Annotated in this window: 55 protein-coding genes (2 of these 55 only partly in view); 26 read left to right on the forward strand and 29 right to left on the reverse strand. The window is 44.9% G+C overall.

Annotation, left to right across the window (positions count from 1 at the left end):
- The 3 genes from AC0IYG_RS14090 to AC0IYG_RS14100 form a co-directional block, all read right to left on the reverse strand.
- Window positions 1–172, reverse strand: the 5' end (the start) of a protein-coding gene (locus tag AC0IYG_RS14090; protein ID WP_471711696.1) for a helix-turn-helix domain-containing protein. 632 nt of this gene lie to the left of the window's left edge; only the first 172 of its 804 coding nucleotides appear in the window; the start codon lies at window positions 170–172; its stop codon lies beyond the left edge, outside the window.
- Between the two features lie 64 nt (window positions 173–236).
- Window positions 237–1,250 (reverse strand): helix-turn-helix domain-containing protein, encoded by a 1,014-nt coding sequence (locus tag AC0IYG_RS14095; protein WP_471711697.1) that lies wholly within the window; start codon window positions 1,248–1,250, stop codon window positions 237–239.
- A complete protein-coding gene (locus tag AC0IYG_RS14100) occupies window positions 1,219–1,992 on the reverse strand; it encodes an SDR family NAD(P)-dependent oxidoreductase (RefSeq protein WP_471711698.1) in 774 nt (257 codons plus the stop codon). The genes AC0IYG_RS14095 and AC0IYG_RS14100 overlap by 32 nt, the downstream gene beginning before the upstream one ends.
- Before the next feature lie 197 nt (window positions 1,993–2,189).
- Between AC0IYG_RS14100 and AC0IYG_RS14105 the strand changes: the two genes are divergently transcribed.
- Window positions 2,190–3,116, forward strand: coding sequence for an SDR family oxidoreductase (locus AC0IYG_RS14105; protein WP_471711699.1), 927 nt, complete (start codon window positions 2,190–2,192; stop codon window positions 3,114–3,116).
- A 75-nt stretch (window positions 3,117–3,191) separates the two neighbouring features.
- Complete coding sequence (locus AC0IYG_RS14110) at window positions 3,192–4,100, forward strand: helix-turn-helix domain-containing protein (protein ID WP_471711700.1); 909 nt, start codon at window positions 3,192–3,194, stop codon at window positions 4,098–4,100.
- 91 nt (window positions 4,101–4,191) lie between these two features.
- Here the strand turns inward: AC0IYG_RS14110 and AC0IYG_RS14115 are convergent, their stop codons facing one another.
- Window positions 4,192–4,395, reverse strand: coding sequence for a hypothetical protein (locus AC0IYG_RS14115; RefSeq protein ID WP_471711701.1), 204 nt, complete (start codon window positions 4,393–4,395; stop codon window positions 4,192–4,194).
- 147 nt (window positions 4,396–4,542) lie between these two features.
- On the opposite strand from AC0IYG_RS14115, the gene AC0IYG_RS14120 reads away from it, so the two are divergent.
- The gene (locus AC0IYG_RS14120) at window positions 4,543–5,514 is read left to right on the forward strand and encodes a hypothetical protein (protein WP_471711702.1); all 972 of its coding nucleotides are present in this window, start codon (window positions 4,543–4,545) and stop codon (window positions 5,512–5,514) included.
- Window positions 5,447–8,227, forward strand: a complete 2,781-nt coding sequence (locus AC0IYG_RS14125; RefSeq protein ID WP_471711703.1) for a choice-of-anchor Q domain-containing protein — start codon at window positions 5,447–5,449, stop codon at window positions 8,225–8,227. Before AC0IYG_RS14120 ends, AC0IYG_RS14125 begins: the two co-directional genes overlap by 68 nt.
- Window positions 8,228–8,308: 81 nt before the next feature.
- Here AC0IYG_RS14125 and AC0IYG_RS14130 read toward each other — a convergent pair whose 3' ends face one another.
- Window positions 8,309–9,838 carry a M61 family metallopeptidase gene (locus AC0IYG_RS14130; protein ID WP_471711704.1) on the reverse strand — a complete coding sequence of 510 codons (1,530 nt, stop codon included), beginning with the start codon at window positions 9,836–9,838 and terminating at the stop codon, window positions 8,309–8,311.
- 528 nt (window positions 9,839–10,366) lie between these two features.
- On the opposite strand from AC0IYG_RS14130, the gene AC0IYG_RS14135 reads away from it, so the two are divergent.
- Complete coding sequence (locus AC0IYG_RS14135; protein WP_471711705.1) at window positions 10,367–11,299, forward strand: D-2-hydroxyacid dehydrogenase; 933 nt, start codon at window positions 10,367–10,369, stop codon at window positions 11,297–11,299.
- A gap of 22 nt (window positions 11,300–11,321) precedes the next feature.
- On the opposite strand, the gene AC0IYG_RS14140 is transcribed toward AC0IYG_RS14135, so the two are convergent.
- Window positions 11,322–12,413 carry an NAD(P)-binding domain-containing protein gene (locus AC0IYG_RS14140; protein WP_471711706.1) on the reverse strand — a complete coding sequence of 364 codons (1,092 nt, stop codon included), beginning with the start codon at window positions 12,411–12,413 and terminating at the stop codon, window positions 11,322–11,324.
- 291 nt (window positions 12,414–12,704) lie between these two features.
- On the opposite strand from AC0IYG_RS14140, the gene AC0IYG_RS14145 reads away from it, so the two are divergent.
- Window positions 12,705–13,133, forward strand: a complete 429-nt coding sequence (locus tag AC0IYG_RS14145) for an EamA family transporter (protein ID WP_471711707.1) — start codon at window positions 12,705–12,707, stop codon at window positions 13,131–13,133.
- A 56-nt stretch (window positions 13,134–13,189) separates the two neighbouring features.
- Here the strand turns inward: AC0IYG_RS14145 and AC0IYG_RS14150 are convergent, their stop codons facing one another.
- Entirely contained in the window at window positions 13,190–14,122 is a 933-nt protein-coding gene (locus AC0IYG_RS14150) for a GIN domain-containing protein (protein WP_471711708.1), read from the reverse strand.
- Between the two features lie 97 nt (window positions 14,123–14,219).
- On the opposite strand from AC0IYG_RS14150, the gene AC0IYG_RS14155 reads away from it, so the two are divergent.
- The gene (locus tag AC0IYG_RS14155; RefSeq protein WP_471711709.1) at window positions 14,220–15,233 is read left to right on the forward strand and encodes a hypothetical protein; all 1,014 of its coding nucleotides are present in this window, start codon (window positions 14,220–14,222) and stop codon (window positions 15,231–15,233) included.
- Between the two features lie 72 nt (window positions 15,234–15,305).
- Here the strand turns inward: AC0IYG_RS14155 and AC0IYG_RS14160 are convergent, their stop codons facing one another.
- Both AC0IYG_RS14160 and AC0IYG_RS14165 read right to left on the reverse strand, forming a co-directional pair.
- Complete coding sequence (locus AC0IYG_RS14160) at window positions 15,306–16,124, reverse strand: AraC family transcriptional regulator (protein WP_471711710.1); 819 nt, start codon at window positions 16,122–16,124, stop codon at window positions 15,306–15,308.
- A 48-nt stretch (window positions 16,125–16,172) separates the two neighbouring features.
- A complete protein-coding gene (locus tag AC0IYG_RS14165; protein ID WP_471711711.1) occupies window positions 16,173–17,051 on the reverse strand; it encodes an SDR family NAD(P)-dependent oxidoreductase in 879 nt (292 codons plus the stop codon).
- Between the two features lie 173 nt (window positions 17,052–17,224).
- Between AC0IYG_RS14165 and AC0IYG_RS14170 the strand changes: the two genes are divergently transcribed.
- From AC0IYG_RS14170 to AC0IYG_RS14190, 5 genes are all read left to right on the forward strand, one after another.
- Window positions 17,225–17,530, forward strand: a complete 306-nt coding sequence (locus tag AC0IYG_RS14170; RefSeq protein WP_471711712.1) for an ArsR/SmtB family transcription factor — start codon at window positions 17,225–17,227, stop codon at window positions 17,528–17,530.
- 49 nt (window positions 17,531–17,579) lie between these two features.
- Entirely contained in the window at window positions 17,580–18,401 is an 822-nt protein-coding gene (locus AC0IYG_RS14175; RefSeq protein ID WP_471711713.1) for a zinc-binding dehydrogenase, read from the forward strand.
- A complete protein-coding gene (locus tag AC0IYG_RS14180; protein ID WP_471711714.1) occupies window positions 18,335–18,553 on the forward strand; it encodes a zinc-binding dehydrogenase in 219 nt (72 codons plus the stop codon). Before AC0IYG_RS14175 ends, AC0IYG_RS14180 begins: the two co-directional genes overlap by 67 nt.
- A 210-nt stretch (window positions 18,554–18,763) precedes the next feature.
- The gene (locus AC0IYG_RS14185) at window positions 18,764–20,851 is read left to right on the forward strand and encodes a prolyl oligopeptidase family serine peptidase (protein ID WP_471711715.1); all 2,088 of its coding nucleotides are present in this window, start codon (window positions 18,764–18,766) and stop codon (window positions 20,849–20,851) included.
- A 26-nt stretch (window positions 20,852–20,877) separates the two neighbouring features.
- Window positions 20,878–21,738 carry a sialate O-acetylesterase gene (locus tag AC0IYG_RS14190; protein ID WP_471711716.1) on the forward strand — a complete coding sequence of 287 codons (861 nt, stop codon included), beginning with the start codon at window positions 20,878–20,880 and terminating at the stop codon, window positions 21,736–21,738.
- A 19-nt stretch (window positions 21,739–21,757) separates the two neighbouring features.
- On the opposite strand, the gene AC0IYG_RS14195 is transcribed toward AC0IYG_RS14190, so the two are convergent.
- The 5 genes from AC0IYG_RS14195 to AC0IYG_RS14215 all read right to left on the reverse strand — a co-directional run bounded on the left by AC0IYG_RS14195 (window position 21,758) and on the right by AC0IYG_RS14215 (window position 25,232).
- Window positions 21,758–22,543 (reverse strand): alpha/beta hydrolase, encoded by a 786-nt coding sequence (locus AC0IYG_RS14195; protein WP_471711717.1) that lies wholly within the window; start codon window positions 22,541–22,543, stop codon window positions 21,758–21,760.
- 43 nt (window positions 22,544–22,586) lie between these two features.
- Complete coding sequence (locus tag AC0IYG_RS14200) at window positions 22,587–23,585, reverse strand: bestrophin family protein (RefSeq protein WP_471711718.1); 999 nt, start codon at window positions 23,583–23,585, stop codon at window positions 22,587–22,589.
- 46 nt (window positions 23,586–23,631) lie between these two features.
- Window positions 23,632–24,234 (reverse strand): hypothetical protein, encoded by a 603-nt coding sequence (locus AC0IYG_RS14205; protein WP_471711719.1) that lies wholly within the window; start codon window positions 24,232–24,234, stop codon window positions 23,632–23,634.
- Between the two features lie 90 nt (window positions 24,235–24,324).
- On the reverse strand, window positions 24,325–24,717 hold the full coding sequence (locus AC0IYG_RS14210) for a RidA family protein (protein WP_471711720.1): 393 nt from the start codon (window positions 24,715–24,717) through the stop codon (window positions 24,325–24,327).
- Between the two features lie 125 nt (window positions 24,718–24,842).
- The gene (locus tag AC0IYG_RS14215) at window positions 24,843–25,232 is read right to left on the reverse strand and encodes a winged helix-turn-helix transcriptional regulator (RefSeq protein ID WP_471711721.1); all 390 of its coding nucleotides are present in this window, start codon (window positions 25,230–25,232) and stop codon (window positions 24,843–24,845) included.
- 112 nt (window positions 25,233–25,344) lie between these two features.
- Here AC0IYG_RS14215 and AC0IYG_RS14220 point away from each other — a divergent pair, with 112 nt between their 5' ends.
- Both AC0IYG_RS14220 and AC0IYG_RS14225 read left to right on the forward strand, forming a co-directional pair.
- Window positions 25,345–25,995 carry an NAD(P)H-binding protein gene (locus AC0IYG_RS14220; protein WP_471711722.1) on the forward strand — a complete coding sequence of 217 codons (651 nt, stop codon included), beginning with the start codon at window positions 25,345–25,347 and terminating at the stop codon, window positions 25,993–25,995.
- 64 nt (window positions 25,996–26,059) lie between these two features.
- Window positions 26,060–26,254: a hypothetical protein gene (locus AC0IYG_RS14225; protein WP_471711723.1), complete on the forward strand. Its 195-nt coding sequence runs from the start codon at window positions 26,060–26,062 to the stop codon at window positions 26,252–26,254.
- 98 nt (window positions 26,255–26,352) lie between these two features.
- Here AC0IYG_RS14225 and AC0IYG_RS14230 read toward each other — a convergent pair whose 3' ends face one another.
- From AC0IYG_RS14230 to AC0IYG_RS14260, 7 genes are all read right to left on the reverse strand, one after another.
- On the reverse strand, window positions 26,353–27,021 hold the full coding sequence (locus AC0IYG_RS14230; protein WP_471711724.1) for a porin family protein: 669 nt from the start codon (window positions 27,019–27,021) through the stop codon (window positions 26,353–26,355).
- 101 nt (window positions 27,022–27,122) lie between these two features.
- On the reverse strand, window positions 27,123–28,115 hold the full coding sequence (locus tag AC0IYG_RS14235; protein WP_471711725.1) for a hypothetical protein: 993 nt from the start codon (window positions 28,113–28,115) through the stop codon (window positions 27,123–27,125).
- 31 nt (window positions 28,116–28,146) lie between these two features.
- Complete coding sequence (locus AC0IYG_RS14240; protein ID WP_471711726.1) at window positions 28,147–28,803, reverse strand: hypothetical protein; 657 nt, start codon at window positions 28,801–28,803, stop codon at window positions 28,147–28,149.
- A 118-nt stretch (window positions 28,804–28,921) separates the two neighbouring features.
- On the reverse strand, window positions 28,922–29,668 hold the full coding sequence (locus tag AC0IYG_RS14245) for a LytR/AlgR family response regulator transcription factor (RefSeq protein WP_471711727.1): 747 nt from the start codon (window positions 29,666–29,668) through the stop codon (window positions 28,922–28,924).
- Window positions 29,665–30,657 (reverse strand): sensor histidine kinase, encoded by a 993-nt coding sequence (locus tag AC0IYG_RS14250; RefSeq protein WP_471711728.1) that lies wholly within the window; start codon window positions 30,655–30,657, stop codon window positions 29,665–29,667. The genes AC0IYG_RS14245 and AC0IYG_RS14250 overlap by 4 nt, the downstream gene beginning before the upstream one ends.
- Window positions 30,658–30,903: 246 nt before the next feature.
- On the reverse strand, window positions 30,904–31,254 hold the full coding sequence (locus tag AC0IYG_RS14255; RefSeq protein WP_471711729.1) for a nuclear transport factor 2 family protein: 351 nt from the start codon (window positions 31,252–31,254) through the stop codon (window positions 30,904–30,906).
- A 35-nt stretch (window positions 31,255–31,289) separates the two neighbouring features.
- Window positions 31,290–32,159: an alpha/beta fold hydrolase gene (locus tag AC0IYG_RS14260; protein ID WP_471711730.1), complete on the reverse strand. Its 870-nt coding sequence runs from the start codon at window positions 32,157–32,159 to the stop codon at window positions 31,290–31,292.
- Window positions 32,160–32,258: 99 nt separating this feature from the next.
- Between AC0IYG_RS14260 and AC0IYG_RS14265 the strand changes: the two genes are divergently transcribed.
- Complete coding sequence (locus tag AC0IYG_RS14265) at window positions 32,259–33,191, forward strand: LysR family transcriptional regulator (protein ID WP_471711731.1); 933 nt, start codon at window positions 32,259–32,261, stop codon at window positions 33,189–33,191.
- Here AC0IYG_RS14265 and AC0IYG_RS14270 read toward each other — a convergent pair.
- The 4 genes from AC0IYG_RS14270 to AC0IYG_RS14285 all read right to left on the reverse strand — a co-directional run bounded on the left by AC0IYG_RS14270 (window position 33,188) and on the right by AC0IYG_RS14285 (window position 36,896).
- Window positions 33,188–34,108 carry a DUF6268 family outer membrane beta-barrel protein gene (locus AC0IYG_RS14270; RefSeq protein ID WP_471711732.1) on the reverse strand — a complete coding sequence of 307 codons (921 nt, stop codon included), beginning with the start codon at window positions 34,106–34,108 and terminating at the stop codon, window positions 33,188–33,190. The two genes, AC0IYG_RS14265 and AC0IYG_RS14270, sit on opposite strands and share 4 nt — an antisense overlap.
- A 132-nt stretch (window positions 34,109–34,240) precedes the next feature.
- The gene (locus tag AC0IYG_RS14275; RefSeq protein ID WP_471711733.1) at window positions 34,241–34,996 is read right to left on the reverse strand and encodes a LytR/AlgR family response regulator transcription factor; all 756 of its coding nucleotides are present in this window, start codon (window positions 34,994–34,996) and stop codon (window positions 34,241–34,243) included.
- On the reverse strand, window positions 34,993–36,018 hold the full coding sequence (locus tag AC0IYG_RS14280; protein WP_471711734.1) for a sensor histidine kinase: 1,026 nt from the start codon (window positions 36,016–36,018) through the stop codon (window positions 34,993–34,995). The genes AC0IYG_RS14275 and AC0IYG_RS14280 overlap by 4 nt, the downstream gene beginning before the upstream one ends.
- A gap of 146 nt (window positions 36,019–36,164) precedes the next feature.
- A complete protein-coding gene (locus AC0IYG_RS14285; protein WP_471711735.1) occupies window positions 36,165–36,896 on the reverse strand; it encodes an MBL fold metallo-hydrolase in 732 nt (243 codons plus the stop codon).
- Window positions 36,897–36,992: 96 nt separating this feature from the next.
- On the opposite strand from AC0IYG_RS14285, the gene AC0IYG_RS14290 reads away from it, so the two are divergent.
- On the forward strand, window positions 36,993–37,817 hold the full coding sequence (locus AC0IYG_RS14290) for a LysR family transcriptional regulator (RefSeq protein ID WP_471711736.1): 825 nt from the start codon (window positions 36,993–36,995) through the stop codon (window positions 37,815–37,817).
- Between the two features lie 89 nt (window positions 37,818–37,906).
- Here the strand turns inward: AC0IYG_RS14290 and AC0IYG_RS14295 are convergent, their stop codons facing one another.
- Both AC0IYG_RS14295 and AC0IYG_RS14300 read right to left on the reverse strand, forming a co-directional pair.
- Window positions 37,907–38,818, reverse strand: coding sequence for a helix-turn-helix domain-containing protein (locus AC0IYG_RS14295; RefSeq protein WP_471711737.1), 912 nt, complete (start codon window positions 38,816–38,818; stop codon window positions 37,907–37,909).
- Between the two features lie 43 nt (window positions 38,819–38,861).
- Entirely contained in the window at window positions 38,862–39,767 is a 906-nt protein-coding gene (locus AC0IYG_RS14300) for an alpha/beta hydrolase (protein WP_471711738.1), read from the reverse strand.
- Between the two features lie 282 nt (window positions 39,768–40,049).
- On the opposite strand from AC0IYG_RS14300, the gene AC0IYG_RS14305 reads away from it, so the two are divergent.
- Together AC0IYG_RS14305 and AC0IYG_RS14310 are read left to right on the forward strand one after the other, a co-directional pair.
- Complete coding sequence (locus AC0IYG_RS14305; protein ID WP_471711739.1) at window positions 40,050–40,178, forward strand: hypothetical protein; 129 nt, start codon at window positions 40,050–40,052, stop codon at window positions 40,176–40,178.
- Between the two features lie 486 nt (window positions 40,179–40,664).
- A complete protein-coding gene (locus AC0IYG_RS14310; protein WP_471711740.1) occupies window positions 40,665–41,231 on the forward strand; it encodes a hypothetical protein in 567 nt (188 codons plus the stop codon).
- A 27-nt stretch (window positions 41,232–41,258) separates the two neighbouring features.
- Here AC0IYG_RS14310 and AC0IYG_RS14315 read toward each other — a convergent pair whose 3' ends face one another.
- Window positions 41,259–42,551, reverse strand: a complete 1,293-nt coding sequence (locus AC0IYG_RS14315; RefSeq protein ID WP_471711741.1) for an esterase-like activity of phytase family protein — start codon at window positions 42,549–42,551, stop codon at window positions 41,259–41,261.
- Window positions 42,552–42,634: 83 nt separating this feature from the next.
- A complete protein-coding gene (locus AC0IYG_RS14320) occupies window positions 42,635–43,480 on the reverse strand; it encodes a metallophosphoesterase family protein (RefSeq protein WP_471711742.1) in 846 nt (281 codons plus the stop codon).
- Between the two features lie 316 nt (window positions 43,481–43,796).
- On the opposite strand from AC0IYG_RS14320, the gene AC0IYG_RS14325 reads away from it, so the two are divergent.
- The 8 genes from AC0IYG_RS14325 to AC0IYG_RS14360 form a co-directional block, all read left to right on the forward strand.
- On the forward strand, window positions 43,797–45,911 hold the full coding sequence (locus tag AC0IYG_RS14325) for a GAF domain-containing sensor histidine kinase (protein ID WP_471711743.1): 2,115 nt from the start codon (window positions 43,797–43,799) through the stop codon (window positions 45,909–45,911).
- Between the two features lie 167 nt (window positions 45,912–46,078).
- Window positions 46,079–49,129, forward strand: coding sequence for a T9SS type A sorting domain-containing protein (locus AC0IYG_RS14330; protein WP_471711744.1), 3,051 nt, complete (start codon window positions 46,079–46,081; stop codon window positions 49,127–49,129).
- A gap of 177 nt (window positions 49,130–49,306) precedes the next feature.
- Window positions 49,307–49,897, forward strand: a complete 591-nt coding sequence (locus AC0IYG_RS14335) for an RNA polymerase sigma factor (protein ID WP_471711745.1) — start codon at window positions 49,307–49,309, stop codon at window positions 49,895–49,897.
- A gap of 87 nt (window positions 49,898–49,984) precedes the next feature.
- The gene (locus AC0IYG_RS14340) at window positions 49,985–51,103 is read left to right on the forward strand and encodes a FecR family protein (protein ID WP_471711746.1); all 1,119 of its coding nucleotides are present in this window, start codon (window positions 49,985–49,987) and stop codon (window positions 51,101–51,103) included.
- Between the two features lie 114 nt (window positions 51,104–51,217).
- Complete coding sequence (locus tag AC0IYG_RS14345) at window positions 51,218–54,787, forward strand: TonB-dependent receptor (protein WP_471711747.1); 3,570 nt, start codon at window positions 51,218–51,220, stop codon at window positions 54,785–54,787.
- Window positions 54,788–54,805: 18 nt separating this feature from the next.
- A complete protein-coding gene (locus tag AC0IYG_RS14350) occupies window positions 54,806–56,704 on the forward strand; it encodes a RagB/SusD family nutrient uptake outer membrane protein (protein WP_471711748.1) in 1,899 nt (632 codons plus the stop codon).
- A gap of 135 nt (window positions 56,705–56,839) precedes the next feature.
- Entirely contained in the window at window positions 56,840–57,298 is a 459-nt protein-coding gene (locus AC0IYG_RS14355) for a hypothetical protein (RefSeq protein WP_471711749.1), read from the forward strand.
- A 245-nt stretch (window positions 57,299–57,543) separates the two neighbouring features.
- Window positions 57,544–57,671: the 5' portion of a hypothetical protein gene (locus tag AC0IYG_RS14360; RefSeq protein ID WP_471711750.1), read on the forward strand. 34 nt of this gene lie beyond the right edge of the window; 128 of the gene's 162 nt are visible here — the first part of the coding sequence; its start codon is at window positions 57,544–57,546; the stop codon falls past the right edge of the window.

Consider the following 57,671-nt stretch of genomic DNA (forward strand, 5'->3'; position numbering starts at 1 on the left):
CGCCATAATTAATGGTCATGTGGCCGTTAACTATCCCCATTTTATAAAAGTCGCGCCGCCCAGCTTTAACCGGAACTTCTATTGATTCCGGAAGGGCGTGAACTTTAAAACCTTTAAGGCGAAGGTCCACTTCATTCAGTCCTGGTATTCCAGTTTTCTCTTCTTCTAGCATAGGGCAAAGTTAATAAAATCAATCCTTTGCCATTCTCATTTTTACTGCTTTTAAGCGAATGTTATTACGTGAACGAAGCCCTGAATTCCATTGGAGACTGATTGGTTTTGTTTTTGAAAAGCTTGCTGAAACTTTGCGAATGTTCAAAACCGAGCTCATAGGCAATTTCCGACATACTTAACTGCGTCGTGGTCAGCCGCTCTTTTGCTTTCTCGATTACTTTTTCATGAATGTATTGCTGCGCATTCTGCCCGATAAGCGAACGGAGCATATCACTTAGGTAACCTGGCGAAAGGTTCAGTGTTTCAGCGAGATATTGAACGGTAGGAACCCCGTCATGCAGGGATTGCTGGCTGTTCAAATAGTTATCCAGTATGGCCTCTGTTTTCGACAGTATATTATCGTTGACCACTTTGCGGGTAATGAACTGCCGCTTGTAGTAGCGGTTCACATAGCTCAACAGCAATTCAATATGGGCGATCATGAGCTCCTGACTGAATTCATCCACACGGCTGTTGAGTTCCTTTTCCATGTTCCTGTAAATCGAAAGGATGTTTTCCTTTTCTGTGTCGGATGAATGCAGTGCTTCATTCGCTGAATATGCGAAATAACCATACTGCCTGATCTTACTTGCCAGCGGGTGACCCATTAAAAAATCGGGGTGTATGAGCAAGATGTAACAGTAGGTTTTGCTATTATAATCTGTGCTGCCCACTAATTGGTTAGGCGCCAGGAACAGCATGCTTCCTTCATCGTAATCGTAATAGTCCCTTCCATATTTTAGCCTTCCGTTGTTATCGGTGATGAAGGTGATCTTGTAGAAGCTGAGCAGGTCGTAGATAGGCGCCATGCTTGTATTGAAGGGGTTGCTCTCGTTGAAATGGACGAGGCTGATCAACGGATGCTGCGGTTTAGGCAAGCCAAAAGCCTCATGCGTTTCCGATATGGTTATGAACCGTATCAATTTGTCTTCCTTATTTTTCATCATATAAATGTAACAAAACCCCGTGACTGTTTCCAGCCACAGGATATTGACTTTCTTACTATCACCACGGAACAATGTTGTCTGGTCCAGCATAATGAGCGGGTCCCGTAAAACTCCCTGTCGGCAGGTCTTCTGACAAGGCCACTCTTATTGGCTCTATGGATCCTTCTTCCACCGTATCGGTCCCCTGAAAATTATTGAGTGCCGTTGCCGTAAAACCAGGACTAACCAAGTGTACTTTGATATTGGTATTTGCCAAATCGATGGCCAGTGAAAGGAAAACGCCATTGAGCGCGGTTTTGGATGCCCCATAAGCTGCATCGAAGGCTGAGCGGTAGGGGTTTGCAGGATTGGCATTCAAAGTAAGCGAACCCAGTGCGCTCGACACGGTCACAATCCGTGCTTTTTCCGCCTTCCTCAATAGAGGTAAAAAGGCTTGTGTCACGGCAAGTGTACCAAACACATTCGTTTCCCAAACCACTTTCATTTCGTCGATCGGTACGATACTGGCGCGCTGAGCCCCGAGAACCTCTTCCATCGTGCGCCCGGGATTCCCCGCATTCGAGATGGCCGCGTTATTGACCAGCAGCGTCAGGTATCCGGCTTCGCTTTGAATTTGCATTACTGCTGCATCGATGGATTGGGCATCGGTAATGTCCAATTGGATCGCTTTTGACTGTTTGCCGATCTCGGTAACGGCAATCTCCCCCTTGTCCTTGTTTCTGGAACCGACGTAAACGGTATAACCTTCATCAGCAAGTGATTTCGCGATCTGGTATCCGACGCCTGTATTTGCTCCTGTTACCAGTGCCACTTTCTTTGTTTCTGTCTGCATATCATTTAAATTTTTACACAGCAAAATTCCGCGATCGTGACAAGGCGCTTGTAGCCGAAACAGGAAATGTTGTAGCCAAATTGAGGGTGTATTCGAATACACCTTCTCACCCTCCCTTTCCACTACAATATTATGACTTTTGGCTACATCCGGTTTTTAATGGTTTAAGAACTTTGCATTAACAAAATCAATAAAAGATGCAGCACGAAATCAAAAATTGGACAGCAGCTAATATTCCTCAGAGAAGCAATGGTTTAGCTGTAATTACAGGCAGTACAGAAGGTGTAGGATATGAAGATGCGCTGGCTTTATCAGCATCAGGATGGAATGTGATCATGATGGGGCGTAATGCGCAAAAAGGGGCCGAATCCATTGCTAAAATTCATGAGATTAGCCCAAAGGCAAAAGTCACTTTTGAGAAAATAGACCTTGCAGATTTATCTTCAATTAAAGCCTTCGCCTCGAAGATGATTTTAAAAGGTCAAGCCATAGACCTTCTAATCAATAATGCTGGCGTAATGACACCACCAAAACGACTGGAAACAGCTGACGGTTTTGAGTTACAATTCGGGACAAACCATATTGGTCATTTTACATTAACAGCACAACTTTTGCCATTATTATGCAAATCACCAGGTGCTCGTGTTGTTACCGTTTCGAGTGTGGCAAATAGGGGAGGAATAATCAATTTTGATGACCTTCAGTCTAAATCATCGTATGCTCCGGGAAAGGCATACAGTCAGGCAAAACTTGCAAACCTGATGTTTGCCTTAGAGCTTCAGCGGCAAAGTGAAAGGCATGGTTGGGGCATCACAAGTATCGCTGCACATCCGGGTGTTTCCAGAACAAATTTACTTATTACCGGTGCAGGGCGATGGAGCGCCGCAGGAATTACGAGAACTTTCCTGCCGTTTTTGTTCCAGCCGTCTGCACAAGGAGCTTTGCCAACATTATATGCTGCTACTTCTCCGGATGCTAAGGGAGGTTTGTATTACGGTCCGGACAAAATGAGTGAGACCAGAGGGTTTCCATCTATCGCAAAAATACCTGCACAAGCATTAGATGTAAACGTTTCCTTGAAATTATGGGAGGTATCCCAGGCATTAGCCAAAGTTGAATTTTAGCATAACGACCTTTGCGACAAGGCAAGTTTGAAAATTATTCAACGCAAGAACCCTGACAAAAATTAACTTTACGAAATGGGAAATTTAAAACCATTCAGATTAAAATCCATCACCGAACTACACCGTATAGGAGGATATGTGAAGCCGCAACATCCGCTCATTAGTATTATAAATTTGGAAGGACTGGCCAATAACACCAATATCACCTCAGTGATATTCGATTTTTTTGTAGTGTCGATGAAAAGGGGTTGTGATAAACTTTTTTACGGGCAGCAGAAATACGATTTTGACGAAGGCGTGATGGCTTTTTTGGCTCCGGGACAAATACTGCGTGGTGAAGACAACGGTATGCCTCATAACCTGAATGGGTGGATGCTATTTATCGATCCCGATTTTTTATGGAACACATCACTGGCAAAAAAAATCAAACAATATGAATACTTTGGTTACAACACCAATGAGGCATTGTTTCTGTCCGACAAGGAAGAAACCCTGATCAATGCAATTGTTGACAATATCAGAAGCGAGTACAGTTCGAACATTGACAAGTTTAGTCAGGATGTGATTATAGCCCAATTAGAAGTTTTATTTACCTACTCACAGCGGTTTTACGAACGCCAGTTCATCACCAGAAAAATAACCAATAGCAGTATCTTGGAGCGCTTGGAAGTAGTGCTAACGGAATATTTCGAAGACAACGACCTGGTGTCTAAGGGCCTGCCGACCGTCAAACATGTTGCCGAAAAACTAAATGTCTCAGCCAAGTATTTAGGTAGTTTACTCAAACAGTTAACCGGGCAAAGTACCCAGCAACACATCCACGAAAAGCTGGTAGAAAAGGCCAAAGAGAAACTATCGACGACCGAATTAACGGTAAGCGAAGTTGCCTATGCTCTAGGCTTTGAACATTCGCAATCGTTCAACAAGCTCTTTAAGGCAAAGACGAAACAAAGTCCGCTGGAATTCCGGCAATGCTTTAACTGATCTGTGGACAGGGCTGGGATAGTTTTCGCCCGCCAGGCCCCGAGTAGGCGAAGATGATGGCCAATCTGGGTATTACCCAGGCCATCATGCCTTATTTTGGAGCGTTTTCGATCATCCTGGGATTAACGTTATTTTTCCCGCAAACCTTTTTTCTGAGCAATGTATTCTCGGCCATCACCATAGTTTTGATCATGGCTTTGTCATTGAGGGCGGGAGACACAAAAACAGCATTGATCGAGATCCCGTTTCTGGCTTCGCCCTTGGTATTGATATGCAAGGCGTAACCCGGTGGCATAGCAAGAATTTGCTATTGCACTTTGGCGGCTGGTTGTCGTTTTTTGCTCTATAAAACCTGACATACTCCGGAGTTCGTTACTTTCTCTGGTTGCTTCCATCCTCCCTCGCCCTTTTAATCTACTCAACGCCGTTAACGCTAAGCAAAATGAAGAAACTTTACCCACGTAGCCTGAACCTGCTTTCCTTAATCCTATTTACATTTCTGACCATCCAACCGCTGTTTTCGGAAGCATTCGGCGCAGCGCAGGTGCAGGATCCAAATCCCGCTGGCGATTTGCGGCAGGTTGAAATTTCGAAACAAAGTCCTTCAAAAAGCCAGTTTGCGAAAATGCTTGCAGCAGGCAGAAAGAGAATTCCGGCCAATCGTGAGGCGGAAAGAAAACCTGCGAAAGCACAAAATACAGCCAGAAAAGGGAGCAAAACTGATGTGCTTCCGATCGTCTTTGTAAATGATGATGCAGACGGGTCAAATGATGGAACAAGCTGGGAAAATGCGTACTGGGAACTGGCGGAAGCCCTTAAATATGCCCATGAAAATCCGGGTGTGGAGCAAATTTGGGTTGCTAATGGAAACTACTATCCCTTCTATGATAGTGACTATATAAATCAACCCGGCGAAGCCGCGAATAACCACACATTTCTGTTACCGGCTGATATCAAGATCTTTGGCGGATTTGCAGGCACTGAACAGTCGCCTGAAGAACGCAAGCTGAATATAGCTGCCGGTAAAACGCCATTCAGTATAGATGAAGATGAGGAGCCGGTCTCTATTCTGGACGGACGCGGGTTCGCCTATCACGTGGTAACTTATGCCGGTAATGCAGGCAGCGCAAGTCTGGACGGGTTCGTCATTACAGGAGGAAATGCAAATGACGGATCGAATGCTTCCGTCAACGGACTTAATATTCCGCGAAATGTCGGAGGCGGGATCGTCGCCTTTAATGCTACACCATCATTGAGCAATCTTTTAGTCACGGGTAACGCTGGGCTCGATGGCGCTGGCATTTATGCTTCTGGGTCCGACTTTATCTTAACCAACTCCATTGTCAATGCCAATCCCGTGGCCGGCAAGGGCGCGGTTTACCTCTTTAAATTCCTCTGCTGTATTTACCAATAATACGATTGCAGCAAGCACCGGACAGACGGGTGCCGGAGTCGTGTTTGCAGGCGCGGCTCCGAAAATCCGTAACACAATTATCAGTGCTAATCTCGGCGATCCAGGCATTGCAGTAGAAGTGCTTGACGGAGCAGTGCCTTCTTTTGCCAACAGCATTGTTCCCGGAAGTGGCGGGAGCGGATCCTGGAATGGTGCCTTTGGAACAAATCTGGGTGGTAATCTCGACGTGAATCCTTCTTTTTTTGACGAAACCAATGGTTTTTTTGGATTGAATCCGGGCAGCCCTGCCATTAACAAAGGCAACAATGTGTTTTTGCAACCCGCTCAGACACCTGATTTGTCGGGCATCACAACCGATCTTCGCGGAACCCCGCGGATCACAAAAAATACCGTAGATATTGGCGCGCTGGAAAGTGTTTTCGAAATTTTATCAACTTCACTCACACCGAATGACGACGGAATATTATTTGTCAAAAAAGGCGGCACCGGCACAAAAAACGGGAACGACTGGAACAATGCCGCGGCAGAAGTAGCGGACGCACTTTTTGCCGCACGGCTCATTAATGTAAAACAGATCTGGGTTGCAGGTGGCACATATTATCCACTTTACCGTCCTGATGACTTCTCAAATGCTGATCCGAACAGTCGGTTTAATGCATTCGTACTGGCCGGTGCCACTGAGTTGTACGGTGGTTTTAAAGGAAACGAGTCTTCGCTAGCAGAACGTGATCTCCGGCTTAAAGAAAATGCAAGTATTTTGAGTGGCGACTTTAATCAGGATGATAATATTGATTTTACCGACCTGTACAACAATGGGGCCTCGGGTGAATTCAGTGAAAACGCCTACCATGTTGTTTACGGAATGCACCTGAATTCGGATCATGTATTGGATGGTTTTACGATTGAAGGAGCGAATAACGCATCTTCAACGAATGATGAAAATCTTTTTATTCTTGAAACAGCCACCCGCAATGATTTTGGCTCGGGCATTACCGTTTATAATACGCTCAAAACAGCCGTCTTTAAAAATCTGGTCATCAGGAATAATCTGGGAAATCTGGGCGGAGGATTCGCTGGATTCGGCGGCAGTTCCTGGATCATCAATTCTTCCATCTACCACAATTATGATAAGGGATATGGCAGTGGCATATTGTACACAAACAGCTCGCCTGGACTTGCGATCCTGAATACGACGGTGGCGCGAAACGTGTCTGAACCGGGGCAGTTCGGCTTTGCTGTCACGATTTTCGATGGCGAACCTACGGCGGTCCTCAACAGCATTATCGCAGAAAATGCCTTACGGGATAACCCGGGTCAGTCTCAGGTCAGCTTTTTTAGTAATAGCGCTGCTGATTTTGCCAACAGTATCGTAGAAGGAAGCGGAGGAAGTGCAAACTGGCAGTTCGAGAACTTCGGAGATTTTGGAGGCAACCTGGATACGGATCCGCAATTTGCTGACATGAATGAGCGTGACTTTTCACTGGATGTATGCAGCAGGGCAATCGATGCGGGGGATATCAGCAAGTATCCTCAACAAGTTCTTCCAATAACAGATTTGGCTGGTAATAACAGGATATTCAATGATAAGGTGGACATCGGCGCCTTTGAATTTCAAGGTGTAAGGCCACAAAATGCCATTGCCTTGGCTGGAAATGGCACAACCAGTTTTTTCTCATTCGCTGATGACGGCTATCGGCCAGCGCATACTTTCACCACAGCAGGTAATGTTTGCGATGCAGATATGCTGACATTGATACCGGGCAATATCAGTGGCAACGTTACGGCTGCCGTTTGGGTGGATGCGCAGGTCAACTCCTATGCCGGCGCCGTATATCTTCAACGACACTTTGATGTAAGTCCTATCGAAAATCCTGAGTATTCATCGGGACGCGTGATTGTTTATTTCACCCAGGCAGAATTTGATGCGCTGAATGCAAAACTGACTGAACCGAATTTTCTACCGACAGGAAATGCAGAAGGGGAAGACGAGAGAAAGGCTAATCTCAGGATTTATCAGTTTCACGGATCGAGCTCCGACGGCACCGGAAGCCCCGCATCATATACAGAATCGCGGACGGTCATTGATCCTGATGATAATGATATCGTTTGGAATGCTGTGCTAAGCCGTTGGGAAGTAGCCTTCGACGTAGAAGGATTTAGCGGGTTTTTTGGAGGAACAGTTGCCCAGAATCCATTGCCAGTGCGGTTGATCAGTTTTGAAGGAAGGCAGACGGATGATCAAAAAGTAAAGCTCGACTGGAAGGTTGCCGAGCAGGAAAACATTAATGTATACGAGATCGAGTACAGTGAAAATGGAAGAACTTTTAGCAAAATCGGCCAAGTAACCGCGAATGCTCTTGCGAACACGGAGTACAGCTACACCGATTCACTCACACATTCAGGCGACCGTGCTTATTACCGCCTGAAAATCCTGGAATTTGATGGCAAAACAGGATATAGCAAATTGATATCCCTGAAACTGCTGAATGATGGCGGAATAATCGCTTATCCGATTCCTGCCAGGAACGAACTCTGGATCGATTGGAAAAAGAGCAATGCGGAATCTGTTGACTTGGTCGATTTAAAAGGCAGAACCTTGAAGACAGTAAAGAAAGCTTCCGGAATCCAGAAAATTGATATATCCGGATTGTCTGACGGTGTTTATTTATTGAAGGCGGATGGGAATAATGCGCTGAAAGTGGTGAAGGAATAATTCATATCGCTGAATCTTGCAAGAGCTGTCCTGCGTTGATTGGCAATGTTATTATAAAATTCGTTGATTGATAGGGAAATGCTATTGATTAATCCAGGCCTTTCGCAAGGAAAGTTGAGTTTTTGAAGGATTAGCAATAATGGTAATTGCTTTAGAAGCCGGATCATAAGCAAGTCCGGCCTTCTGCAAACTTTCTTTAAGAGGAATCGGCTTTCCTTGCTCAACGTAATCTTTAAAAAACTGACGGATCTCGGGAAATGTCATTGCTGTAATTTCATCAAACAATTGATCGTCTTTGAAAGCCTTCTCCGGACCAAACTTTTTCATAAGCATTTGCATTAAATCCTGCGTGCCTGTTTTCCCTTGGGAAAGTTCTCTGAGTCGTATATCAAGGCATAAACCAATCAAAGCGCCCTTTTGGTAAAAATTCATATATTGATCCTGCCGCTCGATCGCTTTGGAGCTCATCTCAGTCATGGAAAGATGATTATCGAAATGTTCCATTCCCTTGATTTTTCCCTCAATTACTTTGGTAAAATCCGGCAGGCTCATCATGTGTTGCTTGACAGGCATATGCATGGTAGCATATTCGGTCATTCCCTCATAGAGCCACAAATGTTTTGATAGCACAGGATCAAGGAAATCGAATTTCAGTATTTCCTCGGAGTGGATGTTGAGTGGGGTTAAAATGTGAAAGAATTCGTGTGAAGCGACGCCCATTAGTGCCTCAGGAAGTTGATCCAGTGTTTGTGAAGCGTATAAACAGACCGTCGAATTGCTGTGTTCCATACCGTCACCCATTATTCCTCTCGGCATTTCTTCGTGATAAATGAGAAATGCATAGTCCTTTACAGGTAACGTTCCACCAAGATATGCCTGCTGATTTGTCAGAATCGTTTCCAGCTTATTGGCCAGGATCTTTGAAAATGACTTTTGCTTATCCGAATAAAAAGAAACCAGGACATTGGTGTTACCGACTTTTAGCCAGGTGGTATCCGGCACACAATAAAACACCGGGGAGTCGACGAGACTTCGGTAATCTTTTGCTGAGGTTACATCGGTTGTGTCATTTTCAGGAATGTATTTCAGCGCGGAAGAAGGATAGAATTTTGTGTTTTTCTTAACTGTGATATCATAGCCAACACTTTTAATTTCATCAAAATATCCGACAAGCGAATTATAATTGATAATAAATAAACTATCCTTTTTAAATGTGCTGCCCGGAGATTTTGCTCCTCCGATATTTTGCAAAAGGTGCTCCCAACCATCGGATACGAGATAGCTTATTTTAGCAGCGTTTTTCAGGTCCGCAACCATCCACGTGTTCACATCCAGCTTTTTGACCTCAATTGATTCTCCCTTCGCATTAACTGCCTTAAATTCCGATACATACTGACCGAAATCCATGGCATCATAATAGCCGGGAACCATCCTGGGAATTATGTATTTTCCTTCATTTAGGTTGTTCTTAGGAGGCGTAAATGATACAAGAACTTTATCATCATTAATATTCAGCAAGTCGATTTTATACTGATAATTTTCAGTGGGTGCCTGTGCTGCCAGTTTCGTAGACAATGCAAGTAGCACAATTAATCGTTTGAGGGTTTTCATGTATTTGAATCTAAAATCTTGCTTGTCAATTTATCCGACTACAACGGTCAGCGCAGATTGCAGGTTCCTAATGTGGTCTGCAAGGTTACCTGGTCCATTGCATCATCGCTATTCAGTTCATTACTTCCGTACATCGCCGATGCGAAACTATCTATGCCTATTTCCATATTTGGTCTTCTGTTTTCACATCTAATGAGTGCAGATACACCTGTCGGTTTTTCATATCAGCCTGCTCAATTTTGATCACGCAAATTTCCACATCATGCATGACTAAAACGATGACATTTGCCTTAAAATATCGTAGACATTTGTCTATGAAATGCTTTGAACATTGGTTTTCGGAGTTGAAATGAGATCGCGATAAAGCGGCTAGCCTTATCAGCCGGGAACAATTGATTTGAAAAATGAGACCTAAGCGTTTATTAACTAGCCGTACCTGGTGGAACGGTATTTTATTCCTAGCCAGTGCCGGAGAAAGCAAACCATGCACCAACATCACATTCACCAATCCGGATTAACCACAGATTTATGAAGATTTTAATATATGCCGACTTGCAGCCTGAGTATCTGGAAGAATTAGTAAAGCAATTGCCAAAGGATGCGGAGTGTATTTTGGGACGCGATTTGTCGGAGACTGAACTGAAAAGCGCGTTTGAATCCTCAGAAATTGTGATCGGCAACCTGCCAGTAGAAATGCTTGAAAGCGTCCCTGCTTCTCTGAAATTCTGGCAGCTGGAACAGGTGGGTTTTGAAAATTACAAAGATGTGAAATTCAAAGGCACTGTGGCCAATGTTGGCGATATGTCAGCCGCGGCTTGCGCTGAAACGATCGTTGCAGGTGTTCTGGGCTTTTATCGCGGCGTGCATTTAATGGTCAGAAACCAGTTGGAACAACGCTGGGTAGGGGAGAAAGCAGAGCAGGAACTTTCAATATTAGGTGAGAAAAACGTAATCATACTCGGTTCAGGTGCAATAGGCGAGCACGTGGAAAAGATATTGACAGCCTTTGGTTGCAGCGTAAAAATGACCGCCAAAAGCGATCCGCAGGCAGACATTCATTCCTTTGAAGACCTTTTGAAGCAGCTGCCGGAAACGGATCTGGTTGTCAACACCTTGCCTGGAAATCTGGATAAATATGTTTCTGCTGAATTCTTTGATGCGATGAAAAAGGGTTCGCTTTACGCCAATGTCGGGCGCGGGAACACAACTGACGAAACTGCACTGATCCAGGCGTTGGAAAGCGGTAAACTCGCGGGCGCAGTGTTGGATGTAACTGAAAAGGAGCCACTGCCGAAAAACAGGAGATTGTGGAAAATGGAAAATGTGATCCTGACCCAGCACACGGGTGCAGCCCATAAAGAGCGCGATCGGGATAAGGTGAAAAAGTTTACCGAAAACGTGAAGCAGTTTCTGAAAGGAGCTAAGTTAAAAGACGAAGTAAAACTCTCGGAAGGATATTAAGAACAAATTTCTAAGATAGCCCTCACTTCCCAATCATGCCTAATGTGGCCATTAACTCCCTGGCGGCTACGGGTCCCGCTCTGTTAGCGCCAATGGTGGAAGCCGATGGGCCGTATCCAGGCAAATGGATACGTGGCTCTTTGGCAACCATTGTTGCAAACCGGCCCGCCATCATAATGCCGCCACTTTCCTCTCTGGGTAAAACCGCGTCCAAATGCTGTAATGCTCCTCTGAAACCAGTGTTCCATAGAATAACGTTGGCTTCTACTTCCTTGCCATCTTCCCATTCAACCCCATGCTTTGTGATTTTGCTAAACATGGGGAAACGTTCTAATACGCCTCGCTTTTTCATTTCAATGATTTCGGGTGACAATGGCAGACCGGTAACAGAAACCACAGACAAAGGCAGCAACCCTTTCCTGACTCTTTCTTCCACCATAGCCACAGCATTATGACCAGCTACGTCGTCAAAAGGCCCTTCTCTAAATACTGGCGGCCGGCGGGTAACCCATGTGGTCGTGGTCACTTTTGAAATCTGATCAAGCAATTGAATGGCGGATATTCCACCTCCAACCACTACAACATGCTTGCCTTTGAAGTAATCAGAAGTTTTAAAATCCCGTGTATGCAGTTGTTCACCTAGAAAAAGATCAGCTCCCGGATACTCGGGAATGTAGGGGTTTTCCCAGGTTCCGGTGGCATTAATGATACCCAGTCCAGAAAATAAAGTTTCGGAAGACTCTATGTAAAACCGCTCATTGTGGAGATAAACAGTATCCACTTTCAACGGGCGATAAACTTTGATGTCAAATTTTTGTTCGTAAAGCGTATAGTAGTGAGGCACCGCTATGCTGGCTTGAACAGTCCCGCTATCCGTATCAAGCGTTTCCTGAAAAGACATTCCGGGAAGGTCATGAATTCGGTTTACAGTGCTTAGTGTGAGAGAAGGCCAGCGGAATTGCCAGGCACCACCTGCCGAAGGCGCGGCATCGAGCACAATGAAATCAGGACCAATAGATAAGCCCATCTTCTTTAATTGGTAAGCTGCCGAGAGACCGGCCTGACCGGCTCCTATGATTACAATCTTTGTCTTATAACGGACTTTATCTGCCATTTATAGTTCTTTAAACATCGTTGCAAGCCTGTTGTTACATCATGTTTGAGTACACCAACCACAGACCTGGATACGCCTGAGCACTGCTAAACAAAACAATTTTTTTGTATGCCAAAGCTCATTGGTCAATATTCTTTTAACGCTTTCGGCAAGCCAGGTACTTTGATCAAAAAACCTTTCTAATAGTCTCCGGTACAAATGGCCAGTCCATTTTCAAACACTTTCCAGTGGTATGATTCTTATAATCTCTATCCCGAGATATTAAATCAAGGATCAACTAATAGCGTAAAGATGTGGTGGATTTGGGCGATATTCGCCGCTGTTTCGGCAGCACTAGTAACCGTATTAACAAAAGCAGGGCTTAAAAATGTCGACTCAAGTCTGGCTTTCGCACTTCAATCCATTCTTATTGTGTCCATTACATGGTCCGTCGTTGCGTGGCAGGGGACATTTGCGGGTGTGAAAGAAATTGAAACCAAAGCATGGATATTTTTGGGACTTGCCGGTGTAGCGACCACACTTTCGACCTTATTTTCCTTTAAAGCATTATCTATGGGCCAGGCGTCTTCCGTTACGACAATCGAGCGGTCATCATTGGTTATTGCGGTGCTGCTGTCGGTTTTGTTTTTGAAAGAAAAGCTTACCTGGCAATTGATTGCAGGCTCTATTTTAATTCTTGGAGGAGCCGTTTTGATCGCCATTTCTGGCCCTAGTAAGTAGTTAACCCGAGCTAAAAAATCTAAAATTATTCGCCCGGCAGGATCAATTTGCGACCTTCATCGCTGGCATGAACGGTCACGAAAAGGTTTGCCTTGCAAACCCTTGCCGCCCATTACCAAGTCGATCTGTTGCTTGGAGGCAACGTATAATTTTGTGCCGATCGCATATTGCTTTTCCTTCTTTTCATTAGGCGCAAGGGAAAAGCCATTGGTCTCGTTACCAGACTCCCCGGGTGCGTAAGATATAAGCGTGATTTGCTGCGACGACGTTTTTCCATTTACGAAATAGAGGGTTATTAATTTTGAACGTTGTGCAATTGGAGATGCTGTTTTGGTCACTGCTGGTGTTTGGCGATCATTGACGTTTTCTATTTCAGCAAATGCCTGGGTTGCGGTCTGTATTTTCTGCGTATTTAACCGAATGGTGGCATTGGCGTCAGCAACTATATTAGCACTTTTAACCGCGAATTTTTCCGCATTAATGTTGCCGTTTGCGCGGCTGATCAGGCTGAATGTGCCAGAAGTGCCCTGCAATGTAATGTTGCCATTCGCGTCATTGATCAAATCGAAAGCCGGGCCTTTCAGTCCATTCACAGTTACATTGCCGTTGGATCCATTACGCAGACTTTTAAGGTTTCTGGTTGAAATCCTGACATGAATAGCAGCTTTGCTGATCCAAAAATCCTTTTTGTCCGGATCAATCAACTGTAATTTCAGGACGCTATTTTCACTTTTAACGCTAAGTCTTGGAAGCAGATTTTCATCGATAGCGATTTCCAGGGACGGCATTTTATCAGCTATTTCTATCGCCACATTTGCCGGAAACTGTTCTATGTCAATTCCTTCAAAGGGACGAACAGAAAAGGTTTTTGTAACTATTTTGCCATTGCCCCGAAGTTCCCGAATGTGGCTTTGCGATTGTGCGGATGTCAGATTAAAAAGGCAAAGCGCCAGCGCGCACTGAGCAACTTTGTATATATGTGTCCGCATTGTATCCGCCAGTATATCTTTTAATTGAATATCTCATAATTTTACAACAATTACAAATGGTCAAAAATTAAAGCACAGCTTATCACCTTACCACTCAATGAAAAAACTTTACACTTATCTGCCCCTGCTATTGGTTTCTCTGTTGCCCTCATCCTGCACTGTCGTTGACCATGTTATACCGGATCCGGAACCGACTGTTTATGTCGCTGGTTATGAAATTTCAAATGTTGGATACGAAGCAAAATACTGGAAAAATGGTATCGCGGTGAATCTGATGAATTCGGCAATAGCCGTAGAGCCTACCTCTATCGCTGTGTCCGGGAACGATGTGCATGTGGTTGGCTTTGAGGCTAATCAGCAAAATCTTTCGATAGGAAGATATTGGAAAAATGGAACATTAGCGCAGTTGGGAGGCGATTTCGTGCCATCCGTTTTACATGAAGTTGTTACGTCCGGAAATGACGTCTACATTGCTGGCATCGGCATTATGCCCACCGATTCAAGCCATTATAATGCAACGTATTGGAAAAACGGAACAGCCGTCAAGCTTAACGATGCGATAAACGGTTGGGCAGAAGCAATTGCCGTTTCCGGTAACGATGTTTACGTAGGTGGCAACGCTTTTAACGGAACACATACTGTCGCCCGATACTGGAAAAACGGAACACCGGTCGACTTAGCCGATGGTTCTAAAAACACACGGGTTAGCGGCATTGCAATTGCTGGCAACGACGTGCATGTTGTTGGTTATGAGCAAGATTCTATCAAAACCGTTGCCAAATACTGGAAGAACGGCGTGGAAGTCCTTTTAACAGATGGCGCAAACATTTCATTTGCACTCGATGTAAAGGTTTCAGGTGCTGACGTTTACATTGCAGGCAGTGAATTTAACGGCGGAATAAGCATTGCAAAATATTGGAAAAACGGTTCACCCATGATACTCGGCGACGGGTTGAATGCTACTGCTATCTCGATCCTGGATAAAGATGTGTATGTAGGCGGGGTTGGCTCCAATGGCGTAGCCAAATACTGGAAAAACGGCATCTCTAAAAACTTGTCCGATGGGACGAAAAATGCCTCGGTAACCTCGATTTTTGTAGTAAAACCTTAGTTTTTAATTTTCTTTAAAAGGCCACGAGCGATCAATGATAGATCGCTCGTGGCCTTTTTTATCATCTGCATGTTACGCTTTCCCTTCCTTCCATATCTCCTTAGGCGCGTAGCCGAATTCCTTTTTGAATGCATATGAGAAGTGGGACAAATTCTCAAATCCCACTTCCCAGAATACATCGACTGGTTTTTGTTTACTTTCCAAAAGCAGATGATGGGCTAATTTAAGGCGTGTCTTCGTGAGCCAGCGCTGTGGCGTAGCGCCGTAAATCTTGTTAAAATCACGTTTAAATGTCGTCAGGCTTCTTCCGGTGAGATAACTGAACTTGTCCAGCGGCATGTTGAACATATAGTTTTGTTCCATGTATTCCGCCAGATCAATTTTGCCAGGTTCTGTAAAATCAGCTAAAAATGAATCAACACTTTTATCAACAGTTCTCAGAATCGTAAGCGCCTCTTCGATCTTGATCGCTAAAAGCTTTTCAGGTAACTCGTCCTGTAAATTGAAATAAGGCAAGAGAGATGCAAAATAGCTTTCTATAAGCGGATGCTTGTCGAATGATTTGACTGCTGATGCGCGCTCTGCGGACTTGACAGGAGGATTAGCAGCATAATATTGCTTTAAGCGGTCGCCTTTGAACATGATCAAAACGCATTTGTAAGCCTGGTTATCCTTCGGATATTGAACCACGGTCGATAACTGGCGACGCGGGAAAAGGATCGTGTCGCCAGCGCCAAAAAGCCTGATCGTGTTTGATTGAATGATTTTCAGCTGGCCGGAAAGTATTCTGACGAAGCAATGGTCGTCAAGCATGACTTCGTTTCGCAAGTATCGCTCCGAAAGGCAAGACAATATCACCTCCGCAGAAGTGTTCCGCAATTTCTTTTCCATTGATTTAATTTAAAAAATGGGAAGAATGACCTCGGCATTTTCCCGGTGTTAACTTTTGACTTTTGTTAAATGAGCCATTTGAAAGGCTTCATACAGTTTTTCATTAGCCATTGCCAGCTGCTGATTCAATGGTGCAATAAGGTCACCCATAAACATCCGATCCACTTCCGTGCGCATCGGACGCGTTCCATGCGGCAGATTTATAAGCTCCATGACTGCTTTCGAGACAAGATTTGGTTTCTGATCAGGATTTTCGGCAAACACATTTTCTACTGATGCCAATAATGCAGCGGGCAAATCCTTGATCGGCCCGTAATCCAGCGAGCGCTCATTGTCACTTGGTTGCAGCAGTGAGCCAATAAAATGTGTGGGAAATGCGCCCGGCTCAACAATGCAGCTTTCAATTCCCAGATTGGAAACTTCCAGCCGGTAACTTTCAGCTAATGCTTCTGCTGCCCACTTGGATGGACTGTATGGACCTTGAAAAGGAACCGAAACTCTCGCATTAAGGCTGGAAATGAGCATCAAGAGTCCATGCTGCTGTTTTTTCATAAAAGGGAGAACCGCACGTGTCATGCGCTGCACACCAAACACGTTGACATCAAACACTTTTTTCCAGTCATCGGCGGTAAACCCTTCCTGAATTCCTCCCGCTCCTAATCCCGCATTGTTGATCAATATATCGATGCTTCCCATTTGTGCCGCAGCCTCATTTACACCCCTTATGACGCTTTCATCATTGGCAACATCTATTTCGACAACAAATACACCCTTCTTTTTCAAGTCCTCGGTCGCCTGTCTGTTTCTGCCCTGCGCATCTCGTAATGCACCTGTGACCGTATAACCGGCTGCCAATAAATCCTCAATAATAACACTTCCAAAACCGCCGGCCGCTCCGGTTATTAATACATTCTGTAACTTGTTCATTTCCTTATTGTTTAAAGATCATGACAAAGTTAGCGAGCTCGTAACTGGCGGACTTTGCCCAGAAGTCCGAAATTGCTTTGTTCAAACGGCCACTTCATGGTCTATACTTTACTAACACAAATTTAATCAAAAAAAGCTTGTAGGTATTTAGGTAATTTCCTAAATTCGTCCCTATGATACTATTGGAAGTCATTAAGTCATTGTCGAATCAGACCCGGTTAAACATTCTTGAATGGTTAAAAGATCCTTTTGCGCACTTTCCAGCCGAGGAGCTGGCCGATTATACGCCCGAGTTAGGCGTGTGTGTTTCTGACATTGCCAAAAAAGCAGGAATGTCTGTCCCGACCGTTTCGGTTTATTTAAAGACCATGTCGGCCGCCAACATTCTGACTGCCACAAGAAAGGATCAGTGGACCTATTATAAAAGGAATGAGGAATCAATCCAGGAACTAGCCAGGCATATAAAGGATAATTTATAAATTTTTTTGATCGAACAATTAGAAGTTTACCTAATTAGCTAAAAACAAAATGAAAGCAGCAATCTTAAATCAGTTCGGCCCTGTTGATAATTTTGAAATCGCAGACGTGCCAACGCCAACGCCAGGCTTCGGGGAAGTTTTGGTAAAAGTCTTTGCAACATCCGTTAACCCTTTGGATTATCAGGTCCGTCGCGGGGATTACAGCGGCGAACTCACATTGCCCGTCATTACAGGTCACGATGTCTCCGGTGAAATCGTGGAAATCGGGCAGGGCGTCGAAAATTTCAAGGTCGGCGACGAGGTTTATTACACGCCTGAGATCTTCAAGGGGCAGGGGAGTTATGCCGAGTATCATACCGCCCATGAGTCCATCATTGCTTTAAAACCAAAAAACCTCAGCCATCTCGAAGCGGCAACGCTTCCATTGGCAGCCGGAACAGCCTGGGAAATGCTGGTTACCAGGGCGCAGTTGAAGGTGAATCAGACTATCCTGATCCATGGCGGTGCGGGTGGCGTGGGCATGCTGACCATTCAGATTGCCAAGGCAATGGGGGCGGTCGTTTTCACCACAGCCAGGAAAGTGCATCACCAGACGCTGCTTGATTTGGGAGCAGATCATGTGATCGATTATGCAAATGAAAACTACATTGAAGTTATTCAGCAACTTACAGATGGTAAAGGCGTTGATGTCGTTATCGACACCATCGGAGGCAATGCGCTTTCGGACAGCGGGCTGATCCTTAGTCAATTGGGACAAGTTGTTACCATTGTAGACATTGAAAAACCGCAAAACCTGATCCATGCGTGGGGGAAAATGCGACTTACCATTTTGTATTTACCCGGCAAAACAGAAATAAACTGGACGAGATAACAAAACTGGTCGAAACCAAAAAGTTGAAGCCCGTTCTTAACAAGGTTTTTTCGTTGTCGGAGATGAGTAAAGCGCATGCTTTGCTGGAAAATAAGATTGGCGATAAAGACTTCTATGGCAAGATCGGAATCGAGGTCCACCAGTCAAATTAGGTCTGGCCGGATGGGAAAACCCAGTGTAGGCATGCATAAAAGGCCTGTTGGAATAATAAACTTTCCTGCGTTTTCTTGCCCGGTTACTTTTGCGCCAACATCAAGGAACGAGGAAATTCCAAGAAATTAGCCATGAAAAATTCCATTCACTTTTTATTGCTTGCCCTTTTGTTTGCGGCCTGCAACCAATCACAAAAAACGGCCCCTAATATGGAAATCGTCAGAGAACCATACCCGAATACCGAGGAAGTTGATCAAATAGATACATACTTTGGCACAGTCGTCGAAGATCCTTATCGCTGGCTGGAAGATGACCGCTCGGAAAAAAGAAAGGCGTGGATTACAGCGCAAAACAATGTTACATCCGCCTATCTGGATCAAATTCCATATCGCGATGCCATGAAACAGCGGCTCAAAAGCATATGGAATTATGAAAAACTTTCTGCTCCATTTAAGGAAGGCGATTACACTTATTTTTTGAAAATCGATGGCCTGCAAAATCACTGGGTTATTAATAGAAAAAAAGGTGATTCTGGTAAAGACGAGGTTTTTCTTGATCCAAATACATTCTCAAAAGACGGTTCCACCTCCCTTACGGATTTCAGTTTCAGCCAGGACGGTTCTTTAATGGCCTATCAGCTTTCTGAAAACGGCTCCGACTGGACCAAAATCGTTGTCATTAAAACGGCTGATAAATCTCAGGTGGGGGACACATTGATGAATGTAAAGTTTGCCACTATTGCGTGGAAGGGCAACGAAGGGATTTTTTACAGTGCATATAAAAGAGAAAATGGAAACGCCAACTTTTCAGAAAAGACCGATCAGCATCAGCTTTATTTTCACAAGATTAATACGTCGCAAACGAATGATGAACTGATCCTGGGTGGTGCGGACTATCGCAGAAGATATATTTTGAGCAGCGTGAGTAAGGATGGCCATTATCTGATTGTGACAGCAACCAATTCAAGTTCTGGTAACGAGCTGCTCGTGAAGGATTTATCCCAACCTTCCTCCAAGTTTATAACCGTTGTCGGGAATTTGTCCAACAATCACGAGATCCTTGATATCAGAGAAAATAAAATCTATATCCGGACTGATCTGGACGCGCCTAATGGAAAGCTCGTGGCCTCAGACATTGCCAATCCGTCGACGCAAAACTGGCGTGACATTATTCCTGAAACGCAGGAAGTGTTGCAGGTGACAACGGCAGGCGGGAAGATATTTGCCAACTATCTTAAAGATGCTCTTTCGTCCGTGAAGCAGTTTGACTTTAATGGTAAGCTGGAACATCAATTCAAATTACCGGATATTGGCTCCGTGACCGCAGTTGGGATCAGGAGCAAGCCGGACGATAAACAGCTTTATTATTACTTTACCTCTTACATTCATCCGGGAACGATATACAAATACGATATTGCTTCGGGCCGATCAGAACTTTACAAAAAATCCAATGTGAAGTTTGAGCCCAAAGACTATGTCTCCAAACAGGTTTTTTATAAATCCAAAGACGGAACACGCGTCCCTTTGATCATTACGCATAAAAAAGGCATTAAACCCGACGGCTCTAATCCTACACTTTTACATGGATACGGTGGGTTCGGCATCAATGTCACGCCAACATTTGACATTCGAAACCTGCTGTTACTCGAACAGGGTGGCATTCTTGCCGTCGCAAACCTGCGCGGTGGAGGAGAATATGGCGTGAAATGGCACCTGGCAGCAACAAAACTGCAAAAGCAGAATACTTTCGACGATTTTATCGCTGCTGCGGAGTATTTAATAGCGTCGAATTACACTTCATCAGAGAAACTGGCGATTGCCGGAGAGTCGAATGGCGGACTGCTGATCGGTGCTTGCATGACCCAGCGCCCGGATCTTTTTAAAGTCGCTTTCCCGGGTGTAGCTGTGCTGGACATGCTCAGGTTCAATAAGTTTACCGGCGGCGAGGGCTGGACCTTTGATTTCGGTTCCCCCGAGGATAGTGCGGAGATGTTCCGATATCTCTATAAATATTCTCCCTACCATTCGATTAAAGCGGGCACTGCATATCCTGCCACGCTCATCACGACCGCCGATCACGATGACCGCGTCGTTCCTGCACATTCCTTCAAGTTTGCTGCCAGGCTTCAAAAATCTCAAAAAGGCGATCATCCAGTGCTGCTTAGAGTCGACACCAAAGCCGGCCACGGCGCTGGGACTTCGACGGCTATGGCCATTGATCAGCAGGCCGATAAATGGGCTTTCATGTTCCACAACATGGGCTTGTCGTATAAGCAGGACTCAAGAACACAGGAGTAAGTGACTTAGGATTTGTAGTTTTACTTATGGATAGAAACGAAAACACCATTCACTCATTTTTAATGATAGGCCAGTCCAATATGGCAGGCCGGGGTTATATAGAAGATGTGAAACCCATTTACGACGAGCATATCAAAACGCTCGTGAACGGGCGATGGCAAACCATGACCGAGCCCATCAATCATGACCGGCCCACGTCGGGAGTTGGCCCTGCTGCTTCTTTCGCAGGAGCGTGGCGCTTAAAAAATGAAAATTTACAGATAGGGCTCATTCCCTGCGCAGATGGTGGCACGAGTCTGGACGACTGGGAAGTAGGAGGGCCGCTATTTGACAATGCCGTATTTCAGGCTAAACTGGCGCAACGGACCAGTTTGTTCAGCGGCTTTTTATGGCATCAGGGCGAGAATGATAGCTTTGGCGGCCGGTCCGGTCACTATTTTGATAAACTGGATAATCTGGTGACCGCATTCCGTAAGGAGTTGCAGGCACCAGATGTTCCGTTCATTGCAGGGGGCTTGGGTGATTTCCTGAGCAGCGGCAGATATGGAAAGTATTTCACCGAATACGATTCCATTAACCAGGCGCTCCTTCAATATGCAGACACCAAGGATAATAGTTACTTTGTCTCCGCATCTGACCTGACAGCCAATGCGGACGGCCTCCACTTTGACGCCGTCTCACAGCGGAAGCTCGGTGTCAGATATTTTGAAGCCTTTCATTCCAGGAAAAATGTACCCGGTCCGCTTAATGATGAAAACGAGCTTATCAACCGTATTCAAGACAAACCTTTGACCCGGAATGAGCAGGCTGCATTACTGGAAATCAGTTTTGCCCGTGGTGAAATCACGCTGACAGACTTTGAAAACCAGTTATCCGCATTGCATTAAACACGATCGTAAATCCGCCTTATGGTTTTGCCGTCGCGGCCGCAATGATCACGTCGGCAACAGCAGCGGGCTGTGAGATGAATAGCGCGTGGCTGCCTTTAACTTCGGTGATCTTGGTTTTGGATCGGTTGTACATATTCCGCTGAATTTCGGGACGGATACTTTTATCCTCGGTGGCAACGATGCCATAGGCGGGTTTGGTTTTCCAGGCAGCCTGCGTGAGCGGTGTGGCAAAGCTTTCGGCTAAAATAGGGCCCTGGGATGCGAACATGAATGCTGCTTCTTCCTTGGGAACATCGGCACAAAAACCGGCATGGAATTTAGCTTTGTCATAGTAAACAAAGCCTTTATCGTCCGGAGCGAGTATCCCGTATTCCGGCAGATTTGGCATGGAGGTTGCCCATTTCAATGTTGTTTCGCCAGCGTCCGGCTGATAGGCTGCTACGTAAACCAGCGCAGCGACATTCTTATGCATGCCTGCCTGAGAAATCACGACGCCTCCCCAGGAGTGGCCAACCAGGATCGCAGGTCCGTCCTGTTTATCCAGGATTCGGTTGGTCGCATCGACGTCATCCTGCAATGAAGTCAGCGGGTTTTGTACAACCGTTACATTATAGCCCTTTTCGGACAGTATGTTAAACACATTTTTCCAGCCCGAGCCATCGGCAAATGCGCCATGGACGATGACCACATTTTTCACCGGTTTAACCTGCGAAAACGATGGCAAACTGCATAATAGCAGCACAAAAACGAGCGCAGTGCATAATGTCGCGATTGCGCGAAAGCAATTGAAGGGTGTTTTCATTGTTGTAGGTTTGATTGTGAGTTCTTTATCAAATAGGCGGCTGTCAAAACAGCGCACCGAAATAGGGTTGTAATTTCTCCGGAATCTGCTCTTCGCCGAGCATATCGATCAGGTCAATTTCAATGTTGCGGACAATGGTGGCAATGGGAATGTTGTTTAAAAGACCTTCAAAAGGATTTTCACTAATATCGCCCACGTATTCCATAAACATGAAAACCCAGGAAACGATCATATTAAACGGGATCAGCAAGAACATATAGCGCTCGCCGAGTTCGACAAATTGCGGAAGCAGACCGAAGGGGAGGAGTGTCATGAAAACAAAAATGAAAAGGTTCGAGGTGGTCGCATACTGGCGCGGAAACGGCGTATTTTTGATGCGCTCGCTCTTTCCCTGTTCGTCGTACAAGTTGGAAATGATGGTCTGCAAAGCCACGTGCTGATACGCATCCACAGTGCCCGCATGCCGTAACCTGGCCAAATGATGCGATTGCTTGTCGAGGATCTGCGTGGCAAGATTCGTTTTGTTTTCGAGTTCGGCGTGCTCATCGCTAGAAAGATATTTTTCGATTTCGAGCTCGCACGGAGTCTGTAATCCGTGCAAAATATTACGCTGGCGCTTGCTTGCAATGTCTTTATGCTCCCAACTTGTCCGCTGCGCCATGGCTCTTTTTAGTGCATAAAGCCACGCAATGTGCCTGTAAATCATGATCTTAACATTAATATTTACATTCATTTCAAGTGAGTCTTCGTCCATCGCAAAAGCTCTCAATGCCGCGGCAAATGACCTGCTATGGTTGGTAATGCTGCCCCAGACCTTGCGCGCTTCCCAGCTCCGGTCATAGGATTGATTGTTTTTGAAACCAACAAAAAAAGCAGTGGCCGTACCCACCAGCGAAACGGGTAACCAGGGAATCCCGACCCAGCTCCAACCTAAATACGAATACAAAAAAATAGCCATGGAACCCGTAAAGAGGGAAAACAGGACCATTCGCCAGGAATAATAGTAAATGATGAGGGGAGACAGGTAACGTTTTACGTACATATGTTAGATTCAGGATTAACGGTGAGTGAATGTGTCGGGTTCTGCATTAAAGCAATCGTCTTAAAAACAAACCGGTGTTGGTGGGCAGCAATCCGATGGGATTTTCCTGAACCAGATCGGTGGCCAAGCCGAATTGCCAGTCTTTATAGCTTAGCCCTAATCGCAGATATTGGTTAGCAAAGTTGTATTCAAGATTGTTTTTGTAATTAAAATTGTAAGAACCGATGAGTTGAGCGAACAGCTTCCAGCTGCCACTCTTATTCAATGGCGGACTGTAAGAGACGAGTGCAAAAATTTCACTGTTAGGCGGCTTGACAGGCTCAAACGAGCCAAAAATCATCAAGGAAAGATCTCCGATATTGCGACCATAAGCCACGGCAAGCTGAGGCATAAACCCGGCACCTGTAATGTAACCACCGCCTCCCAGACTTACCCCGTTAGCTACATCATAAAAGAATATCGACTGGCCGAGAAAGCTGCTTTTCAGCCGGTCCGAGTAGGGCGTTTCATATCTTAGATATCCGAAATAACCAAACCGGCTTGTTGAATCCGTATACTTGGTTAGGTACATCTGGTGCGCAAAGGCGCGGTTTCCTGCAAACACTTCTACCGGAATGTCGCGAATCTGAGCGGTCGCAGACGGTGGCATCCAGAGCGATGCGATACATATTAAGGCAGACCAAAGCCATCTCTTGGACGGCCGACAGGAAAATGTTTTATGAAGCATGTGGGCTGACCGCTATCTTACAACGGTAGCATCCAGCTCAATATTCAATGTGTCGTTTAGCGCAACGACTTGCAGCAGCGTAACAGCCTGTTTCATTTCGTGTTTTGCGACGAATGCCTGAAACAGGTCAAAACAATTGTTGATAAATTCTTCTGTGGAGGTCGAGTAAATTGTGAGCTTGACGATGTTACGGCATTCATAACCAGCTTCACTGATAACCGTTTCGAGGTTTTGTATCGCCAGTGCAAGCTGGGTGCGCATGTCCGCATCGCTCGACTTGCCATCAGGATGTACAGCGGCCTGTCCGGCGCAGTATAATGTTCCTTTTGGCTCGGTCACTTCTACGGCCTGCACGTAACTAAGGTCTGCCTGCCAGGTCCAGGGGCTAAATACTGTTTTTTGCATGACGTTTTTTCTTCAAAGTAACGCGCGCATCATTCTTTACAGAAATCTATTATCTGAACAGGCGTTTTGTACATGCAAAAAGACACATACTGATTCGCTTGCAAATGTTTGAATGCTGAATCAGGTTAGCTTACTTCTCCTGCTTCGGGATTGGTGATCACCTGCGTTCTGTGAAGCATTCCCCAGTCGATCATGGAATCAATCACGTTGGCGATGTCTTTGCCGGACTTTGTTAACCTGTACTCGATCAGCACAGGTGTCTGGCTGTACACTTTTCGCTCTACTATGCTGTTCATTTCAAGCTCCTTCAATTCTTTTGATAACATGCGCGGCGTTATCTTTTCGGTGCTGTCTAACAGGTCTTTAAACCGGCTTACACCACGCAGAAGCGCTGCGATAATGGGCAATTTCCATTTCCCGCTGACGACATTTAATGTATCTGTTAAAGCCAGAATGTAAGTCCGCGGACATTGCGGCCCTTTGTCGCTTCCAATGAAATCTTTAAAGTCACTCATATCAACTGTTTATGATGTTCAGTATACAAAAGTATACTGATATTTTATGATAACAAACTATACTTAATATAGTGGGAGCAGTAATTTTGTCTATCAAAAAACAAAAAACAACATGATACTAGTTACGGGTGCAACAGGGCAGTTTGGCGGCAATGCCATTGACCATTTGTTAAAAAAAGGAATTGAACCGTCCGGGATTTCGGCGTTGGTAAGAGACGCAGCAAAGGCGCAGGCGCTTCAAGAAAAGGGCATTGAAATAAGAATTGGTGATTATTCAGATTACGGTTCACTGGTCCAGGCTTTTAATGGCGTAGACAAGCTATTACTGGTGTCGAGCAATGACCGGCAGGCTTTTGAAAACAGGACAGTGCATCATTTGAATGTGATCAAAGCTGCAAAAGAGGCTGGCGTTAAGCACATTGTGTATACTTCTTTTGTAAGAAAACCGGGCTTTGAAAATTCTTCCATTGCTGCATTTCAAAATTCGCATGTCGAATCAGAGGCGTCTTTAATGCATAGCGGAATCGATTACACGATCCTGCAAAATGGCATGTATCTGGAAATGATTCCCGTCTTTGCGGGTGACAAGGTTGCAAGACAAAGGCACTATCGTTTTCCCGGCGCAGCATGGCAAAGCCAGTTACGTGCTTCGGGAGGAGTTAGCAGAAGCCGCGGCGCACATTCTGGCTTCGGATGGCCACCAAAACAAGCTTTACCAATTGACAAACACCGATTCGGTTTCTTTTTCCGACATAGCAGATGAACTATCCAGGGCCCTCGGAAAAGAAGTATCCTATCAATCCCCATCGGTCGAAGAATTTGAATCAATGCTGAAAAGCTTTGGTGTGCCGGATCCATATATCGGAATGTTTATCACCTGGGCCAGAGCGTTGTCAGAGCATACAATGGATACAAACGATTCTACTTTGGAGCGCTTTTTAGGCAGAAACCCAACCACTTTGAAGCAGTTTCTTGCGCAGGTTTACGCGAATGCAGATAGCGAAAATGTCTCCCAGGTTTAGCAGACATTAGTAAAAATCAACCCAAAAAGTAAGGAGCGTATATAGCAAACCGACTGATTACGGCTTGCTATATACGCTCAACTTTTAACTCCTAGTATTTAGAAAATAGCAAGCCCCAATGTCGCCTGGAAAAGGTTGCTTTTTTTACCAAACTGCGAAGCAGTCGTGGCATTTTTGAATTGCAGTTTCATAATGTCCGTGAAGTTCCCTTCGTAACGCACATCCAGACTCAACCTTCCCAAATCAAGACCAACGCCCGCCTGGTAACCGAATGCCAAGCGATTCTTGAATTCAGCTCCTGAGTTCTCGCCCGTTACATCATCAAACGAATCACTGATTTTATCATTCTTATTTAATCTGAGCGAAGCCATTGGACCCACATTGATGCGAACAAACTTGGCAATGCGCACCCCAAACAGGACGGGAACATCGAAGTTAGAAAAACGCACGTCTACTTTTCCGTCGTTGAGCACACCATCCTCATATACATTAAACTTGCCGCCTTTTTGAGACAACAAAATCTCCGGCTGTATATAAAGCGTTTTACCAAAACGGAAGAAAACACCACCGGCGAAACCAAGTGAACGGTTATCATTGTCCCTGAAATCGAATGCGTTACCGCCGGGAGAAAGGCTTAAATCGTTGCTGCCATTAATATTGGATAAATTCGCGCCTGCTTTGATACCGAATCGGAAAGCGGGGTCGTACTGGGCATTTGCTGCGTAGCTGATTGTGAGCATACACAGGGCAATCATCATGTTTTTCATGTGGATATTGGTTTGAAGTTAATTGTAATGGGTAAGATTTTTAAACAGCGGTGCGTGAAGGCTACTTTTTGACAAGCTCGTTCAAGTCTGCGTCAAACAAACTAGCAAAGTCGCGGCTGCCAATAATTTGGTCTTTTTTGTCTGCGTTTCTGGCCAGGATGTATCCCCACTCGGTCGCTGCCTTTCTTTGCGAAGGTGTTCCCGTGGTGGCTGTCGACAGTAAAATTGCAATCACCAGTGTTTAAAAGCACTTCTGCGACTTTTTGCAAATCATTCAACTGCATAGCGGCTCCTTTGTTATGCGCTAAAAAGTAGGCTGCGTAGGCATCGGCCATTAATTCGGCGCGTCGGGAGATTTTTGGAGTTAATTTCATACCTGGTTGTAAAATGCCCAAATCATATTGAATGTGGTGCCCAAACTCATGGGCCAGAATAGCCTGTGGAGCAATTTTTGCATAACCAATCTCATCCAAACCCCGCAAGAGGCCGTCGCCAATGACGATTTTAGCTGGAATTTGACCAATATCTGGAAAGGTTGTGTCCGGTACAGCAATTTGATTAAAAGTAAAAGCGGGATGTTCACCTTTAAGGAACTTTGGGTAGATTTTGAATAACGTGGCTAACGAGTCGGCATATTTATTAGCCTTTTCATTACTGTACCCATATATTTTTGTATACATTTTAACCACCTTATTACGGTCTTGCAACATAGAACCATGCGCTGCAACTGTCATGATGTTTTCCGCCTCGATATCCCAAAAGCTTTTCACATCCTTGAAGCTCTGATTAATCTGGTCGGTATATTCACCATTAACCCCATAATACTGGTTTTCAGGACTGTTTTCAAAGTACAATGTGTGCAAAATAGCCAAATCTGACATGCTTAGCTCCGGACTGGCTGTGATGAGCGTTGGCACTTCGCCCCAGCTTAAAAATTCATCATTAAGCCATTTACGCAGGGGAGGATCGGTACAAGGAGTTGGCACCACTTCTGCTAGATCCGGATTGACCGGGTGATCAACCACGTCGTTGCAACCTGCAAACAGCATTAGGGACATGGCAGTGACTACCATAAAAGAGCGAAGACTTTTCATGAGATTTGTTGTTGTTAAAGAGTAATTTATATTATCGGTTTTTGGACCCGAAAGGAGTGCGCTTGATGAGGTAATCCAATGTACTTACATAGGAATCGATCTGGCTGCCAAAAGAACTTCTGGATTTCGTGTAATATGTGCTGCCCTGGTCCGTATAAATATCGAGTGAAACCTTTGTCGCGTAATTGGTGGTCGTGATCGCGTTATTGCTCGTTATGGCCGTTCCGGACGCCTTTGTGTTTTTGGAGTTTTTGTCCTTGTCCTGTTTTTCTTTGTCTTTGTAAGTGGTCACATTACTGCCCGTGCTGGTTGCCCCTTTGTTGACCACGTCTACGGCGCCAAATACCAGATATTCCACGCCAAGCAGCAGAGCAAGTTCCTGAGGGTCAACTGATGCCGGGTCATTGACATCAATTTTGTTTTTGGCCAATAACCTGTTGGTAGTCATCGGATCCTGAATGAGCACGTTGGATGTATTCTGGCGTAAAGAGCTGGCGCAATTGGCTTGCATTCTTTTGCTCATCTGGCCTGATTCATAACCCGGATCATTGCTTAGAAATTGGAAAGGCATGACGGCAATTTTGTTCTTGCGATCTGCCGGGGCAGTTTCTTTTCTTTCTTCGTCCTGAGTGAGGACCTCGTCGGTTTTGCCTTGCGCAAAAGTATTGACACTACAAATTATTGACATCAGCGTTAAAGCTGATATTAGGCAACTACGTTTCATGATTTAAATTGGATGGTAAGGTAAAATTGGCTTTATCGGGAGTTGAATGCTTACTACAAAACATCCATGAAGCGATAAATGGTTATTCGTTTGAACTCGGTGGATTATTCGGAGGCATGGAAAGCAATTTCGCATTGATCATTTCAAAAAACTCTTTGCGATAAGCTTCTCCAATGGTAATGGGCTGGGCTTCGTCCACGATCCGGACCATATTGCCTTCGACTGCGGTTAGGTGGCTCAGTGAAATGATAAACGACTTGTGTATGCGCACAAAACCCATCGATGAAAGATGATCTGCGAGCTCTTTCAATTTTAAATAGGCGGTAATCTTGCGCTGATCATTCATATGGATTGTCGCATAATTTCCCTGCCCTTCAATGTAAGTAATCCTGCGGGAATCAATTTTTAAAAGCTTGCCTTTTTGTTCTGTTTTTACAAAAACATAATGATCCTGATCATTAACCGGACGAACATTATTTTGAATGGTCCATAAACGGTTAACGGCTTTCAAGAACCTTAAAAAAGGGATCGGTTTTAACAAATAATCCACTACTGCATGCTCAAATCCATCGAGGGCATATTCCTTGTAAGCGGTCGTCATAATCACATGGCAATCATTGCTGATCAGCTTCAATATTTCTATTCCGGTCAGGTTAGGCATCTGAACATCCAGGAACACAAGCCCGGGTTTGAGATCACCGATCATGGCCAAACCTTTTATCGGATTTGTCTCCGAACCTACCAATCTCAAAAAATGAACCTGGCTGATATGTTCTTTCAATAAATCGATGGCATGCTGCTCATCGTCAATGATAATGCAATCAATCATACCGGAAATATTATCTTCAATGATACATTAAAATGGGTTTCATCTTCATCTACAAAGAACGTTGACCGATTTCCGTAAGTTAAATTCAGCTGCTGCCCAATGTTATGAAGCCCGATCCCATTCGAAAGTTCTTTTAATCCCTTTCCCTTTTTGTTACTGATATCAAATGTTAATTCATCTACACATGTATTAATTCTGATCCGTAACGGATGAGCAGGATCATGCAGGTCACCGTGCTTGAAAGCATTCTCAACCAGTGTAATCAGAACCAGCGGGACAATGCTAGTAGACTGATCATCAATCTGTTCCTCGTAACGGATATTCAATTGATGGTTATGACGACGCTGGTTAATTTCAACTACATTTTTCAAATGTTCCAATTCATCCATGATATTGACCGTGCCGTCGATGCGGGTATTTTTTCCCAAAGCATAGCGCATAATGTTGGCCAGCATCAGGATAGAATCCGCAGTTTCTTTATCGAGTTTGATCACCTTTCCATAAATAAAGCTCAATGAATTAAACAGGAAATGCGGGTTGATCTGGTGCTTTAATGCTTTTAGTTCCGCTTCCGTTTTATCCTTTTCGAGCATAATGCGCTCTCTGCCTTTGTGCACCCATTCGATCAATAATGCTACTGAAAAACTTGCAATCAGGATAAATACATAAGACATAATCAACACCCACTTCATCTTATCTTCTGGCAAAACAGCCGGGGGATAAGCAGCCATATCCCGTGCCTGGGCTGCTCTTTCCATCAAGAAAAATGTGTGATCATACGCAAACTTGACTAGAAAGAACAGAAGTCCGATTATTACAGCGCTGCGAAAGCTACGCTGCTTACGCATCACCGGGAGTATCAATCCAAAAATCAGAACGTAATGCGTAATGACAGACTCAATAACATAGATCAGGGTGTTGAAAAAAAAGCCCGTCCGGCCAGCAAAAACGCGCGCGGTCTGCGTAGGATTTGTGACGTACGAAAGCAAAAGAAACGAACCGTAAATCACCAGTGAGAATAAGGCTAATAGCGCTAATCGCTTGTAATTTGCTCTAAAAAAAGTTCAAAGTCGCTTTTAGCATTTTACTGTCTTTGTGAACTTACTTGATCATCCCGAATTATGTTTTACTTTCCTCTTTCCTGAATTGTGATACAAAAGTAAGTCAGCAGCCAACGGTGAAAAAATATATTATTTGAACAGGTGTTTTGTAGATGCGAATAGCGCACACAATGATCAAATTTCGATGACGAATGCTTTTAGTTCAGCCATCTTGCCGTCCCGAAAACGCCAGACATCGCAATAGGAATAGTCGATTTTTTTTCCAATTTCATCTTTCATGCTGATCTTCCCAATTGCAGTCAGGAAATCACCTTCCGCGATCAAATGTTCAACATCAAACTCCGGCGGTTCCACATATGCCGATTTCATGTATTCCCGGACAGCCTCCTTTCCTAGCAATGTTTGATCACCGACAAATTCATACTTTAAATCTTCGGTGCAGAACGACAGAAATCCTTCATTATCTCCTTCTGTTACAGCAGCATTTGCTGCTAATAATATGGCCTTGTTATCTGAATTCATCATTGAATAAAGTTTATGTGAAATGGGTTACTGCACTTTTAGCTCGGCAGCGTTTCCAAAAATTCAAGTATATCAGCCCCGATTTCCGCCGCGTGCGTTTCAAGCGCGAAGTGACCTGTTTCGTAGAATTTCAAGGTCGCATTGGGTAAATCCTTCTTGTATGCCTCCGCTCCGGCTGGCAAAAAATACGGATCTCTGTTTCCCCAAACTAACAACAATTTTGGCTGGTATTTCCGGAAGTAATCGTGAAATCTTGGGTATAGTTCAACATTGGTCCGGTAATCTTTCACCAGATCCAGCTGAATTTCTATGTTACCCGGCCTGTCCAGGAAATGCTGGTCAAGGGTGTAGGTTTCAGGCGCGATCAATGATGGGTCGGAAGCGCCTTCGTGATATTGAAACCATGTGGCCTCTTTTGAAACAAAATCCCTCAGCGACTCACGGTTTTCCTGGGATGGGTCTTTCCAATAGCGCTGGATTGGGCTCCATTCGTTGCTTAATCCTTCCTCATAAGCATTCCCGTTTTGGGAAATGATGCCCGTGATCTTTTCTGGATTTGCCATCGCCAGGCGCAGACCAACCGGCGCGCCGTAATCAAAAATGTAAATGGCGAAGCGTTTCAGATCGAGTTGATCAATGAATGTCTGCATGGTAGCAGCAAGATTGTCAAAAGTATAGTCAAACTCTTGGTTACCAGGCGCATCGGAATAGCCAAAACCCGGCAAATCCGGGGCGATTACGTGATATTGTTTGCTGAGAGTAGGAATCAGGTTTCTGAACATATGGGAAGATGTTGGGTAACCATGCAGCAAGAGAATGGTCGGTGCATCAGGCGCGCCTGATTCCCTGTAAAATAGGTTCAAACCGTTTACCACCACTTTTTTGAAATGAATTGATGTGTTTTCCATGACAAGTTTTTTGTTTTTGATATATCAAAATTACCACCGATATTTGATCTTAACAAACGATTAATAATGATGAATTGAATCACTTATTATGATTGATAAATGAACACGAACGATCTGAAAATATTTGAAGCAGTGGCCGAAACGGGAAGTTTCACCAAAGCAGCCGCAGCCATGTTTACGGTGCAATCCAACGTCACAGCCAGGATCAAAAGCCTGGAAGAGGAATTCGGCGCGGAACTGTTTACCCGCACGTCCCGCAAGGTGGAGCTGACGGCTGCCGGTAAAACATTGATGCAATATTGCAAGCAGATCAGTAACCTGATTGCCGAGGCAAAAAGCGATGTGCAAAGCAGCACGAGGGTAAGCGGCGACCTCAGAATCGGATGTATCGAAACGACCATGGCTTTGAAGGTTCCTGAGATGATTAATCATTTTGAAGAGCATTTTCCTGATGTGGATTTAACGTTCAAGTCTGACATGAGAAATGTGCTGATCAATGATGTGTTAAACTTCAACCTCGACGCTGCATTTGTGTCCGGACCCATTAATTTAAGCGGGCTGGATCAGATCCGGATCAGGGAAGAACAGCTGGTCATTGTAACTGCTTCCAAGGGTCCTAACATTGAGGAATTGCTTGCAAAGCAGCCTGTTAAGATCGTCGTTTTCGGCCAGGGCTGCATATTCAGGGCAAGACTCGAATCCTGGCTAAGCTCCAAAGGCATCGTTCATTACAAAAGCACCGTGCTCAATTCCATTGAAGGGATTATCAACTTCGTCGAAGCCGGTTTGGGTATGACCATATTGCCGGAAGAAGTCGTTTCCCAATATTATGCAGGCAGAAAAATCACCAGCAATGTGTTGGACAAACAGCTTGGAACAATGATCACCGTTTTGATTTTCAGGCAGGATAAATCACAATCATCAGCGTTAAAGGCATTTATTGATATGTATTCCGGGCATGATAAGTCAAAAATGACAGCGCCGCTTGATGAAGTCACGCCAGTCGGTAAGAGCCGCAAACTCATAACCTAAAACCCCATTTTTAACCCAACCGAAGCGTAAGGAGAAACAGCAAAATAGTAATCATTATTACCAGCAAACATTCCTTTTAAAGTCCGGTCGCTGTAAGAGGCAGGACGGTACAAATTCAGCCCGACCATTGCAGACATGGATAGGCCCGTTTTACCTAATTTGACTTCCGGACGAAGGCCGGTCACAATGTATTGGTGAGAGAATATCTTATCCTTGCCGTCCTTTTCAAGCAGCGCCATTTGTCCGTTCATTTCGAACGCGAGCGCCAGTTTAATCTGTTTATTGAAGCCATAAGTCGCCGAAATATCCAGCCCGTCAATCAGCTCGGCTTTGAGGTCGAAGTTGCCCTCGCGTTTCCAGTTCAGGTAAACGGCAGGAAATAGCATTGGATAGCCCAGGGAACTGTTGACGGCTAACCCGCCGCCAATAGACAGGTTGGGTTTCAGGTGGCGGATAAAGACGACGCCTGCACTGCCAAGCACATTTTTGAACCTGATTTTGGACAGATTCGCAGACGGTGTAAACACGCCCATACCCACACTGGCCCGCATAGACCATCTGTCATTCAATGGTCGCAAGTGGTAAATGCCTGCTTGAAGGTTCATGATTTTTGAAACCATTTCATCCTCAAAATTTTTGTTGTTGAGCGATGCATACGCCCCGCTCAGGCCAACGCCCCAGACGGTCGGGCGGTTATTTTCATTCATTTTCGAGGAGATCGGCATATTAAATGCTCCTTGATAAATGATGGCCGAACCTGTGCCGTCGCCGATCCTTTCCTTTGGTTTATCTCCGTTGGGAAGAAACCAATAACCCGAATTCCCAATGAATTCTGTCTTGAAAGATACTTGCTGCGCTTCTGCTTTCCGGGATGATAGTGCTACCAACAATGTAGCCACTAATAATGCTCGTTTCATGGTTTAGACCTTGTATTTGACGTTTACATTCATTTTGATTCCTCAAAAGAACGGCAAATCGCCCGGCACAGAAATCGATAAACCATGGAGTTTAAAATCGGCAGGTTTAAGTACAGCATCAGAGGAATGGAATTATTCAAGCACCCCATCCATCCATTTCAAAAAGTCGGGAACGCGGACGCGACTAACGAGCACTTCGTGCGGACAAGGCGGTGAAAAAGTGAGCTGTAAACGCGTATTAAAATACTTTGCAACATTTTCAATCGCTTTCACATTGCCAATGCAATTGCGCGAAACCCGGAAAAACAAACCGTTGTCGAGTTGCTGTTCCAATTGGTCCAATGTGTAATTGATAATATGCCTTTTATTCTCGAAAGTATGCAGGAAAACCACGCCGTCTTCGCTGTAAAAGTGCGCTATATCCTGCGTTTCTATATAATGGTAATTTTCGCCTTTCGATATCAGGAATCGGTTTTTGAGTTTTGTAAAAAGGATTTGTTCAAAATCTTTCGAAACAGGTTTATAGGAATTGCTGTGGAAGATATTTTCAAATTTAATGAGTGCCGATTCTAATTCTTTCTCGTCAAATGGCTTCAAAAGATAATCTATGCTGTTGAACTTGAAGGCTTTAATCGCATGTTCGTCATAAGCCGTGGTAAAAATAACGGGCGTGGTAACTTCGACGTGATTGAATATTTCAAAGCAGTTTCCATCAGCAAGCCGGATGTCCATCAGGATTAAATCAACCGTATTTGATTTCAGGAATGCAATGGTATCAATAATGGTTTTAGTCCGCTTTTCAAACTGGTAATGAGGGCGTAATTGTGTCATCATGCGTTTTAATTCTTCATACGCAAACCGCTCATCTTCAACTATCAAATAATTCATGGCGCTATGTAAGGGATTTGGACAATGAACAGACTGCCCGTGTGCTGCACAATTACTTTTTTGGCATATAATTCATATTGCTTGGAAAGATATTTCAGTCCGATGCCGCCTTTGTCTGTATCGCTTGTGGGCTGTATGCTATTTTCGAGGGTAATGTATTCACTGCCAATGGTCAGACGGATACGTAATGGCGATTCTTCGGTCGCAATATTATGCTTAAATGCATTCTCTAAAAGCAGCTGCAATGTGAGTGGAATGATCTTACTTTCCTGGCGGGAAGCTGTCTTTTCAACGGTAAAATGGAAAGAATTCTCAAACCGCATCCGCATCAGAAAAAGGTATGAATCTAGTGCGTCCAATTCCTCGGCAACAGTTACCTGAGGTTGACGGTTGAGTGAAAGCACATACCGGTATGTTTTTGAAAGTGCCTTGGTGAATTTATTGGCGTTTTCGGGATTGATATAAATTAATGACGAAAGAACATTTAATGAATTGAAAAGGAAATGCGGATTGATCTGGGATTTTAATGTTTCATGCTCAAATAACAGCGCTTCACGTTGCGCCTTTTCCGATTCCGCAATCGCTTTTTGTTCCGACTGAAAATAATGGATCAGTTCGAAAACAAGTAGGATAGGGGTGTTGGTAAGCATTGCCAATGCAAATTTTGTCAGCAAAGAAGGCATTCCCGCGTGCGAAACGAGCAGTACATTATAGATCAGAAAATTAAATACCGACAGCAGTATAAAGCAAATGGCGATCAGTCCTGTTAGCTCGGCAATGATCCGGTAAATGATATTTTTTGGATATGGTAAATGCTTATTCAGGAAGAGCAACAACTGGTAGTCGGCCACACACATTGCGAAGACCACGATGTAATGGGCTGATAATTGGATATGAAAATTCTTCCATAAATCATCTTCCATCACAATGTTGCTCAAAAGCATTTGGCACAATGCATAGAGCAGCGAGGAAAAGAAAAAGATGAGCCCGAGTTTTACATGAAGACTTTTTGCGCGAATCATAATAAGGGTTTAAGCGATTCAAGCCCAAAAAGTAAAGTTTTACATCGGGATTCATAGTAAAATAGACCTGATATTCTGATGGAGTTCATTATTGGGGCTATGAATTGAATATCTGTATCAAGAAACCCGCTCCCTTCCAGGCTAGCTTACAAATATTCGCCCTCTTCGATCAGCTTGAATGCGACTTGCTGTTTTTCGCTTTGCTCATTTAGCTCATTGAACATTTGCGGATACTGCTCATAAACGCCCGGCTGATGAAAACCGTAATGAATCGGCACCAGAATGTCCGCATTCAGTATGCGTGTCGCAGCTAATGCCTGCAACGGGGTCAAGGTTAGCGGAACCGGGCCAAATGAGATCTCCGGAAAGTTAAGCACGGGTGCATTGATCGGCAGGAACACGGCATCAAAATGCCCGAATCTTTTTGCAATGTTCCAAAGCTGGGTGTGCCACATGGTGTCCCCGCCGTGCAGAATGCGGTGCGTTTTGTCTTCCACAACCCACGAAACCTGCTGATCGCCAACGCCATCCATTGCAAAAACCGGCGTGATTGTAAAAGGGCCAATCTGCCGCGATTCATTAAGTGGAAGACCAACCGCTTCAAGGCCATCGCTCAGAAGTTCATTTACAATTTGATCTGATGAAAACACCTTTCCTCCAACCCGCAGGGTTTTTCTAATCGCCTCGCTGTCATAGTGATCTGAATGCAGATGCGTAACCAAAATGCTATCTGCTTTTACGCTGTCACTGAAAATATATGGGTTTGCTGGGCCAACTGAAACGCCCCTTCCCTGAAAATGTTCCACAGGATCAATCAACAAAGTTTGACCATCTGACTCTATTTTGATGCCTGCCCAGGACAGCCGCTGAATTAACATGACGATTTATGTTTTTGTGTCCTGCAAAATTACGAACACATGTTTTATGAGAGAAATGATTTAATTTTGTCATATCCATGAAATTCATTCATAGTTATGCTCACGCTGCAACATCTATATATCATTGAAAAAGTGATCTCGGAAGGCACCGTTACGAAAGCCTCTGAAAAACTAAATCTTTCCCAATCTGCTCTAAGTCACCAGATTCGGGAGCTGGAAGCAGTTGCAGGACTTCGCATTTTTGATCGCGTTGGCAAAAAGCTGGTGATCAATGACGCAGGGAGGCGCATTGTGGCAGGCGCTGAGCAGATACTGCCCGTCGTCAGGCAATTGGAGGCGGAATTACAGGAAATGAAAGCGGGCAAATTTGAGACGATCCGCATCAGCACCGAGTGCTACACCTGCTATCACTGGCTGCCCAGGTTGTTGAAAGAGTTTAATGACGACTTTCCAAATGTGAATCTGCAGATTGTGGCCGAGGCTACCAGCAGGCCGATGTCTTATTTGGAAGCGGGGCAACTTGAACTGGCCATCGTTAGTGCTGAAAGTGCCAATCCCAAATTCACATATCTACCGCTTTTTAGTGATGAACTCGTTTTGCTAACCTCCTCCGACCACTTCCTTGCGAAGCGCAATAAACCGATCGAGGTGGCCGATCTGGCGACGGAAACACTTATTGTGTATCAGGTTGGCAGAAAAGATGATTACATAAACCAGGATTTCGTAAGCAGCATTCCAGCTAAAAAAATTATGGAAATCCCGCTGACCGAAGCCATTGTTGAGATGGTAAAATTTGGGATCGGCGTAACGATCATGACAAACTGGGCCGCCCGCCAATATGAAAATGTGCCTGGCCTGAGCCGGCTCAATTTCAGCAACGGATCCGGGAAATCGCAATTGGTTCGCGTGTACGCGGAGTAACCCGGGCGAGTCGCTCGCTGGCCTGGTCCAGAAAATCAAAGGCGCGTTAATGTAGCAAATGCAGACTTAAATGCTGACAGTTCAACCTTTCAGTTAAACGACTGCCTGAATTTCAATGGCGACATTTCAGTTTTGTTTTTAAACAGTTTATTGAACGACTGCGGACGCTCGAAGCCTAAGTTATAGGCGATTTCGGAAACCGATAAATTACTTGCCGTTAAATATTCCTTCGCTTTTCCAACTAATTTATCGTGAATGTGTTGCTGCGCGCCTTGCCCGGTGAGCGATCGAAGCGCATCACTCAAATAATTGGGCGATAAGTTAAGTTGCCGCGCCAGATATTCAACGGTTAGCACTCCATTTTTCAAGCCTGACTCCGTATTAAAATACGCATCAATAAGGTTTTCGGTCTTTGCCAGTAAATCACCATTTGCCGATTTTCGTGTAATAAACTGTCTTTCGTAAAAGCGGTTGCTGTATTGAAGTAATAAATCGATTTGTGCCAATATTACGCCCTGGGTATGATGGTCGATATGCTGATATTCTTCTTCAATTTTTTTGAAAATGGCAATCACATCGTTCTCTTCTTTTTCTGAAAGATGCAATGCTTCGTTTACCGAATAGGAAAAAAAGCTATAATTTTTAATGTTCAGTGCTAATGGATTTTTCCCAAGGAAATCAGGATGAAACATCAGCACAAATCCGCTTCCAGAGGTTTTATTAAAATCATTGGTTGTTTCCACCTCAACGGATTGCACCTGTTTGGGTGCGACAAAGGTCATTGTGCCCCGGTCGAAATCATAATAGTTTTGACCGTATTTTATTTTTGACTGAATGTTATTTTTCAGCGATATGGTGTAAAAATTTGTAGTAAATTTTTGCCAAACATCAGATTCAACGGCATGCATTTCCGAAACCCGGACCACACTGATCAAAGGATGCATAGGCGGTGCAATAGATAGCAACCGGTGAAATTCGGACAAAGAATTAATGACTTTCATAGGCTAATTAATGCTGCAAGTCTTTTTATTTCAGCCTTACTATTTAAAGATTTTCTTCGAAAAAAGGAATGATTTGTTCTAATGCTTCTTGGGTCGCTTTGGGCTGATCATATAAATCGTAATGGCCTGCACCTTTTACAGTATATATTTTCTTGTTAGTTGAGGCGGCTTTATTATACAAATCATAACCATCTCTATACGAGCCAAAAGCACCCACTTTATCACCAACAATAATCAAGAGCGGTTGCCTAAGGAAATATTCAGCCAAGTGAAAAGCATCGAACATGATCAGGTTGGCCATACTGGTGAACAATAATTTATTGCATGAGTTTGGATGTTGCCCGCGCGGCGTTCTGTAATAATCGATGGCTTCCATTAAATCCAGCTCTTCCAAACCTGCCTGTCTGGCTTCTCCAGCAGAATTGGGTATCCAATTATTGATGAATTTTTCCGCGCCATTGGCTTCGGCGGTGCGCTGCTGCGCAACGGCGTTGAGTATTTCAACCGGACTTGTTTCTCTAAATGCGCGGCTTGCATTGGTTGCTGCCACGGTTGCAATTGCCTTAATTCTTTTCTCCGAAATCGCAGCATTTGCAGCATAGCCGCCACCGGCACAAATACCCAATGCACCAATCTTGTCATTGTCAACAAATTCCAGCGTGGTAAGAAAATCGACGGCACACCGAATGTCTTCAACCCTTGTCGCAGGATCTTCTAAAAATCTGGGTTCGCCACCACTTTCCCCTTGAAAAGAGGCATCAAAGGTCAAGGCAATAAGACCGCTTTTAGCGAGCTTATTGGCATACAGACCAGCAGTTTGCTCCTTCACACTGCTCCCCGGATGCACACAAACAATGGCCGCATATTTTTTAGCCTTATCGAAATTTTCGGGAAGGTATAAGTTCCCCGCTACATCCCAGCTTCTGTTTCTGAAACTTACATTTTGCATAGTTAACAAGTTTAAATATTTACAATGCAAAAGTCAGCAGATATCAAAAGACGGATGTTTCCAGATTACGGTTAGTTGTGTCCAAATTGGTTTGGTTGTGATGTCCAAATCAGGTTCCCGCTCTTTTACATATACGAATCGCCTGTTCAAATAATAGATTTCTTTCGTGATTACTGGGTTCGTTACTTTAATTATCAAAACAAAACCCATATGGCTCCTATTAACAAGCGCCTGAAATGAATAAAGAAGTTAACTCAACTTGTCATTAAATAACAATCACATATGAGTAATCAAGATGTTTTTTTGGAAGCCAATAAGGCTCTGGCGGAAGGAGATTATGACGCATTCATAAGTTACTGCACTGATGATGTTAAATGGGAACGTGTTGGAGAAGGAACCTTCCGGGGGTAAAATTGAACTGCTTGAATACATAAGCTCAGCCTATGACGGACTAATATTTACGACAGATAATTATATCCAGGAAAAGGATTTCATCGTAGAGCTTGGTCAGATTATATTTCAAAGAATGGGTGAGTCAAAAAGAAGTTCCTATTGCGACATATGGAATTTTAGAAATGGAATGATCGGTCACGTAAGATCATTCGTGATTTGATGCTTGCAGGAAGAATCTCGCAGAATACCAATGAGATTATGCGCGTCCTGACTATTTTCGTGATGACTTCAATGGTCGTAGTGACCGGGTTTATTTATGTCTGGTTTAAAAGAAAAGGCTGGCTTTAACGTGATTTTACGTTTCGTTGACATTCTTTTACAGGTCGTTAACAGCCAGCAGGACAGAAACTTTTAGGTTTGCTGAAACATTTGAAAATACAAAGTGTAAGACTTTACTCGTCTCCGTTTGTAATTTCTGCTGTTTCACTTAAACCTCAAAAGAACATGAGAAAAATCATTTATGCGCTGGTCTTAACACTGGTTGTAGCTTGCGGACTGGTATTTGCTAGTCGTGAAATTGAAAAGGAAGTTGCTAAAAAGGCAACCGCAAAGCCAACGTCAGACCCTGAAAAAACAACTGCACACAAAAGGTGGGAGGCGACTCCTGATGGTGTCATGTACAAAAAATGGCAGGCATCTCCAGAAGGTAAAAAAGTGTACGCCAATGAAGCCAAAATAAGGAAAGATTTAAATGCCTTTACCGATATGGAGGCTGTTGTGACCGCTCTTTCTCTTCCCTCAGGATCAAGGTTGGGCTATGGAATAATGGTCAGCATCGATGATGAAGATTACATTTTAAGCTTCGGGCCGGGAAATCCTGACAAAAATGCTTTGACCCCTAACAATGAATTCAAGCAACTGCGCAGCCTCAAAGTCAATGACAAAATCAATATAAGAAGCCACAGCGTAATGCACGCTCCCAAATATCAATATCCAATCATTTCCGGCGAATACGTAGAACAGGATAGTAAAGTAATTTACAAAAAAGCGCCTCGTAAGGGCGGATGTTAGGGGATTATGGGATTTGCCCGGATTTAATTACCAAAGTTGTTGCTTCAGTTTCACAAAATAAATTGTGTTGCGATCCACGGTGCCGGTTGAAGGCAGGATTTTGGATGTGTACGAACCTGTCCCGACAACCCCGAAGTCGTCATCGTTAGCAATGGCAATGGTTGTAGAATTGACGATGGCAATGCCTTCCGCCTTATCGTGGGGATACAAGTTTGGAATGTCAGTCATTAGATCTGCCACCAGCGTTTTGGACACCGGCACAATGTTATGGGTTGCCAAAGTTGCCGCATCTTTTAGTTGTTCGACGGTCAAACCTGCATATAGCTTGCCGCCTTGTCCATCCGCAGGGTCAGAAATGTCCGTGGCAGCCGCAAGGTCGATCTTGTAAACTCTTTTGATAACCGTAGCCCTGTTAACGTTCGTCGCGTATTCGCCGTCGCGTTCCAGCACCAAAAAGCTTGTGTTACTAATCGCAGCGATCTCGCTGTTGGCCTGCAAATTCGCTTTGTCAATCAGATACGCATATTGCTTGCTTGTTCCGCTTGTTATGTCGTATGCTAAAATCCGCGTCACAAGAGAGCCGGAAACTGCTGCGGAAGATGGATTGTACAAGGGAAATTGCATAATGCCTACCAATGTCTTTCCGTCTGGCGTGATGGTAAGGCCTTCCATACCACGGTTCGGCCTGCGCTTAGCGAAAACAGACGGGATTTTTCTGCCGCCTTTTCCATTGCCGAATGGGTTAATACGTTCTAATGTGTTGCCATTCGCGTCAAAATGCACCAGGTGAGGGCCGTATTCATCGCTAACCCAAAATGTCCCGTCCTTCGCCATTGCCAGACCTTCTGAATCCAGGCCATCGATACTATTAGGCAGAACGTTTCCCATCACATCCAGAGCAGTTTCACCGCTAAAACCAAAGCCTGCAGGATTAGGCAAGCCGTTGAGCGGGACACCATTTTCATTTTTCAGCTCAATAGTCTTTTCCAATACAAGCTGATCACCCACGAGCCTGAACTTACCGATCTGAGGCACGAAGTTAGGCGCTGCAAATACTTTTGAATTTGCCACATTCCCATCGATGTTCGGACCGCGGTCCGTCAGAAGATAAAATGCCATATGATCATTTGGATCCTGAACGATTGCCGATCCGAAACCGCCATTATAAACCTTGACGCCACTGGCTTCGGTAAGAATTTTTGGATTGGATGCTTCTGCTTTTTCGGGATAGCTTTCAGATGGCAGTTCATGGTCTGTACAGCCGGTAAAAAGTGACGTAGCAGCAGCCAGGGTTAGGCAGCAGTATAGAAATTTATTCATGATCGTGAAGTTTAGTTTTGATAAAACTACGCTGCTTTATTTTATCAAAACATTAACTTCATCACCCCAAAATTACCTTTCCATTACGAATGATACGGCACATATTCATTTGAAAAAGACCCGTCGTCGAAAAGGTCGATGATGGCGTATCCGGGGCTGGTTTGCTTGTATTTTCCCATCCAATAATTGCCCGAAACTGCGCCGTTGCAGCAGTAGGTGACATCATTGTAAACTACACGGTCCAAAAGATGGATATGGCCGCTGACGGCTAGTTTCACGTTTTTATGACGGTTGAAGAGCTTCACAATTTGTGCGGAATCCGTGTGCATCCAGCTTCCGGGAACGACCCATTGGTTGTCTTTCAGGTTATCGCCATCAAAAAACACACTTGCTGATAAAATTGGAATGTGTGACGCAACCAGGATGGGTGTAGCCGAAGGCGTGTTATTCAAATCTTCCTTCAACCAATCCATCTGGGCTTCGTCAAGTCTGGCATAATAGCCCGTTCCCTGGGGTCTGCAATGAATGCTGTCCAGCATGATCATGTGCCATCCGTTTTTGTCGAAGCTGCTGTAAGATTTCGTTAGTTTCGACTCATCCATTGCCCACTTTTTCCCGTCAGAAAATGATGCGGTTGGAGGGCACCAAATGTCGTGATTACCAATGCAGGAAACCATCGGTGTGCTATTTTCAGACAGCATGACTTTGTGATAAAGCGCCCATTCCCTGGCTGCTTTGTCCTTTGAAATGCCGCTGGATCCCATCACAGAATCACCCGTATTCAGGATCAGGTCAGGCTTTACCTTTAAATCTTGCAGGTGATGAAGACATTTTGCAAATCCCTTGGCGGCCCACAGGTGCGGCTGAATATGAACGTCGGTCAGATGCGCTATGCGTAATACGCGTTTTGGGGGTAGGGGAGAAAGCATTGGAATGGGGCAGGATCGGATAACCGCTAACGGCCATTCCAAGCGTTTTCAACAGGTTCCGTCGTTGCATGGAGCATTATTGTGCGTTTCACAAATTTGCTTTTTAGATGTGAACTGTGTGTTATTGCTGCGTTATCAAATCCCCGAAGTGTTATCATTACGGAAAGAAAATGAATAACGTTACTTATTTAGTTTTCGCAAGAGCCGATATTTAAGCATAACGATCAATATTTGATATAACTTCAAGGTTTTCTGTTTAATCGGCGCTCGAGCGAAGTCGTATATAGTAAACAGTTGACTGTGATCATTTCAAGTAATGGATTCAAATAATACTTCCGCAGGTGAATACGACCGCCTGAACGCATTAAGAAGATACGATATCCTCGATTCCTTGCCGGAGGAAGACTACGATAATATCACGTATTTAGCTGCTCAGATTTGCCAGACACCCATTTCCCTCGTTAGTCTTGTAGATGATAACAGGCAATGGTTTAAATCTAATCACGGACTTGATGTGCAGGAAACTCCGCGTGAATATTCATTTTGCGCCCACGCCATCGTTGATCCAAATGAAACCTTTGTGGTCACCGATTCCAGGCTGGATGCCCGTTTTGCATCAAACCCGCTTGTGACCAGCGACCCGCACGTGGTGTTTTATGCAGGCGCGCCGCTTGTTGATGAAGATGGATTTGCACTTGGCTCATTATGCGTGATCGACCATGAGCCAAAAGTATTAACAAAAGAACAGCTTAAAGCACTGAAAATATTAGCCAGTCAGGTCGTTAATTTGATCAAACTCAGAAGGCGTAATAAGGAATTGGCTGATAATGATGCACATTTCAGGTCGCTGCTCAGTCAGGCACCGGTTGCAATGGGTCTTTTTACAGGTGAAGACATGCGGGTGGATCTGGCCAATGAGCTGATGCTTTCCTATTGGGGAAAAGATGCGTCTGTGCTTGGGAAACCATTGTCCGAGGCACTTCCGGAAACAAGAGACCAGCCTTTTCTGGAAATCCTGAAAAATGTCCTCACCACCGGAGTTGCATATACAGCTGAAAATATGCCCGCCGACCTCGAAGTCAATGGTGTATTAGGAACCTATTATTTTGATTTTACCTATCAACCCATACGCGATCGAAGTGGCAATTGCTATGCGGTTATGGACATTGCCATTGATGTCACCGACCGCTATTTGACCCAGCAGAAAATTGATCTTGCGCAGCAGCAGATTTTGACATCTTTCGAAGAGTCACCGGTTGCGATTGCCCTGATCGATGAATCGGAACTGACTTTTACAATGGTCAACCCTTTCTATGCGCAGCTCGTTGGAAGAACACCCGACCAGTTGGTTGGTAAGCCGCTGGTGATTGCGCTGCCCGAAATTCAGGGTCAAGGGTTTGACGTAATTCTGCGGAATGTCATTGCCACCGGAGTGGCCTACACAGTGCTGGAAACGCCCGTTGACCTGGTGCGCAACCACAGGCTGGAAACCGTTTTTCTTGATTTTACTTACCAGCCGCGTCACAAGCTCAACGGCGAAATTACCGGCGTGCTCGTAATTGCAACCGATGTGACCGCGCAGGTGATAAGCAGGCAAAAAATAGAATTGAGCGAAAATCAATACAAACAATTGTCGCTCGAACTGGAAGGCCGGGTCAAACTGCGCACGCAGGAACTTACAATTGTCAACGAAGATCTTCTCCGGCTCAACAACAATCTTCGCCAGTTTGCTCACATTGCCAGTCACGATTTGCAGGAGCCGCTTCGTAAAATTCAATCATTCAGCTCACTGCTTACCAAAGAACTGGGCAACCGGATTGATGAAAAATCGGCCTATCTGTTAAGCCGCATTAATGCATCCGGGCAACGAATGTCGGCATTGGTAAAAGACCTTTTGGCTTATTCGCTGGTCGATTCCCGCCAACAGAAATATGGGCTGGTGTCATTGAATGCTGTTATGGAAGACGTTTTGGAAACCCTGGCATATGAAATACAGGAACGCGAAGCAGTGATCGAGATCGATCAGCTTGGTGTGCTGGAAGGAGATAAGGCGCAACTCGGGCACTTGTTTCAAAATCTGATTTCAAATGCTATCAAGTTTACGCCAAATGGCAAGGAGCCGCGCATCCATATCGAATATGTGAGGCGAAATAAAGCCGATCTGCCCACCGATTTTAAAACCTCCGGCAATGCCGTTGTCTATCACCAAATCAATGTCCGCGATGAAGGCATTGGCTTTGATGTCAAGTATCTTGACCGGATTTTCAAGGTTTTTCAACGACTGCATACCCAAAGCGATTTCAAAGGAACGGGCATTGGACTGGCAATTTGTGAACGTGTTGCATCCAATCACGGCGGGGTGATAACTGCGATCAGCACGCCTGGCGAAGGCTCGACCTTTTGTGTGTATTTACCAGGATTTTCCCAGTGACATTACGCAGACCTCGCCGGTAATTCTTGGAATTCTTCTACGCATTTTGCCTCACATCCCATTTAGAGCAATTGGGAGTTAGAAAAGACAGCTTGGCGTAAAACAGTACGGTACCCAGTCGGGAAGTTGTTGTACTTTTCCTAAACATATATACTTAACGACTTTTCATGAAAAAATTTTACTGCTTCATTGCGTTGTTGCTTCCTTTTGCCGCCTCCGCACAGTGTCCCTCCTCCCTGTCTCTTGCAAGTCAAGCCGAGGTTGACGCCTTTGCAACCAATTTTCCGGGCTGCTCCTCAGTAAGCGGGGACTTGTTTATCAATGGATCCGATATCACCAACCTTTCCCCATTGGCTTCTCTTACAGATATCGGGGGTTACATCTACATTTTGTCTAATCCGCAGTTAACAAATCTTTCGGGGTTACAGAACATTGTCAGTGTAGGCAGTTTCCTTGGCATTTCCAACAATGCATCGTTGCTGAATGTTGACGGGCTGGCTGGCATTACAAACGTCCCGGGCGAGGTTCAAATCAGCAATAACGACGCCTTGACAAATCTGGAAGGATTGAAGAATGTGGTGGGCATCGGCAGTTCTTTTATCATTGTAGCTAACCCTGCGCTGACGACGCTGGGAGTCATGGAATTAAAAACAATTGGGGGCGGGGTTGAGATAACAAATAACGCCGCTTTGACCAATTTGTCCGGGTTAACCAAGCTCGTGAGTGTTGGGGGCGATATTGACCTGTCTGAAAACGTATCATTGACGAGTATCAGCGGTTTTTCCGGTCTGACCAATATTCCCGGCGGCCTGACCATTCAAGGGGATTCGGCATTGATAAATCTTGCTGGGTTGGAAAATATTGTTTCGATTTCAGGAGGTCTTTCCATAATCTCCAATTCGTCATTAACCAGCATTCAGGGCCTATCTGGTCTTACAGGCATCTCGGATTTTTTATACATCAGTGATAACCTGACCCTGCAATCTTTGGCAGGTTTGAATGCGCTTACCAATGTTGGAACTGATCTTTACGTCGAATATAACCCGTTAATAACGTCTCTTGCCGGTTTGGAGGCATTGACAACGATCGGCGGTGATTTGTTTGTGGTTGAAAATGAGTTATTAAGTTCAATCAGCGCGCTGAATATAAATAGCATCGATAATGTATCGATCGATGGCAATCCGCAATTGACCAATCTGATCGGATTGGAAACGCTCACAACGGTTGAGAACATTACAATTGCTAGTAATGATTTACTGACGAGTATTCAAGCATTATCTAATCTTACAACAGTTTCCGGCGACCTTGATATCGATGATAATCCGTTGCTGACAAGTCTTACAGGTCTTGAAAATATTACCGTAATCTCAGGTGGTTTGCAAATTCGCAGAAGCGACGCGCTGCCCGATTTGCTGCCTTTATCCAATATCACCAACATACCGGGAGCGCTTTCTATCGATGATAATCCGTTGATAACAGATTTGAAGGGACTGCAAAATATCACAAGTGTTGGTGGACTGGTCATCGAACAAAATGCTGCGCTGACAACCATGAGCGACCTTAAGCTGTCATCCGCCGAGTATGTGGACATCAACAGAAATCCGCTGCTTACGAACTTAAATGGGTTGGGACTACTGACTGAATTGTTCTCATTGGAAATATATGACAACGCAGGTCTTGTGGATCTTTCAGGACTTTTGGTGACTACGGTCAATGATTACACATCGATCGAAGCCAATACTAATTTGCTCAGCCTGAATGGTTTGGATAAACTTGTCTCAGCAGGTGATTTAGGTATTCTAGACAATCCAAAACTTGTAAGTTTAAGTGGGCTTTCGGTCCTGAATTCGGTTGGTCGCCTTAATATTGCCGGCAACGAAACGCTGACTGACCTTACCGCACTGTCTAATCTTACCGAGCTGACAGCGTGTCTTATTGGCCTGAATAACTCATTGGTCAATTTAAATGGTTTAGAAAATGTAACGACCATTTCCGAGTTGCTTTTTATTGTTCAAAACCCTGTTTTGACCAGTCTGAGTGGATTAAATGGGCTTACCGAAATTGTGGGCGGGATCGGCGGACCTGCTTTGGGAATTGCTTATAATACGAAATTGAATGATTTGAGTGCCCTGCTTGCTTTGACCAGGATCAACGGGGATTTGCTGATCTTCGGCGATACTGCACTCACAAGCCTGGCAGGACTGAATAACCTGGAATCGATCGGGCCGTACAGTACGCTGACGGTGGCTGCTAATCCGGTTCTGACAAGCCTTGCCGGAATCGGGAAGTTTGAAAGCTTGAACAGACTCGAAATTTCTTTCAATGATGTGCTGAACGATTTGACCGGACTTGAAACTTTGGGATCCATCGTGGATGAAATAGATATTGCGTATAACCAGTCTCTGGCTTCGGTAAAAGGACTAAACAACCTGACGCTGGTTGGAGGAGAGATTTCTTTGAGAAATAATCCCAAGCTGTCAAGTCTGAGCGGTTTGACCAGTCTCAGTTCCTTTGGCTTTCTGACGGTGCTGAACAATGAACAGCTTTCCATTTGCGCAGTAGAGGGAATATGCAAATTCCTAGAAACCAATACGCCCGACATGGTGACATTCTTAAATAACAAAACCGGGTGTAATTCGGAAGAAGAAGTAGAAAGCCAATGTGGCAGTTTGCCGGTTACGCTTGTGGATTTTGTAGCCTCGAAAAATGAGCATGCCGTGGATCTGCGCTGGTCAACGAGCAGTGAAGTCAACAGCAGCCATTTCGAAATCCAGCACAGCCGTAATGCAGGCGGAAGCTGGGAAGCAATAGGAAATGTGCAGGCCAGCAAGGAAAGTTTTGTTGAAAAGAGATACGCATTTACGCATCAGGCGCCTTCAAAAGGAGAAAATCTGTATCGCTTGAAAATGATTGATGAAGATGAAACCTTTGCATTCAGCCGGATAAGGTCAATCAGTTTTGATAAAATAAATGCATTCTCCGTTTACCCGAATCCAGTCCAGAACCAGCTGACAATTGAACCAGGAAACGGCACGACAGCCGCCAGACTACGGATTTTTAATGCAGCAGGCAAAGTAATTTCGACCAAAGACGTCAACTTTTCAGGAACGCCTTACCAGCTCGAAACCTCAAATTTACCCGCCGGCATCTACACCATCCAGATCCTCAATGCACCCGGCAAGCAAGAGGTCCAGAAGTTTGTGAAACTGCCGAATTAGAAAAAAGACGGGCTATGGAAATAGCCCGTCTTCTTTTTGGCTATACGATTAGTAAATGTGCTTTAATAATCAAAAAACTTGCAGGCAAGATTAGAAAAGTAAGTGTTGGAATATGCTTTTTGCATACATTACATTTTATTTTTCCATCTTTTGGCTTGTTTTATTGATTACACCACTATGACAGACCTAGATCCTGGAAATGATCTCTGGGAGCGTTTTATTTCGGGAAGTTCTTCGGCATTCAGTGAGCTTTATGATGCTTATACGGATATTCTCTACAAATTCGGGATGCGGTATTCCAATGACAGCGAACTGGTCAAGGATTGCATTCACGACCTTTTTATAGACTTGCATGCGTATCGCAGCAGACTTGCGAAAGAGGTTAATGTCAAGTTTTATTTGCTCAAATCATTCAGGAGAAAATTGCATGCAGCCCACCGCAAAGCCAGCTTGCTGGACTTCAACCGCTGGAATGCAGACGATGCTTTTGGTGTAAATGCGTTTTCATTCAGCATTGAGCATGAGATGATCATGGATGAGAAACAGCGTGAGATGCTGGATCAGCTCGCCAATGAAATTAACCAGCTTCCCGAGCGGCAGCGCGAGATCCTTTATCTAAGATTTAATCAAGATCTTGATTATGAAGAGATTGCTTCCATGATGCAAATTTCAGTTCCTACTTGCAGAACCTTCATTTACCGGGCGCTCAAACAACTTCGCGGCAAGCTTGAACTCGGTTCTGTCGCCCTCATTTTCTTCTGGGCGTAAAATATTTTCTTTTTTTGTTAAAATAATCCTTTTCGAGAGTCTATATCCTGTCGAATGTCTTCTCTTGTAAGTCAAACAAGTTCTTACATGAAGAGAAGACTACGTAAAACCCCGGATCCCCTCCAATCCGCTGAGCTTTCAGAGGAAGAAAAGAAAATTGCTGCCCAGACAAGGATACTGATGCAGTCGTTGCAGGAAGAAACTTTGTCCGCTTTTGAGAAGGAAGCATTGCGCCTGCGCGTTGAAGATTCGGTCAGTCAACAGCATGAGCGATCATTCAGCAGAACATGGATGGCTATGGCTGCTTCGATTGCCCTTTTGCTGGTTGCTGGAGCTGGCTATCTTTTGTTCCGCCAAAACACCGGTTCGGCTATGCAGGAAGCAGCAGCATTGTTGACTCCTGATACATTAGAAACGCGCTTACAATTGGCAGACAGAAGGGTAATCCGTCTTTCCGAACAAAACTCAGACCTGATCTACAAGCAAAATGGAGCACAAATTCAGATCGATTCTTCTTCGATTATCGACCAAGAAGTTGCAGGTGCGGATCAGGAATTCAACACATTAACCGTTCCTTACGGCAAACGTTCGACCATTACATTGGTTGATGGCACGAAAATCTGGCTCAATTCCGGCTCCAAGCTGGTCTATCCGGCAAAGTTTGATGGGGACACCCGGGAAGTTTACCTCGAAGGCCAGGCCTATTTTTCTGTCTCCCATTCAGCTGAACTCCCTTTTTATGTGCATTCCAAAAACATGAAAATCCAGGTGCTGGGGACTGAATTTGATATGAGTGCTTATGACGACGATGCACAGACAGCGGCGGTTCTGGTGAAAGGAAGTATTGAGCTTACCGCTAATCAAAATGCATTATTTGGCGCTAAAAAAGAGAAAATCACTCCGGGAACAAGGGCTGTTTACAACCCTGCGACCCGCCAACTGGAAACGTCGCAGGTAAATGTCCAGTCCTATATCTCATGGAAAGAGGGTTTTCTCATTTTGAGCAAAGCACCGCTGACAGACATTCTGAAAAAGCTTTCGCGCTACTACAATGCCGACATTTCGCTGGGGAATGCTGAGGCACAGCATGTTACTTTTTCCGGGACATTGGATCTGCACGAAAACATTGCGCCCGTGCTGGATGCACTGGCTGTGACCACATCACTCAAATATCAGCAAATGGAAAGGAGGTTCATTTTCAACTAAAGCATTACCAAAACAAAAAAAAACGGAAGACGCGGCAACGTCTCCCGATAGTCACACTTGCCGGCAAGCAAGTGATTTTTAAACCATTGTATCAACAAAAGTCAATTCAAATTTATGAAAAAATTTGACCATTCAGGGTATGGCCCGCTGGGAGAATTCAACCCACAAAAATTGCTTAGGATTATGAAGCTGGTGGTTTTGCTGCTTTTTATCGGAATGATGGGCGTTCATGCGACGGGCTTTTCGCAGAAGAGCCGGATGGATGTTACAATCCGGAATGGGAATCTGGGGGCGTTGTTCAAACAAATTCAGGAAAAGACCGATTACCGGATTTTTTACAGAGATGGCCTTTTCCCGGAAACGGAGAAAGGAAATCTAAACCTTAGTCTAAAAAATGAAACTGTTCCTGCGATTCTCACGCGGGCGCTTAAAGGCTCTGACCTTTCCTTTAAAATAATCGGGAAACAGATTGCCGTATTTGAAAAAGATGAAAAGTCGCAGTCAAACGCCATTAAGTCACTTCCTGCCCCTGCGGAGCCGATCCAAAATGTGATCAGGGAAATTACGGGCACGATCCAGGATGTGAAAGGCCAGCCGTTGCCGGGCGCAACGGTGATCGTGAAGGGAACTGATAAAGGAACTTCTACTGACGTGACGGGAAAGTTTACTATTGAAGCCGAACAAGGCGATGTGCTGGTAATTTCATTTATCGGATATCTTGGTAAAGAGCAGGTTGTGGGCGCAGAAACCTCCGTTAACATCCAGTTGGAGGAGGATCTGGGTGGTTTGGAAGAAGTTGTAATTGTAGGTTTTGGCTCGCAGCGCAAAGCAACCATTACGGGCTCGATTGCCACCATTACAACGGAAGATTTGAAACAAAGCCCGACGGCCAGCATTACCAATGCATTGGCAGGACGGCTTCCAGGGCTATTTGCAAACCAGTTCAGCGGCGGAGAGCCGGGTGTGGACCGCAGTGATATTTTCATCCGCGGCACGGCTACATATGGAAATCAGTCGCCCATTGTGATCATTGACGGGCTGGAAAGAAGCATGGATTATCTGGCACCGTCGGAGATTGAGACATTTACGATTCTTAAAGATGCCTCAGCAACAGCGCCTTACGGGGTTAGAGGAGCAAACGGAGTAATCCTGATTACAACCAGAAGAGGAAAAGTGCAGGATAAGGCGACGGTGAATTTCAAGGCATCGGTAGGCGTGAACCAGCCGGTGAAGTTTCCTACTTACCTGGGATCAGCAGATTATGCCATGTTGTACAATGAAGCGCGCCGGAATGACAGCCCGGATTCAGATCCGTCCACATTGAATTTGTTTTCAGAAACTGCCATTGCCAATTTCCGCAAGGCGAAAGGGGATAATTCGGACGGTTTGGGTTACAACTGGAATTACTTTGACTACGCGTTCAAGCCGGGCGTGCAGCATGATTATAGTTTGTCTATTAGCGGTGGATCAGTAAGGGCCAGATATTTCGTGCTGGCCAATTACTTTCAACAAGATGGAAATTATAAGCATACAAACCTCAGCGCAAACAACACGCAGGCCGTTTTCAAACGTTACAACTTCCGGTCCAACATTGATATTGACATTACGGATAACTTTTTCGCCAGACTCGACATTGGAGCCAGGATCACCGACCGCAATGCGCCGGGAACGACCGCAGCCAGAATCGTAGAAATGGCCAACACGCAGCCTTCTTACTTGCCGATCACGCTGGAACCCAACGGAAATCCTGCTAACCGAGTTTACGAAGCCAATAATCCGCTCGGAATGCTTTATGGCGATCAGATCTATCGCTTCAACATTCTCGGAGAATTGAGCCGCACGGGGTTTTTGAATGATAAGAACACTTATCTGAATGGATCTTTTTCACTGGGACACAAGCTGGATTTCATAACAAAAGGACTTTCTATCGATGGAATATTCTCCTATGATGCCAATGACGGCGGCTGGATCAGACGAGATGTGACGACTTATTCGGAAGGTTACCGCGAATATCCGGGTTATGCCACATTCGTTCCCGAAGCAGGAAGCGACATTTACCGGGAGCCGGGCATTTATACGGGTGCGTACAAGTCGGGAAACAAGTATGACATTGACCAGACGATCCGCAATCAGTTTGATAAAAAAGACAGTGAAAGCCGCTCCTATGTGCAGGCGAAGCTGGATTATCTGCGGAATTTCGGAATGCATGATGTGACCGGGATGATTCTCGTGAACCGTTCCAAACGGATCATTAATAACCAGGTTCCGTTCAGTTACCAGGGCGTTACCGCCAGGGCGACATATGGTTATGACGACCGCTATTTATTCGAATTCAATGCTGCTTATAATGGCTCTGAAAACTTTGCGAAAGGCAAGCGTTATGGATTTTTTCCATCTGTTTCTGCGGGATGGGTGCTTTCCAAAGAGCGTTTCATGAGCGGCACACAAAGCTGGCTTAATGCATTCAAAATCAGAGGCTCATACGGGTTGGTAGGAAGTGACCGCGTGCCGAATGACAAGCGCTTCATTTATCTTCAATATTTTGGTGGAAGAGACGGTGACTACAATTTCGGGACGGATAATTTCGGTTCCGGCGCGGGTGGTTATCTATCCGAAGGCGACCTTGCCAATCCTGACTTAACCTGGGAAAAAGCCCGAAAGGCCAACATTGGCATTGATGCAACCTTTCTCAAACATTTAACCGTAACCGTTGACCTCTTTCACGAGCACCGTTACGACATCATTACGGACATGAGCGGCGGCGACAAGCTGGGCTATCCGGACATTGTGGGCAAAGATGCGCCTTACATTAATTCAGGGATTGTAAATAACCGCGGTTTTGATCTGGAAGTAGGCTGGTCGGGTAGCATTGGGAAAAACGCAACATATTTTATCCGTCCTAACCTCTCTTTTGCGCGCAACAACATTGTGTTCATGAACGAGATTCCTTACGCAATGTCCGGCCGTGCGAACACGGGCAAGCGGATCGGGGAGCATTTCAATTACGCATTCGACCATTTCGTAAGGAACCAGGAAGAAGCCAATGAGCTGAATGCCATGAACTCAGGAAGCGGTTACCAATCCTGGGGAACATTGCGGCCCGGTGATGTGGTGTATAAAGATTTGAATGGCGATGGAAAAGTGGACGACCTTGGCGACCGCACGGCAATGGGCAATCCGCGTAACCCGGAAATCATGTTTGGTCTGCCCGTTGGTGCCAGATATCGCGACTTTGATTTCAGTATGCTGTTCCAGGGTGCGTCAAGAGCTTCGGTGCAGTTGTCCGGCGCGGCAGTTTATGATTTTCCATTGTTTAACCAAGACAAATATGGAAAAGTGAAGCCCATGCATTTGGACCGCTGGACACCAGAAACGGCCGAAACTGCTACTTATCCTGCATTGCATTTTGGAGATCATAGTAATAACAAGAATGGAAACAGCAGCTTGTTTTTATATAATTCAAAATACATCAGGCTTAAAACCATTGAGTTAGGCTATAATCTACCAAAAGCAGCTATCAAGAAAATTGGCATTGAGCAAGTCCGTTTTTATGCACAGGGACTTAACCTGCTCACCTGGGACGGACTTAAAAAAGTGGATATGGACCCGGAAACGCGGGAAGGAACGGGCGACTGGTATCCGATCCAAAAGGTGCTGAATTTTGGCGTTGATTTAACATTCTGATTTAAAATCCTGGCATTTATGAATACGAAAAAAATATATACAATCATCATTTTCTTCGCTTGCGCATTGCTATCGGCTTGCCAAGAAGATTTTTTGGACAGAAAACCGGATGATCAGGTGGATGCCGAGCAGGTTTTTACCAGATATAACAAAACAAACCAGCTTATCACGGACCTATACGACAATGCAAAAGGCTCCAACAGCCCGCTCGTTTTCTTCTCCCACTTTTCCACTGCACCCGTAACCGACGAGGCCGAAGGTTCGACCGCCGAAGGAAGCCTTACCAACAAATTCAATAACGGCGACTGGAATGCGAACGTCATGCCGGCCGGAAGCAGCAGAGGGCAATATTGGTGGGATTTGTATGGGAGAATCAGAAAGGCAAATGTGATCCTCGAAGGTGTGCGGAAATACAATACGCCGGATAACCCTTTGCAAGCAGGCGATTTGAACAAACGATTAGGCGAGACTTATTTTTTGCGCGCTTATTTTCACTTTCTGGCTGCCAGAATGTATGGAGAAGTGGTGTATGTGACCCGCACCATTAGTCCGAGTGATCCGATGGAATTCAAGCAGGAATCATTTCATTCCATAGCCAACAAGATTTATCAGGATTGCGATTCGGCAATGGCCTTAGTGCCGGCAAGCTGGGGCGGAGCAGATTTTGGCAGAATTGATAAAGGCGCTGTGCTGGGTTTGAAGGCAATCGTAGCCTGGATGGCGGCCACGCCGATGTGGAATGGCGGTACTTTTCCGAATGACACCCGTGCGTTTGCTGCTGAATATGCATACAGTGCGGAACGTTGGAATGTGGCAAAAACGGCTGCTAAGGCCGTGATTGATTTCAAAGTTGAAGGCCGTCAGCGTTATTCTTTATACCAGGGGCACGACGCCGCTGACTTCCGCGACGATGCGGGCGTTGACAATAACAAGTCGAAAGTGCCAGCACGGCTTTGGGACTTGTATCACAATATGGAAGCGTTTCAGAATGAGGCCGTTTTCTTTGTGACCCGGGATAAGGACAACAACTGGCAGGGCGACATTTATCCGCCAAGCTGGGGCGGAAGCTCGCGTCAGATGCCGGTTCAGGAGCAAGTGGATGAATATGAATACATTGCACCAGACGGTTTTGGATATCCTGTTTATGCAGCACGGGCAAAAAAGGACGGTTACGATGATGCGAATCCTTACGAAAGTGTAAAACGCGACCCTCGTTTCCATCGCGACATTGTCTATCACGGCTCTACATTTAAAGGAAAAGTGATTAATACTGCGACCGGTCCGGACAAAGTTGGCGCAACCAACTCTACCACAACCGGCTATTTCCTACGCAAAATCCTGCGCGAATCCTGGAACAGGGACAAGAGCTTTTCCATCAGCGGCCCGCCCATCTGGCGTCTGCCTGAGTTTATTTACATCTATTGCGAAGCTGTAAATGAAGCCGCCGGTCCGAATGCTGAGATTTATGATATGCTGAACATGGTGCGAAAACGGTCATTTATGGCACCAATCCCCTTGGAAGCCAAGGCGAGCAAAGCATTAATGGACGAGTATATCAAGCGGGAACGCAGGGTTGAATTGTTTTATGAAAACAACAGAATCTGGTCGTCACGCCTTTATCTGGAACCGAGTGCTCCTAAGGAGATCGCAAAAGAACAAGCATGGCAAAGTGCTGGCAGCACGAATGACCAGCGCTCACAAAAGGCGTGGCCTTATCCAAAAGCGCAGCGCATGATTAACGGCATGAAACCGGTTGAAGATCCGGCAGGGAAGATTATAGTGGAAGGCAAAAAGTACAAAATGCAGCGTTACTTCATTGAAAGCCGTGTTTTTGTTGCCCCAAGACATTATTTGTTCCCCATTATGCAAGATGAATTGCAGAAGACGCCGACTTTGAAGCAGAATCCAGGTTGGTAGGAGCGAATGGACAAAAGATTTGACTTGTTAAGCCTGCAAGACTTAGCAAGTCAAATTGCTTTTTAGTTAATTCATTAATTTTCTGGCCTGGTATCACACCTTTTTGGACATTTCTTGTGACATCTCATCAAGATTATGCTTTATAGATCGAGTCGTTTTTTGACAAATGTCCTGATATTTATCATTGTCCTTTTTGCATTTGTGTCTTGCAATCATGACAGGACTTCAATCGCGGAGCACGATCTTTTGGCCTTAAAGCAAAAGTATGACGCGCGTACTTTAAATTACTTTTACGAGACCGTTTTCCACGAAGATTTTGCGCCGGGAAAAAGCGACAATCTTTGGAAGTGGTCTGAAAATCCAACCATCGCTATTCGGGGGAATGCATCGGCCGCGGACACAGCATTCGTACGCAAATCGATTGCCGAAATAAATGCACTTAGACTGCCAGTAAAGTGTGAGCTTGCACAGGTGCCCGACAGTGGTTCAATACAGATATTTTTCGGAAGCGCTGGGGAAGTTGCGTCACTTCTAGACTTAGGCGATCTATCTGCGAGGGAAGTAGAGAGCTTAGCAAGCTTTCGCCCAACCTGAAAATAGCGATTGCAGCACAAGAAAAATTTGAACCAGACCATGGCATTGTCATATCCATTTTAGAGAACAGACACCAAAAGCCATCGGTGTCGCACGAAGGCAAAACACTGGCCGGGAAGAGCTGTATGTTCCCGAAAATTATAAAGAACAAGATTTCCCTCACGTTTAATCTCAGTGACCGTAGTCGGGAACTCCGCCAGCAAAGTCTGGTAAATTCGTTGTATTTCAGCCTCGTGCCCATCCAAATGAACAAGAACAGAATTGACCAGCTTTACACCTTTGGAAATGGGCGAATTACATTTTCGAAGCATTATACTGACCTGCTTAGGATCGTTTACGCAAATGAATTCGTAGACGGTTATGATCGCAGCGA

This window comes from Dyadobacter sp. AC419, from assembly GCF_979253085.1.

Bases quoted from the DNA above. Each gene is read 5' to 3' on its own strand.
- AC0IYG_RS14335 (WP_471711745.1), top strand. From the start codon at position 49,307: ATGACAGACCTAGATCCTGGAAATGATCTCTGGGAGCGTTTTATTTCG.
- AC0IYG_RS14135 (WP_471711705.1), top strand. From the start codon at position 10,367: ATGAAGATTTTAATATATGCCGACTTGCAGCCTGAGTATCTGGAAGAA.
- AC0IYG_RS14185 (WP_471711715.1), top strand. From the start codon at position 18,764: ATGGAAATCGTCAGAGAACCATACCCGAATACCGAGGAAGTTGATCAA.
- AC0IYG_RS14240 (WP_471711726.1), bottom strand. From the start codon at position 28,803: ATGTCAATAATTTGTAGTGTCAATACTTTTGCGCAAGGCAAAACCGAC.
- AC0IYG_RS14355 (WP_471711749.1), top strand. From the start codon at position 56,840: ATGCTTTATAGATCGAGTCGTTTTTTGACAAATGTCCTGATATTTATC.
- AC0IYG_RS14160 (WP_471711710.1), bottom strand. From the start codon at position 16,124: ATGGAAAAGAAATTGCGGAACACTTCTGCGGAGGTGATATTGTCTTGC.
- AC0IYG_RS14220 (WP_471711722.1), top strand. From the start codon at position 25,345: ATGATACTAGTTACGGGTGCAACAGGGCAGTTTGGCGGCAATGCCATT.
- AC0IYG_RS14350 (WP_471711748.1), top strand. From the start codon at position 54,806: ATGAATACGAAAAAAATATATACAATCATCATTTTCTTCGCTTGCGCA.
- AC0IYG_RS14195 (WP_471711717.1), bottom strand. From the start codon at position 22,543: ATGAAAACACCCTTCAATTGCTTTCGCGCAATCGCGACATTATGCACT.
- AC0IYG_RS14275 (WP_471711733.1), bottom strand. From the start codon at position 34,996: ATGAATTATTTGATAGTTGAAGATGAGCGGTTTGCGTATGAAGAATTA.
- AC0IYG_RS14115 (WP_471711701.1), bottom strand. From the start codon at position 4,395: ATGCCACCGGGTTACGCCTTGCATATCAATACCAAGGGCGAAGCCAGA.
- AC0IYG_RS14305 (WP_471711739.1), top strand. From the start codon at position 40,050: ATGAGTAATCAAGATGTTTTTTTGGAAGCCAATAAGGCTCTGGCGGAA.
- AC0IYG_RS14120 (WP_471711702.1), top strand. From the start codon at position 4,543: ATGAAGAAACTTTACCCACGTAGCCTGAACCTGCTTTCCTTAATCCTA.
- AC0IYG_RS14125 (WP_471711703.1), top strand. From the start codon at position 5,447: ATGCCAATCCCGTGGCCGGCAAGGGCGCGGTTTACCTCTTTAAATTCC.
- AC0IYG_RS14110 (WP_471711700.1), top strand. From the start codon at position 3,192: ATGGGAAATTTAAAACCATTCAGATTAAAATCCATCACCGAACTACAC.
- AC0IYG_RS14145 (WP_471711707.1), top strand. From the start codon at position 12,705: ATGTGGTGGATTTGGGCGATATTCGCCGCTGTTTCGGCAGCACTAGTA.
- AC0IYG_RS14165 (WP_471711711.1), bottom strand. From the start codon at position 17,051: ATGAACAAGTTACAGAATGTATTAATAACCGGAGCGGCCGGCGGTTTT.
- AC0IYG_RS14210 (WP_471711720.1), bottom strand. From the start codon at position 24,717: ATGCAAAAAACAGTATTTAGCCCCTGGACCTGGCAGGCAGACCTTAGT.
- AC0IYG_RS14235 (WP_471711725.1), bottom strand. From the start codon at position 28,115: ATGAAAAGTCTTCGCTCTTTTATGGTAGTCACTGCCATGTCCCTAATG.
- AC0IYG_RS14225 (WP_471711723.1), top strand. From the start codon at position 26,060: ATGCTGAAAAGCTTTGGTGTGCCGGATCCATATATCGGAATGTTTATC.
- AC0IYG_RS14310 (WP_471711740.1), top strand. From the start codon at position 40,665: ATGAGAAAAATCATTTATGCGCTGGTCTTAACACTGGTTGTAGCTTGC.
- AC0IYG_RS14100 (WP_471711698.1), bottom strand. From the start codon at position 1,992: ATGCAGACAGAAACAAAGAAAGTGGCACTGGTAACAGGAGCAAATACA.
- AC0IYG_RS14170 (WP_471711712.1), top strand. From the start codon at position 17,225: ATGATACTATTGGAAGTCATTAAGTCATTGTCGAATCAGACCCGGTTA.
- AC0IYG_RS14300 (WP_471711738.1), bottom strand. From the start codon at position 39,767: ATGCAAAATGTAAGTTTCAGAAACAGAAGCTGGGATGTAGCGGGGAAC.
- AC0IYG_RS14255 (WP_471711729.1), bottom strand. From the start codon at position 31,254: ATGATGAATTCAGATAACAAGGCCATATTATTAGCAGCAAATGCTGCT.
- AC0IYG_RS14270 (WP_471711732.1), bottom strand. From the start codon at position 34,108: ATGAAACGAGCATTATTAGTGGCTACATTGTTGGTAGCACTATCATCC.
- AC0IYG_RS14340 (WP_471711746.1), top strand. From the start codon at position 49,985: ATGAAGAGAAGACTACGTAAAACCCCGGATCCCCTCCAATCCGCTGAG.
- AC0IYG_RS14150 (WP_471711708.1), bottom strand. From the start codon at position 14,122: ATGCGGACACATATATACAAAGTTGCTCAGTGCGCGCTGGCGCTTTGC.
- AC0IYG_RS14345 (WP_471711747.1), top strand. From the start codon at position 51,218: ATGAAAAAATTTGACCATTCAGGGTATGGCCCGCTGGGAGAATTCAAC.
- AC0IYG_RS14230 (WP_471711724.1), bottom strand. From the start codon at position 27,021: ATGAAAAACATGATGATTGCCCTGTGTATGCTCACAATCAGCTACGCA.
- AC0IYG_RS14330 (WP_471711744.1), top strand. From the start codon at position 46,079: ATGAAAAAATTTTACTGCTTCATTGCGTTGTTGCTTCCTTTTGCCGCC.
- AC0IYG_RS14325 (WP_471711743.1), top strand. From the start codon at position 43,797: ATGGATTCAAATAATACTTCCGCAGGTGAATACGACCGCCTGAACGCA.
- AC0IYG_RS14315 (WP_471711741.1), bottom strand. From the start codon at position 42,551: ATGAATAAATTTCTATACTGCTGCCTAACCCTGGCTGCTGCTACGTCA.
- AC0IYG_RS14205 (WP_471711719.1), bottom strand. From the start codon at position 24,234: ATGCCACCGTCTGCGACCGCTCAGATTCGCGACATTCCGGTAGAAGTG.
- AC0IYG_RS14265 (WP_471711731.1), top strand. From the start codon at position 32,259: ATGAACACGAACGATCTGAAAATATTTGAAGCAGTGGCCGAAACGGGA.
- AC0IYG_RS14095 (WP_471711697.1), bottom strand. From the start codon at position 1,250: ATGCTGGACCAGACAACATTGTTCCGTGGTGATAGTAAGAAAGTCAAT.
- AC0IYG_RS14290 (WP_471711736.1), top strand. From the start codon at position 36,993: ATGCTCACGCTGCAACATCTATATATCATTGAAAAAGTGATCTCGGAA.
- AC0IYG_RS14285 (WP_471711735.1), bottom strand. From the start codon at position 36,896: ATGTTAATTCAGCGGCTGTCCTGGGCAGGCATCAAAATAGAGTCAGAT.
- AC0IYG_RS14320 (WP_471711742.1), bottom strand. From the start codon at position 43,480: ATGCTTTCTCCCCTACCCCCAAAACGCGTATTACGCATAGCGCATCTG.
- AC0IYG_RS14190 (WP_471711716.1), top strand. From the start codon at position 20,878: ATGGATAGAAACGAAAACACCATTCACTCATTTTTAATGATAGGCCAG.
- AC0IYG_RS14280 (WP_471711734.1), bottom strand. From the start codon at position 36,018: ATGATTCGCGCAAAAAGTCTTCATGTAAAACTCGGGCTCATCTTTTTC.
- AC0IYG_RS14200 (WP_471711718.1), bottom strand. From the start codon at position 23,585: ATGTACGTAAAACGTTACCTGTCTCCCCTCATCATTTACTATTATTCC.
- AC0IYG_RS14215 (WP_471711721.1), bottom strand. From the start codon at position 25,232: ATGAGTGACTTTAAAGATTTCATTGGAAGCGACAAAGGGCCGCAATGT.
- AC0IYG_RS14295 (WP_471711737.1), bottom strand. From the start codon at position 38,818: ATGAAAGTCATTAATTCTTTGTCCGAATTTCACCGGTTGCTATCTATT.
- AC0IYG_RS14175 (WP_471711713.1), top strand. From the start codon at position 17,580: ATGAAAGCAGCAATCTTAAATCAGTTCGGCCCTGTTGATAATTTTGAA.
- AC0IYG_RS14155 (WP_471711709.1), top strand. From the start codon at position 14,220: ATGAAAAAACTTTACACTTATCTGCCCCTGCTATTGGTTTCTCTGTTG.
- AC0IYG_RS14245 (WP_471711727.1), bottom strand. From the start codon at position 29,668: ATGATTGATTGCATTATCATTGACGATGAGCAGCATGCCATCGATTTA.
- AC0IYG_RS14140 (WP_471711706.1), bottom strand. From the start codon at position 12,413: ATGGCAGATAAAGTCCGTTATAAGACAAAGATTGTAATCATAGGAGCC.
- AC0IYG_RS14260 (WP_471711730.1), bottom strand. From the start codon at position 32,159: ATGGAAAACACATCAATTCATTTCAAAAAAGTGGTGGTAAACGGTTTG.
- AC0IYG_RS14130 (WP_471711704.1), bottom strand. From the start codon at position 9,838: ATGAAAACCCTCAAACGATTAATTGTGCTACTTGCATTGTCTACGAAA.
- AC0IYG_RS14105 (WP_471711699.1), top strand. From the start codon at position 2,190: ATGCAGCACGAAATCAAAAATTGGACAGCAGCTAATATTCCTCAGAGA.